Below are 54,672 nucleotides of genomic sequence, written 5' to 3' on the forward strand. Positions count from 1 at the left end.
GCGGCAAGCTCAGGCTACGCGCCTTCGTCGTCGAGGCCGCCGATGCCGATGTGATCGGCGACGAGGCGATCTGGCATGACGGCGTCGTGCGCGGCTGGGTCACCTCCGGCGGCTTCGCGCACAATTCCAAGACATCGGTCGCCATGGGCTATGTGCCGAAGGAGATCGCCGACAGACCGGACGGTTTCGAGATCGAGATCCTGGGCAAGCGTCATGCGGCGCGCATCCAGGCGGCGCCGCTCTTCGATGCCAATTTCGAGCGGATGCGCGGCTAGAGCAATTCCAGAAAATGTGCGAAGCGGTTTTCCGTCCGGAATTACGTCAAAACAAAAAGCCTCCAGGCGCGCACCCTTCGATGCTTCAGGCGCTGCGACGGTTGTCCAGCGCGAAGGCGCCGGACCCGGCGAAGATCAGGTAGAGGAAGATGAAGCAGAAGGAGATCGCCGAGTCGCCGCCGTTGTTGACGGGGAAGAAGTCTCGCGGAAAGTGCGCCATGAAATAGGCGATGGCCATTTCGCCGGCCAGAAGGAAGGCGACCGGACGGGTGAAGAGGCCGAGCGCCAACAGGATGCCGCCGGCGAATTCGAGGATACCGGCAGCCGTCGTCAGCCCGGTGAGGACGTGTGGCTCGGCGCTGACCGGGAAGTTGAACAGCTTCTGCGAGCCATGTTCGATGAACTGCAAGGCGGTTATGATGCGCAACACGCCCAGCGCTTGCGGACGGTACTGGGCGAGGCTTTCGAAAAGCTTCATCTACAACTCCATTTACCCCTCGCCCGGCCTAAATTATCGTCCGGCAGTGGACCACTCACTTCCCGTGGCTCGCCTTCAACAATCGGTGAGTGGAAATGGTTTCATTTCCGATATTTGCTCTCGTAATGGTTGCATATTTATCCTCAAGGTTGTATTGATGGGTGGAGATATCAAACCGTACAGGTCCGCTTTGCCATGAAAAAAGTCGTCATCATCAGCCTGTTCGCAGTTCTTGCAGGCACCAGCTTCGCCGCAGCCGCAGACGCCGGTTGTGACGCCTTCAAATGGCCGGTTGCGCGCGAGCAGGCCCTGTTTGCGGCAGCGCAAGCCGCCCAGTCCGGCGCTACCCTCAGGGTCGGGCAAGCGGTGGATTTCTCGCTCGCGGCGGTTGACACGGTGAGCTTTGAGGTGCCGCCGGACCGTGCACCGAAAGCCGGCACCTTCGGCGCGACGGCAAATGTGACCGTGCCGCCTGAAGGCGAGCTGCAGTTCAGCCTGTCCGATGAGGCCTGGATCGATGTCGTGCAGGACGGCAAGACCGTGAAATCGGCGGCTTTCAGCGGCGTCAAGAACTGCCCGGGGATTCGCAAGAGCGTGCGCTTCAAGCTACAGGGCGGAGCGGCCATCGTCCAGCTCAGCGGCGCGAAAAAGGCCGATCTGAAGCTGGCGGTGCTGACGCCGGAGTGATCCGGCGCCAGTATGTCAGTAGGCACTGCTACCGTGTCGGCGCCAGCAACGCGAAATGCGCGCCTTGCGGATCCTGGCACTGGATGATCCACTGCCCGCTTGGCACGTCCATCGGACCCATGATGACCTTGCCGCCATTGTCGGTGACGCGTTTGGCAGCGGCGTCGATGGCGTCGACGTTGAAATAGAACTGCCAGACGGGAACCGGGATCTGCGGCGGCTTGTTCATGATGCCGCCGCCGGATTCGGGGCCAGCGCCAAAAGTTTTATAGGTACCCATCTCGCCCATATCGAACTCGCCGGCGCTCTCCCAGCCGAACTGGCTGGAATAGAAATCGAAAGCGGCTTTCCAGTCCGAGGTGTAGAGCTCATGCCAGCCGACATGGCCGGGCGTGGTCGCCGGCACCGGCGGCTGCTCCGGCTGGTTGGGCTGCAGGAACATGAAGGAAGCCCCTTGCGGGTCGGCGACGACGGCGAAGCGGCCGACGCCCGGAATGTCGTCCGGCGCGCGATGGACAGCACCGCCGGCGTCCTTGAGCGCTTGCGTCGAGGCGTCGACGTCCTTGGTGTAGATGTAGCCGACCCAGGCTGGCGGCATGCCCATCTTGGCGGGTTCTTCCGGCATCGTCATCAGCCCGCCGACGCCGCGCACGCTGGAATTCACCACGATGTAGCGGGGCATGCCGGGCGCCTTGTCGAAGGGCTCGGCTTTCCAGCCGACAACGGCGGTGTAGAAAGCCTCGGCGGCGTCGAGGTCGGTGGTCATCAACTCGTACCAGAAGAAAGGTTGCGGGGATTTCGGCATGGTCGGTCTCCTCACGGTTCGGGCAGCGATCGTTTTTCGATCCATCCTAAGGTATGTTGATATTCAGGTGATGCCGGCCTGCAAATGGCGGTTTCCTGCGCTTCCGGTGCTCACGTACTTAAGTACGCTCCGCTCCGGCCTTCGCCGGCCGAAGCCCTCGCAAGCGTCTCCGCTCTATGAAGGCTTCGGCCGGCGTAGGCCGGTTCTCGAAAACCGCCGTTTTCGGCGCGGCCTGACCTGAATCTCAACACACCTTAGGACGATCCTGGCGACAGGAATCCGACATCTGGGCCAGAATTCGAAGACGGCAAGCGCCTTAAAAGCGCGTCGCGCTGAAGCGGATTCAGGTGGCGCGCTTTTAAGTCTTTGTTTTGATGCATGTCCTTGTCCCGGAACCGCTGCACAATTCTCGGTGACATGCATTGGGCCCACGATCTTGCGTGTCCGGCGCTTTTCGACTTTGCTGCCTTCAAAGAGGGGTTCGCTTTTTCCATGCGCCAGATGTCGCTCACGCCCGAGCTTGTCGCTCTTTGCCATCGCACGAGGTCGACCCCGGTCCCAGCGGGGACTGGACCCAGCTAAGCGATGATGATTTCCGCGTGCTCGCCACGCGCCTGTCCGGCGAAGCCGACGACGGTCCGTTGTGGGTGTTCGCCTATGGCTCGCTGATCTGGAAACCGGCCTTCGAGTCCGTCGAGCAACGGCGCGCGGCCGCGCATGGCTGGCACCGCTCGTTCTGCCTCGACATAAAGCGCTGGCGCGGCAGCCGCGAGCAGCCTGGATTGATGATGGCGCTGGAACGGGGCGGGCGCTGCGACGGCGTCATCTATCGTTTGCCGGATGGCGAGAAACCAACCCAGATCGAGAGATTGCTGTGGCGTGAAATCGACGACCATGAGTCCGTCAGCTCGGTCCGGTGGGTTCCGGTGCGCACGGCGCAAGGCCGGTTGCGGGCACTCGGTTTTTGGGTCGGTGTGACTGGTAAGGGCACTTCGCTCGGGCAGCCGCTGGAAAGCGTGGCAAAGATACTGGCTCGCGCGTGCGGCCATGTCGGCTCCGGTGCCGAATATCTCTACAACACCGTCAGCCACCTCGAGACATTCGGCATCCATGACCGCAATCTGTGGCGGCTGCAGGAGCTTGTGGCGGACGAAATCCGGTTACTCCACGGCCACAGGATCGCTGGCGGTGAGCCGCCGGTCATGGAAATCGCCACTATAATATGAGTGCATTTATCATGTTTTTATACAGCCATTACAGTGGCTTGGCCGAAAATTGACCAATTGATAAAAAAATAAAACGTGCTAGCCTTCCCCAAAACGACAACAAGGGGAACTGGAATGGCAACTGGTCATTTCATCGAAGGCATTGCCGGCGGCCGGCTGTCTTCGGAGCAATATGCCGACAATTTTTCTGACCTGCATCCGCCGCTTGACCACCACGAGGCGCTGGTCGAATCCGATCGCTGCTATTTCTGCTACGACGCGCCGTGCATGAACGCGTGCCCGACATCGATCGACATCCCGCTGTTCATCCGGCAGATCGCGACGGGTAATCCCCTGGGTTCGGCCAAGACGATCTTCGACCAGAATATCCTCGGCGGCATGTGCGCCCGCGTTTGCCCGACCGAGACGCTGTGCGAAGAGGCCTGCGTGCGCGAGGTGGCCGAGGGCAAGCCGGTGCAGATCGGCCGGCTGCAGCGCTACGCCACCGATGTCGCGATGGGCGAGGGCAAGCAGTTCTACAAGCGCGCGGAGCCGACCGGAAAGAGCATTGCCGTGGTCGGTGCCGGCCCGGCAGGGCTGGCCGCGGCGCATCGGCTTGCCCGCCACGGCCATGACGTGACCATCCTCGAGGCGCGGCCGAAGGCCGGAGGCCTCAACGAATATGGCATCGCCGCCTATAAGAGCGTCGACGATTTCGCCCAGGCCGAGGTCGACTATGTGACCGCGATCGGCGGCATCGACATTCAAAACGGCAAGGCGCTCGGCCGCGACTTCCAACTTGCCGACCTGATCCGCAACTATGATGCGGTGTTCCTCGGTCTCGGCCTTGGCGGCGTCAATGCGCTGCGCGCCGACGGCGAGAATGCAGATGGCGTCGCCAACGCCGTGGAATTCATTTCGGAACTGCGCCAGGCAAGCGACCTCTCCAGCCTGCCGGTCGGCCGGCGCGTCGTCGTCATCGGCGGCGGCATGACGGCGATCGACGCCGCGGTACAATCGAAGTTGCTCGGCGCGGAAGAGGTGACGATCTGCTACCGCCGCGGCCAGGAGCACATGAACGCGTCGGAGTTCGAGCAGGACCTGGCCGCTGCCAACGGCGTCACCATCCGCCATTGGCTGCAGCCCAAGCGCGTCATTGCCGAGAACGGCAAGGTGTCGGCCATCGAGCTCGAATACACCGCCATGAGCGGAGACAGGCTTATCGGCACCGGCGAAACGCTGCGGCTCAACGCCGACCAGGTCTTCAAGGCGATCGGCCAGAGCTTCGTGCCGGCGCATCTCAACGGCAGCGCGGAACAGATCGAGCTCGAAGGCGGCCGCATCAAGGTCGATGCCGAAGGCCGCACCTCGCTCTCAAAAGTCTGGGCAGGCGGCGACTGCATCTTCGGCGGCGATGATTTGACTGTCTCGGCGGTGGCGCAAGGACGCGACGCGGCCGAGAGCATCCACCGGGCACTGACCTCTAACGGGAGGGCATGAGCATGGCAGACATCCGCAACACCTTCATCGGGATCAAGTCGCCCAATCCGTTCTGGCTGGCCTCGGCGCCGCCCACCGACAAGGCCTATAATGTCGAGCGCGCCTTCAAGGCCGGCTGGGGCGGCGTGGTGTGGAAGACGCTGGGCGAGGAAGGTCCGCCGGTCGTCAACGTCAACGGTCCGCGCTATGGCGCGATCTGGGGCGCCGACCGCCGCCTGCTTGGTCTCAACAATATCGAGCTGATCACCGACCGCGACCTGCAGACCAATCTGCGCGAGATGAAGCAGGTGAAGATGAACTGGCCGGATCGGGCGCTGATCGCCTCGATCATGGTGCCTTGCGTGGAGGAGAGCTGGAAGGCGATCCTGCCGCTGGTCGAGGAGACCGGCGCCGACGGCATCGAGCTCAATTTCGGCTGCCCGCACGGCATGAGCGAGCGCGGCATGGGCTCGGCGGTCGGCCAGGTGCCGGAATATATCGAGATGGTGGTGCGCTGGTGCAAGCAGTATACGCGCATGCCGGTCATCACCAAGCTCACGCCCAACATTACCGACATCCGCAAGCCGGCGCGCGCGGCGTATGCCGGCGGCACCGACGCGGTGTCGCTGATCAACACGATCAACTCGATCACCGGCGTCGATCTCGACAGTTTCGCGCCGCAGCCGACCATCGACGGCAAGGGCTCGCACGGCGGCTATTGCGGCCCGGCGGTGAAGCCGATCGCCATGAATATGGTCGCCGAGATCGCGCGCGATCCGGAAACGCGCGACCTGCCGATCTCCGGCATCGGCGGCATCACCACTTGGCGCGACGCCGCCGAATTCATGGCGCTCGGCGCCGGCAATGTGCAGGTCTGCACGGCGGCGATGACCTACGGCTTCAAGATCGTGCAGGAGATGATCGCCGGGCTGGAGAACTGGATGGACGAGAAGGGCCACGCCTCGCTCTCCGACATCATCGGCCGCGCGACGCCCAATGTCACCGACTGGCAGTATCTCAACCTCAACTATGTCGCCAAGGCGCATATCGACCAGGACGCCTGTATCAAATGCGGCCGCTGCCACATTGCCTGCGAGGACACCTCGCACCAGGCGATCACCAGCATGGTCGATGGTGTGAGGCATTTCGAGGTGATCGAGGCTGAATGCGTCGGCTGCAATCTCTGCGTCAATGTCTGCCCGGTGGAGGGCTGCATCACCATGCAGCCACTGGCCGCCGGCGTGCTCGACCAGCGCACCGGTTTGCCGGTGTCGCCGGTCTACGCCAATTGGACCACGCACCCCAACAATCCGATGGCCAAGGTCGCTGCGGAGTAGGGTTGGTTCCTCGCCCCACGTAGTGGGCTACGCTTATGCACAGATCTTCTGTGACTGGCGCGACTGATCAGGCCGAGGCTTGATTGCGACGTGGTTCCCCCAATCCGTCGCTGCTTCGCAGCGCCACCTTTCCCCCTCCGGAGGGAAAGGAAGGGAGCGTGCTGGACGAGCGTTGACGGCAAAAAGCTTGGCGCTTTCCTCTACCCCGTCGATCGGGGGAGAGGTGGCTCGGCGAAGCCGAGACGGAGTGGGGGTCGACCAGCGCTACATAAGACAATGCATGCGCCAAGCTGCCATGCACGCTATCGCCAAAGGCCAGCCGCCTGGAAATGTGCGCATGCCGTAGCCCACAAGGGGGAGATTGGCAGCTTCACTTCCCCACTTTCGAAATCACCCTTTTCTCCACCTCCGGCTCCAGCGATTCCGCGAAGGGCGTCGCCATATGGTGCTGGTCGCGGAAGGCGAGCTTGCCGTCGATGAAGACGTGGCAGGTGGTGGCATTGCAAAAGCGATCGGTGAGGTCGACATAGGAAGCGTTGGGGATGCTGGTCACGATCTCGCGTTCTACCCTGGCCATCTTGTCGTTGGCGGCATATGCCCGCGTCTGGTCGCAGCGCGAGGGCGTTTCGTTCCGCCAAAGCGCCCGCGCCACGCAGGTGTCGACATTTGCGTTGTTGAACGGCACGTCGCGGATGAAGGCGACCTTAAGGCCGGCCTGGCTCAGGCTGGTGAGCGTGGAGCGCAGGCCGGTCCGCCAATCGGCATCCTGGCTGTCCGTGTCGCCTCCGCCGCCCGCCATCTTGCGTCCGCTGGTCAACGCCAGCTCCGAGATGACCACCAGCGCCGGCCTTGCGCCGATGATTTCCTTGATCGCCTGCTCGCGCCAGCGGTCGCATTCCGAGTAGGCGCGCTTGAGCTCGGACGACCAGACGCTGATGCGCGAGGCGCGGCAGGAATTCTTCAGCCAGGTCACCACCCGGTAACCGTTTTTTCGGCCCGCCTCGATCAGCGGCGTCGACCAGTGGTCGGCGTGGGAATCGCCGAACAGGGCGATGGTGCGCCTGCCGTCGCCGAACACACAAGGGGTCGGCGTCACCGTCTCATAGTCCTGCACGCAGCCCGCCCTGGCGCGGGCCGTGGAAGGTTCCGCGGCACTCGCCGCGATAATGCGCTGCTCCGGATCGAGGTCGTGCACGGCGAGCCTCGCATTGCCGTAGGCGGCTGCGACGCCGGTGCCGGTCAGGAGGAGGGCCGGCACCAGCGCCCGCGCCGCATTGGCCATCAGCCAGCCGCTGCGACGGATCGGGTTCTCGATAAGGTGGTAGCTGAGGATGGACAGCGCGAACGTCAGCGCAAGGCAGTAGAGCCGCTCGGCGGGTGTCAGCTCCGGCGCCAGCATGCCGGCATAGACGATGACCGGCCAATGCCAGAGATAGAGCGAATAGGAGAGCCTGCCGATCCATTGCAAAGGCGGCAGCGCCAGGGCGGCGTTCACGCAGTTCAGTTCGGAATTGCGCAAACGAGGAGTGCCGTCCCTGGCGCCGGCCGCTCCCGCCTTGAGCAGAAGGACCGTACCGACCACAGGCAGAAGCGCCAGAAAGCCGGGGAAGGGAGCGTCCTCGCTGAAGGTGAGATAAGCGACCCCGATCATCGCCAGTCCGGTCAGGCTCAACGCCCGCCCCAGCCGCGGGCGCTCCTGCAATAGCCGCGCCGGCACCATCGATGCGAGACCGCCGGCGGCAAATTCCCATGCGCGCAGCGGCGAAAAGTAGAAGGCCCAAGACTGCGATACGCTCGTCAGCCAGGCGCAGAGAAAAAAGGAAGCCAGGCCGACAGCGGCGATCGCGACCATGATGGCGCGCTTGCCGGGCTTCATCCAGGCGGCCAGCATCAGCAGCGCCGGCCAGGCCAGATAGAATTGCTCCTCGACCGACAGCGACCAGTAGTGGATAAATGGATTGCTCGCGGCGTCATTGGCGAAATAGTCGAATGACCAGCGGATCAGCCACAGATTGATCATATAAGCCGAGGCGAACATCGCGCCCTTGGAATAGAGCGCCTGCTCCTCCGGCGACAGGATGATCGCGCCCGCGGCAAGCGTTGCGGCGATGACGAAAAGCGCCGCCGGCAGCAGCCGCCGCGCGCGCCGGGCATAAAAACGCAACAGGTCAAGCCGGCCGGTGTCGGATATCTCGGCGACGAGATGGCGGGTGATCAGATAGCCCGAGATGACGAAGAAGATGTCGACGCCGGTAAAGCCGCCGGGCAGCGCGGTCAGGCCGAAATGGAAGGCGACCACGCCCGCCACGGCCAGCGCCCGTAACCCTTCTATGTCGGGTCGGAAATCCTGCGCCAATGCTGACACGAACACGAACCTCGCAACGTTCGTTCGTATCCCGCCTTGGGGAAGACTTGCGCCTGCGGGCTCATATCGCAATGCAACAAATCTAACGCAGTGCAACATAAGGGGAGGATGAGGGGCGGATGGCTGGCGCCGCGCCGGCCAATGTCATCCCTTGCTGGCCGGCAGTGTTGCTGGAACAGGGACGTGATTTTGCGTGTCCTCGACTTCCCAATATCGTTGGTATGGAGCGGCGCACCGATAGATTTATGAATCTCTTCGGCGACCTGTGTCGACGAGCGCGGCCCACTCACGGACGAGGAACGCCAACCGCCGACATCGCGGCATTGGCGGGACAGTTCCCCTCTGCCGGACAGCCGATCGCCAGCTATGTTGAAATCATCACCTCGGCCTCGATCTCGACCGGGAAATTCAGGGGCAGGGCGGCGACGCCTATTGCCGTGCGGGCGTGTCGGCCGATTTCCGCGCCGAAGACCTCGAGGATGAGTTCAGAAAAGCCGTTCATCACCGCCGGCGTTTCGGTGAAGCGCAACGCCGAATTGACCATGCCGTGCACGCGGCACCACCCGGTGATCCGGTCGAGACTGCCGAGTTCGCGTTTCAGGCTGCCGAGCATCGACAGCCCGACCTTGCGGGCCGAGCCCCGCGCCTCCTCCAGCGACACGCTCTCTCCGACGGCGCCGAACGGCGCGGCGAGCGAGCCGTCCGGCTCTTGCGGTCCGTGGCCAGAGATATAGGCGCGGTCGCCGCGTACATTCACCCAGGGAAAGGGCAGCACGATGCCTGGCGACAATTTCAGCGGCGGTGGCAGCACGATGCCGAGCGCGGCAAGCTTTTCGTCGGCACCCGGCATGGCGCGGCCTCCGTTCTCGCACAGCGCCATTACGGCGCCGCGCGAGAGCTTTTCGGTTCGCTGGCCGTTCGTCAAGAATGGCTTGGATCTGAGGAAGAATAATCCGGGTGACTGCCGGAAGCTCTTGCCCGCGCGGATCGTGGCCTTGCGATCCGCGCGGGAAGGCGCCGCCCCCGCCGGCGGCGCCAAGCCCAAGCCCTCAGGCTAGCCGGGTGGCTGTTGGTTTGGCCCTCCGGCCGCCGCTCTTGTCCCGCCGATCCCGGATGTGGAATGGTTACCTTTTGTCTTAGGCGGCTGCGGGCCAAAACCGCCGAGCGCGATTTCCGGAATTGCTCTAGAAGTGAAGGTCCAGCGGCTGCGGATAGGCTTGGCCCGGATCGGCGTTCTTCGACGTCAGGCCCGCCGAGGGCACTATGCCGCCGGTGGCCGTCTCATCGAGCAGCGGCCGACTTTTCTCGTGGCCGTTCTTTGCCTCGGTCAGCGGTTTTTTCGTTTTGGCCTCGGCGGCTTGCGACAGCGCAAGCGCCACGACGAGCGCGGATAGAACGAGTTTCATGAGTTCCCCTGTATTATCCCGAATGTATTCATCCCGAAGCGAACCCTAGCGCCGGTCGCCAGGTCGCAAAGATGGTGCGCGTGGAACGCTGTGGAATTCTTTGGATTTCCTGTGATATTAGGAAATGGAAATAGGCATAGCCGGCAATGGAGATGTTTGCCGGCGTGCTGAATGAAATCGTGCGCAATTCGTCTATCCCCGCCAAACGCCGAAATGCTCTGGCGGCGAAAGGCGTCGAGGGGCTCGTGGCATGGCGCAGCACGTCGCGCAAAAATTAAGGCTGACTTCGGCCTTGCTGGGTACGGTGACCCGCAAGGATCTCGCGGCGGCGTTCCGCGCCGTCAATCCCAGAACGGCATTCGATCTCGGCCGCGCCGACAAGTGGCTGCAGGGTCGGGCTCATCCGCGCGAGCTCAGCGTCTACGAGGACTGGGCAAAGCTGCTGCAGCTGGAGCAGCCCGGCGTGTGGATCGCTGAAAGCGATCTGCCGAGCTTCACCGCCGCCGTGTGCGCCCGTCACGGTATGGACCGGGGCGCGCTCGAACGGCTCGCCGCGCAGCAGTTCGAGGCAGCCTCCGCGCATGACGACCGCGCCCAGAGCATTGCGCTGATCGGAAGCTATGCCTGCTATTCGCGCGCCTGGTCGCCCTACTATCGCGGTCAGCTTATCAAGGGCAGCCTGTCGATCGAAGCGGGACCGGGCGTGCACGGCCTCACCGCCTATTACCGCGAGGCCTTGCCGACCGGCCAGCTCGTTCTGGGCGGCCCCGTGACGCCCGCGAAGCGCGGCCTGTACGTCCATGTCAGGGAGGTCGGCGGCGACGCCCAGTTCTTCTTCAGCCTGTTCCCCCAGTCACAGCCGGGCAGCGTGCTCGGCGGCTATATGTGCGGTACAGCCATCATCGGCCCGGAGGCGCAGCCCTCGTTCACCAGGATCCTTATGGTGCGCCTGCGCGATCCGGTGCCCGGCGCCCCCGCATGGGGAGGATATCTGCTTCCGAAAGGGTCGATCGCAGCCGACCTGGCGGCGCTCGGCACAGCCATCGAGAATCCGGAGGCTGTCGACCGGCTGGTCGGCCGGTTTCTCGGAGCCGACGGCGAAGGCGACGTCGGCCAGATCCCGCCGGCCGAGTTCCGCGCTATTCTCGACGTGTTCGACCGCCATTGGCTGCGGCACGCCGGCTAACCCGGGACATCGTTCTTTGACGAGAACCCGTTCGCGCCGCATGCTGCGGGCGTAAAACCTGGGCAAAGAGTTACCCTGAAGAAGGCTTACGATAAGCCGGTGCTGTCGAAGCGTGAGAGGTTGTCGAGCGTCATGGCGATCCAGGGCTCGGGCCCGATCTGACGCTTCGCCTCCTAACTGGCTGACGCGCCGATCGGCTCGCCGGCCAAATTTCTTCCGCTCTCCTCGCCTGACTCTCGTCGCTTGACGCGGAGGACGCGGAGCATAGTTGCTGTCCTGATCTCATTTTTGATCGGTCGAGACAGCCGATGAAGAAGCCATATTGCAAACCGACGCTGGCCAGACGTGACAGGCTTTCGGCGGCGACTGCAGCCTTGCCGTCCTCCGGCTTCACGTTCTGAGGTTTTTCAGAACGCACAAGCAGGTTCGATTTGTTTAAGCGAGCTGTTCTTAAGCTGGAAACGTTGCCCGGCCAGGAGCGGGCGGTACACTTCGAAGGTGCCCGCCCGTCCGGCGCCGCCGCCAAGCTGCTGAAACCCCGTCCGTCCCCAACAGCAACGGTCATGGCGTGACCAGTGGTTGCGCATTGCCATTCGGGCGGTGTCCTGTCAACGCTGCCGGCGACCGGCTCGAGCGCGCCTTTTTGGCCGCCTTTTGGTGCCCGAAGCATGCCTTGCAGCCATGCTGGGGCCTCTCTGAAATGGCGGAATTCCGGGCTTTCCGATGGCTCGACACGCCGCGCCACATATATACGCTCATCCGCTTGAATAAGCTGATTTTTCGCCGGCTGGCTTGCCCCTTCGACCCCGACTTTTTTTGGGCGCAATTCGGCAGCGCAGCATCGGCGCCCAGCGACGACGGGTTTCCCTTGAAAGCGGCATCCGGCGCCTTTGTGAGCCGTTTCATGATCCGCTCATGAAAGACGTGATAGAATGTCGCCAGCGAATGGGGGAAGTTGCGATGACCAATCGGTTGTTCGAGGTTCTTGCCAGACGGCGGTCATGGCTGGATCGGGTCCCATTGGGGCTGCTTGTCTTCCTGGCGACCTTGGTTGCAGCGCTGATGGGCGGCGCCGGCGCCTGAGCGCCACGGAGCAAAAGCGGTCGCGCTATTTCCTTCGTCCGATCGCCTTGAATTCGAAGATCGCGGGCCTGAGCCTCACTGGCCGCGGCCGCGGCCGCTCGGTGAGGTCGACCACACGCACCCATCTGTCGGCGCCGGCGCGCAAGGTGACTTTCTGGCCAAGCGCCTTCTCAGCCGCCTCGAAAGGTGTCTTGGCTTCTGTCGAATGGACAGCGACGACGGCTTCGCCGTGTATCTCCTCGACGCGATAGGTTTTCATGCCCGTATCCAGGTCGCCCGCCGTTTCGCTTCTCGCGCAGCATCTTTGTATTAGAAATCGCGCATACGGCGCAAGGTCGTGCTGGGCGAGCCGGCTGAGGTTCAGCGCTCTACGGCGGAGGATGTCCCGTAGCCGCGCAGGCCGGCAGGAAACCCGTTGACCCGGGCAATTGTCGCGCAATGCGACAGCGAGTTGCGCCGGCTTTTCAGGGTTTCTCGTCCCGGCGAAGTGGAGGAGAGGGAAGGCGACACACCTCTTTCACCAGCCCGCGCAGCCAGCGATGCGCCGGATCGGCCTCGAGCCTCGGATGCCACAAGAGCGAGATGGTCAGCGCGGCGAGCTTTACCGGCAGCGTAAAGGTCAACAGCCCGTCGCGCAGGGTGCCGGTATAGCGCTCCGGCACGGTGGCGATGAGGTCGGAGCCGCGCGCCAATGCCAGCGCCTCGGCAAAGCCGCCGACCACGGTCGCAATCTTCCGCGTCAGCCCGGCGAGTTCCAAGGCGTCGTCCACCGGGCCGCGGTCGAGGCCGCGGCGAGAGATCAGTATGTGCCGGCCGGCGGCGAAGCGGGCGGCGGTAATACGGCCTTCGCTTAACGGATGGCCGGCGCGCACGACGCCCACGAAGCGGTCGCGGAACAGCGCCTGCGCGCGCACCTCCGGGCCGGTCGAACCGCCGACCACACCGGTCTCGAGATCGACCGCGCCCTCGCGCATCGGGCCGCTGTCCTTGTCAGGCTTGGGCACAAAGCGCAATTGCACGTCCGGCGCTTCCTCAGCCGCACGGGCCAGCAGCGCCGAGCCGAAATTCTCAACGAAACCATCGCTGTTGCGGAGCGTGAAGCTGCGGTCAAGCCGCGCAAGGTCGAGCCGCTCGGCGGGGCGCAGCACCGCTTCCGCCTCCTTCACCAGCCGCCCGACCTCAGCGCCGAGCTCAACGGCGCGCGGCGTCGGCACCAGGCCGCGCCCGGCGCGCACCAGAAGCGGATCGCCGGTCGCCGTGCGCAGCCTCGCCAGCGCCCGGCTCATCGCCGAAGGGCTGAGTTTCAGGCGCCGCGCGGCTCGGGCGACGCTGCCTTCGGCAAGCAGCACATCCAGCGTGGCGAGTAGGTTGAGATCGGGTCGCGACATGGCGCGACCATAGCATGGAAACGTCAACGCGATATGGCGTCGGATGCACTGTTCAAGTGCAAATGCTGCGCGTTCCGCCATGTCACGCCCACGCTTATTTTCCCGGCAAGTTCAACCAACGGAGAAGAAATCATGGCCGACATTGCTGAAACCCGCGCCGCGCCCCTGCGCCATTCGGCGGCGGGCGCGTTGGCGAGCCTGTCGCTTGCCATGCTCGTCTCCTCGCTCGGCACGAGCATCGCCAATGTCGCGCTGCCGACGCTGAGCGTGGCCTTCGCCGCGTCTTTTGCGGCGGTGCAATGGGTGGTGCTCGCCTATCTGCTCGCCATCACGATGCTCATCGTCAGCGTCGGGCGCTTCGGCGATCTGATCGGCCGCCGGCGGCTGCTCATCGCCGGCCTCGCGCTGTTCAGCGCCGCCTCGTTTGCCGCAGCATTCGCGCCGTCGCTGGCGCTGCTGATCGCCGCGCGCGCCGCGCAAGGCCTGGGCGCTGCCGTGATGATGGCGCTGACGATCGCTTTCATCGGCGAGACGGTGCCGAAAGAGCGCACCGGCAGCGCCATGGGCCTGCTCGGCACCATGTCGGCGATCGGCACGGCGCTCGGACCTTCGCTCGGCGGCGTGCTGATCGCTACGCTCGGCTGGCGCTCGATCTTCCTGGTCAATGCCGGGCTCGGCGCCGCCGCTCTGCTTGCCGCCTGGCGCTTCCTGCCAGCGGGCGAAGCAACAGCGATACGAGCCTTTCATGGAGAGGCGAGGGGCCACTTCGATGCGCTTGGCACGCTGCTGCTCGCCGCCACGCTTGCCGCTTACGCGTTGTCCATGACCATGGGGCACGGCCATTTCGGCGGCCTGAACGTGGCGCTGCTCGGCGGGGCAATTGTTGGCGCGGGGTTGTTCGTTGTCGTCGAGGCCAGGGTGGCGTCGCCGCTGGTCAAGCTCGCGCTGTTGCGCGACCCCGTGCTGGCGTCGAGCTTCGCCATGAACGCGCTGGTCTCGACGGTGATGATGGCCACGCTGGTCGTCGGTCCATTCTTCCTGTCGCGCGCGCTGGGTCTCGGCGACGCGACAACGGGCGCTGTTTTGTCGATCGGCCCGGTCGTCTCGGCACTGTGCGGCGTCATTGCCGGGCGCGTCGTCGACCGCCTCGGCGCGGCGGCGATGGTCGTTGCCGGCCTGATCCTGATGGTCGCCGGCTGCGTCGCGCTCGCCGCGTTGCCAGGCCTCTTCGGCGTTGCCGGCTATGCGGCGGCGATCATCCTGCTCACGCCCGGCTACCAGCTCTTCCAAGCGGCCAACAACACCGCCGTCATGGCCGATGTCGACAGGAGCGAGCGCGGCGTGGTGTCGGGCATGCTGAACCTCTCGCGCAATCTCGGGCTCGTCACCGGCACGGCGGTGATGGGCGCCCTGTTCGCCTTCGCCGTGGGGACAGGGAATGTCGCGGCGGCGGCGCCGGCGGCCGTCGCGCACGGCATGGAGTTCACCTTCGTCATCGCAGCGGGACTGGTGCTGGTCGCAACGGTGATTGCCGTAGCTGGTGGTTGGCGGAGAGGGCGCAGCGCGTAGTCTCGCACTAACGGAGATCAGCCGCTTCCGCGATCACGCAATTTCGACTCGATGTGGGAACTCTATTCTCGCCAGCCGGCGATGCCCATTCCGCCTTTGGCCGGTGCCTCAGCTACCCCACCGAACCCTGCCACTGCGGCGCCGGCCCATCTCTCGATCGCGCGCCGCAAGCGGATGGCATATGTCCGTCTTCCCCGGAACCAAAGCGGCAGGCAGCGGTTTACCCCGGCGAAGGGATGCTGCAGGAATTAGGATTAAAGCAATGAAAACAGTGCTTCTTGCTGCCCTGGCGCTCTGCGTCGCCGCACCCGCCGTCGCTTCGGCGGCCGAGGCCGATGTCGTCATAAGGACACATCACAGGCATCATTATCACCATCGGCCGGCAGTCGTTATCAATGACGAGGGCCACCGTCTGCACCATCGCCATCACGGCACCGTCGCCTTCTATGACAATGGCGAGCGTGGCTGGCGATATCGCCATCACCGTCGTCAGGACGTGGTCGTCACGAGTTCGATCCACCGGCATCATCATCGTCCGGTGGTCGTCGAGGGTAGCTCCGACTATTGAGATACCATCTGTCGCAAAAATCCGGTCCTGCACATGCGCCGTGGCGCTCGAGCCGGACCGGATTTTTATGCCTTGGAGGCACTGTAATCCCTCTACCTACGCCGCGCTTTTAAGTACGACGGCCTGAACCAGGGCTGCCGTCGGGTTGAGGCTGTCCACCGCCCGGTCGGCATGAGGATGGTGGCGCCGCGCTCCCTGGTCGTCTCGCGCGCCCTGATGGTCTCGTAGACGGTATTCATGGCGCGCAACCGCAGCGCCGCCGACGCGTTTGGCGCAGGGTGCCCTTCGACGCCCATTGGACTTCGCCACGACACAACCCATATTTGAACCCATGGAGCTTTGAGCGTGACCTTCGCGCGGGTGGCCCTTCTCACCGCTGCCCTGGTGGCAGCGGCTACCGTTTCTTCCGTCTCCTCGACCGGGAGCGGGAAGGTCGCACTGAGCGTTGCTATTGACGGCGCTATAGGGCCGGCGAGCACCAGGCAGCTCGAGGAGGCTCTCGACACTGCTGCTGAACGCAACGCCGAAGTGCTCATCCTTCAGCTCGACACGCCGGGCGGCCTGGTCACCTCGACGCGCGAGATGATCGCCGACATCCTGGCCTCGCCTGTGCCCGTTATCGGCTATGTCGCGCCGGCCGGCGGCCATGCGGCGAGCGCCGGCACCTACATCCTTTACGCCACCCATGTCGCGGCGATGGCGCCGGGCACCAATCTGGGCGCGGCGACGCCGGTCGAGATAGGCGGGCTGCCGTCGCTTCCAGGCGGCGACAAGGACAAGAACCAGAAGGGCGTCACCGACCGGCCGGCCGGCGACGAGATGATGGCCAAGGTGACCAATGACGCGGTCGCGCTCATCCGCTCGCTCGCCGAGATGCGCGGCCGCAACGGCGACTGGGGCGAGAAGGCGGTGCGCGAGGCAGCAAGCTTGTCGGCCAACGCCGCCCTGCAGGAGCATGTCATCGACTTCGTCGCCCGCGACACTACCGAGTTGCTGCAGCTTGCCGATGGACGCACCGTCGATGTTGCCGGCGCCAAGAAGGTGCTGGCGACGAAAGGGCTGCCGGTCGAGACGCTGGAGCCTGGCTGGTTCATACGGCTGCTCTCCGTCATCACCGATCCGAACACCGCCGTCATCCTGATGCTGGTCGGCGTCTATGGCCTCGTCTTCGAGTTCACCAGCCCGGGCGCCGTGGCGCCTGGCGTCATTGGCACCATCTGTCTGGTGCTCGGGCTCTATGCGCTCAACCTCTTGCCGATCAACTATACCGGCCTGGCGCTGATGCTGCTCGGCATCGCCTTCCTGATCATCGAGGCCTTCAACCCCACCGTGGTGCTGGGGCTGGGCGGCATCGCCGCTTTCCTCCTCGGCTCGGCCATGCTGCTCAGGGTCGAAGGGCCGGGCTTTGCCATGTCATGGGCGGTCATCGGCCCCGCCGCCGTGCTGACGCTCGGGCTGGCGCTGCTCACCGGAACCTATGTCTGGGCGGCGCGCAGGAACCCGCCGCGCGTCGGCGGCGAGGCGATGCGCGGCCTGCCCGTCGAGATCGTCGACTGGCAGGGCGGCGAGGGCCATGTGCTGGCTTTGGGCGAGCGTTGGCGGGCGAGGGCCGACGAACCCGTCGCACCCGGCGACAGCGTTGAGGTGACCGACGTCAGCGACCTGGTGCTGACCGTGCGGCGTCGCGATGCGAGCAACAACAACGGAGTAAAATGATGGTCGGTTACGTGGCCTATCTCATCGTTGCGCTGCTGGTGATCATCTTCCTGTCGGCGGCCATCCGCATCCTGAGGGAATATGAACGAGGCGTGGTCTTCACGCTCGGCCGCTTCACCAGGGTCAAGGGCCCCGGCCTCATCATCCTCATCCCTTTCGTCCAGCAGATGGTGCGGGTCGACCTGCGCGTCGTGGTGCAGGACGTGCCGCCGCAGGATGTCATCTCGCGCGACAATGTCTCGGTCAAGGTCAACGCCGTGCTCTATTTCCGCATCGTCGACGCCGAGCGGGCAATCATCCAGGTCGAGGATTTCATGGCCGCCACCAACCAGCTGGCGCAGACCACGCTGCGCTCGGTGCTCGGCAAGCACGAGCTCGACGAGATGCTGGCCGAACGCGACAAACTCAACAGCGACATCCAGGAGATCCTCGACCAGCGCACCGATGCCTGGGGCATCAAGGTCTCCAATGTCGAGATCAAGCATGTCGACCTGAATGAAAGCATGATCCGCGCCATCGCCAAGCAGGCCGAGGCCGAGCGGCTGCGCCGCGCCAAGGTGATCAACGCCGACGGCGAGCAGCAGGCGGCGGCGAAGCTGGTCGAGGCCGGCCGCATGCTTGCGGCCGAGCCGCAAGCCATGCAGTTGCGCTACTTCGAGGCCCTGCACGACATCGCCGGCGAGCGCTCGTCCACGGTGGTATTCCCGCTGCCTGTGGAACTGCTCGGGCAGTTCGTGAAGGGGCAGAGCAAGTGAGGCATTGACGCTGCCGTCTCTTCCCTCGGCGGCAAAGTTAATCAGCCTCGCCGCCCGAACCATTGCCGCATTCTGCCAGCACCTTGCCGATCGCAGCACCCGAGCCTTTCAGCGGAAAGCTCGCCGTGCCGCATTTGTCGGCCGAGGCCGTCACCTCGCCCTTGCCGCGCAGCAACGCCAGCAGCTGCGCTTGCCAATTGTCCTTCTCCATTTCGTGGAGCCCTAAAACGCGGGCGATAGCGCGAGGGTCCGTCCGCGGTGTTGCCGGTGGAGGCGATTGCACCAGGTATTGACGACAATCCGACCGCCGACGATTGCAAGGAGGTAAACCGACCACCGATGATGCAACCGCCATCCGCCAGGTGGTCGAGACCTGGATGGCGGCGAGCCGGAAGGGCGATCTGGAGACCGTGCTTGGTCTGATGACGGACGATGTCGTCTTCATGGTTCCCGGCAAGGAGCCCTTCGGCAAGGAAGCCTTCACCGCGGCCTCCAGGAAGATGGGCGAGATGAAGATCGACGGTGAGAGCGAGATCGTCGAGCTCAACCTGCTCGGCGACTGGGCCTATATCCGCAACCGCATCGATATGACCGCGAGACCGCCCGGCGGCGAGCCGGTGCGGCGGTCCGGCTATACGCTGACGCTGCTGCGCAAGGAGAATGACGGCCGCTGGCGGCTGGCGCGGGATGCGAATTTGCTGGCGGCAACAGGGTAGGGCGCGGCCGCCGGAACTGCCTATCCCCTTCTGGGGCGAGGAACCTTGTCCTGCGAGCACCGCGTTGGGGATCGCCGGCGCGAATGCCCGCTGCCTCGCCCTTACTTTCGCCACGGCGGCTCCGGCGCGAAGCGCTTGCCGATCCAGTCGGCGAAGGCGCGACTCTTGGCGGCCTGACCCTTGGCCGAGGGCATGACGACATAGACCGCGCCCTCGTCGGCCAGCGTCCAGTCCTCCAGGATCGGCACCAGCCGGCCGTCGGCGAGCTCGCGCCCGACCAGCCAGTCGGTGCTCATCATCAGGCCGACGCCTTGCACCGCAGCCTCGACCAACACTTCGGCATCGTCGCTGACCAGCGGCCCCGAAACCTCGACGCGCACGCTCCGGCCCTCATGGTCGGTCATCTCCCAGATCGGAAACGTCTGGAAGCCGGTGAAGCCGAGGCAGCTGTGCTCAAGCAGCGCCTGCGGCGTTTCCGGCCTCCCCCTTCGCGCAAGATAGGAGGGCGCGGCGCAGAGCAGCCGGCGTCGCGTCGCCACCTTGCGCGCCACCAGGCGCGAATCCTCCAGGCTTCCCAGCCGGACAGCGACGTCGAAATTCTCGGCGACGAGATCGGCGAAGCGGTTGGAAAACTCGGCCTCGATGCGCACATCTGGGAACTCGGCGAGAAACTGCGGCAGGAACGGGGCTATCCACATGCGCCCGAACGTGCCGGGCAGCGCTAGCTTGAGCAGCCCGCGCGGCCGGCCGCCGGCATGCGCGGAGGCGGCGGCTTCCGCCTCGTCGACCGAGGCCAGGATGGCGCGCACGCGCAACAGGAATTCCGCGCCCGCCTCGGTCAGCGACACGCTGCGGGTTGTGCGGTGGAGCAGCCGCACGCCCAGCCGTTCCTCCAGCGACTGCAGACGACGCGACAGGATGGTCGCGTCGCGCCCGACCCTCGCTGCCGCCCTGGTGAAGGAGCGCGCCTCGGCGACGGCCGCGAAAGCCGCCATTTCGGCAAGGGCGGAGGGTTCAACTGATTGCTGCATGATTTGCAATACTCAAATGCAAAGTCTAACGATTATCGAGTAATAGCGCAGCAGCTAGGTTCGCTCAACCCATCCATCGATCACCCACGGAGTGAACCCATGAAAGCCATCGAACTCAGCCAGCCGAGGCTGGACGCCTTCCGCGCCGCCAGCGTCGCCACGCCCGAACCCCAACGCGGCGAGGTGCTGATCCGCCAGCGCGCGGCGAGCCTGAATTTCGTCGATGTCGCTGTGGCGAGCGGCAACTACCCTGGACCGGTCTTCCCGCTTATTCCCGTTGCCGACGGTGTCGGCGAGATCGTCGCGCTCGGCGAAGGCGTGACGAGCTTCAGCACGGGCGACCGCGTTGTCGCCCACGCCAAGCCGCGCTGGATCGGCGGCCGGCCGCGTCCTTACGAGATGACGCAGATGCGCGGTATCTCGTTGCCCGGGTCGCTGGCCGAATATGTCGCGCTGCCGGCCAACTCGGTCGTACCGGTCCCGGCGCATCTCACCTTCGAAGCGGCCTCGACCTTGCCGATCGCCGGCACCACCGCCTGGAACGCCATTCGCGCCGCCGATGTCGGGCCGGGCTCGGTGGTCGTGCTGCTCGGCACGGGCGGCGTCTCGATCTCCACCTTGCAACTCGCCAAGGCGGCCGGCGCCACCGTCATCATCACTTCGTCTTCGGACGAGAAGCTGGAGCGGGCCAAAGCGCTCGGCGCCGATCATCTCATCAACTACCGCGCGACGCCGGACTGGGACGGCAAGGTGCTGGAGTTGACCGGCGGCCTCGGCGCCGACCTCGTCGTCGAGACCGGCGGCACTGCCACCTTCGCGCGCGCCGTCAACGCCACTGCGCCCGGCGGCACGCTGTTCACCATCGGCTTCGTCACCGGCGCCGAGGCCACGGTCAATCTGCTGCCGATCATCATCAAGGCGCTGAAGGTGGTGGGCAATAACACCGGATCGGTCTCAGACCTGCGCGACGCCGCCCGTGCCATCGGCGCCGCTCGGATCGAGCCGGTCGTCGACAAGGTGTTTTCACAAAACGAGGCGACTGAAGCCTACACCTACATGGCCGCCGGCGGCCTGCATTTCGGCAAGCTGGTGTTCGGCTTGGATTGGTAGGAAGAGCTGACGCAGGAGATGGGCGAAAGCGGCTGGGCGCCCAGCGCGGCCGAAGAAAGCGCAATCCCCCTTTGCGGGGAGATTGGCTCCTTTGCCGCCGGCTCCAGCCTGGATCCACTTTCCGCTCGATAGGCAGGCGCGCCGATTCGAGCTGACATTTCCAACCGGTTCGATGACTACTTCGAGTGAATTCTTGTCCAGAACAGCAATGAAATAGTTCTGGCATGATCAGGCTTGCCCACGTCGCGTGGATTGGGGGGCGCTGCTCCGCTGTCTTCCGGCGATAGGCACCCTCACTGGGCCGGCTGAAACAGTTCCACCAGATTGCCGGACGGATCGACAAGCAGGATCTGGAAACCGCCCGGCCCTTTCACGATTTCATTGCGGAAGCTGAGGCCCGCCGCCCGCAGGCGGGCAACCTCCGCCGCAAGATCCTCGACGATCAGGTGGATGCGGTTCCAGCCCCCTGGGCCCGGCCGCTCGCCGTCGGGCATCGGCCTGCCCGCTGAGCTGGTCGGACCGCTGAGGAGCAGCCGAAGTGCTCCCCTCGTGACATCCGCGAAGGCCGGCGCATGGTTGGAAAGCTGCTTAAAGCCCAGGTGTTTAGTGTACCAGGCCAGGGCCTCGTTGACGTCGTTGACCATATATCGGACATTTACAGTCGTGGACATCGTCTTGTCTTTTCCGAGAGGCGGGTGAGCAATCTAGTGCGCTTCACCGTTTCATGGAACGGCGAAATGCACCACCTCTTGTGCAATTCCGGACAGCAAACCGCTCACAGCTTTCCTGGAATTGCTCTGGCCGGCTTACCGCCAGGCTGCCTCATTTTTCTGCTCATAGTCCCTGAATGCCTTGATCAGCCCGCCCAGCACCTCCGCCGACGTTTCGAACATTGCCTTCAATTGAGGTTCATCGATCTTTGTGATGTCTTCCCGGAGGTGATTTTGAATCTCCTGGAATGCTTTCTGCATTTTCTGCGTGTGGTGCCGCGGATCGCGGTCGGCTGCACTTGCCATTGTCGATCTCCATTCTTGGAGTGCTCGACGGCAAACGCAGGCGATGTAGGACGGGTTCCGGGCACCGCCGCAGGAACTGCCAATCTTCCCACGAGAGGGAAGATCACGCGCTCCAACGGCGACACCCTCAGATCAACTTCTCCAAGGTAATCGGCAAATCCCGTACCCGCTTCCCCTTCGCGTGGAAGACAGCGTTGGCAATCGCCGGCGCGATGCCGACGATTGCCAGTTCGCCAACGCCCTTGCCCCCAAGGGCGGAGGAGTGCGGGTCGGGGATGCCGACCGAGATTGTCTGGATGTCGGGAATGTCGGCATTGGTCGGCAGCATGTAGTCCGCGAAATTGCCGTTGACGATGCGGCCGTGGCGGCGGTCGACGATACCTTCCTCGAGCAGCGCCTGGCCGATGCCCATGATGATGCCGCCCTTCCACTGGCTCTCCGCCAGCTTGGGGTTGTAGAGTCGGCCGGAATCGAGCGCCGACACCACGCGCGACACGCGCACCGTCCCGAAATCCTCGTCGACCCGCACCTCGACAAAATGCGCGCACCAAGAATGGCGCGAATAATCGCCTTCTGTGTGTGGGATCGACATGGCTATCGTGGTGTAGTTCTTGTAGCGCTCCTCCGGCGTCGTGCTGGCCGGCAGCGTGTCGCCCTTGGCCTCGATGTGGTCGCGGCCGACGGCGCTCATGAGTTCGGCGATCAACAGCTCCGGTCCTTCGCCGCGTGGCGATGCGATGCGGCCATCGCGCACGACGAGCGTATTCGACTGCAGCTTCTGGAACGGCGAGCGCGGGTCGGAAAGCGCCAGCCCGATCAGCTCGTCCAGCGCCTGGCCGGCCGCCTTGTGGACGGCGCCGGTCATAACGCCGGCAAGCCGCGAGCCGCCGGTAACGCCGGCGCGGGCGAAATGCGAGTCGCCGAGCTTCACCGTGACATTCTCCACCGGCACGCCGAGCGTTTCGGCGGCGGTCTGCGCCAGGATCGTGTAGGTGCCCTGGCCCATGTCGATGGAGGAGCTTTCGACCACGACCGAACCGTCGGAAAGCAGCTTCACCACCGCCTCGCCATGGGCGCGCCGCACCGGATAGGTGCCGGCGGCAACGCCCCAGCCGACGAGTTGGTGGCCGTCGCGCATCGAGCGCGGCTGAGGTGAACGCCTGGCCCAGCCAAAGGCTTCCGCCCCGGCGGCAAAGGCTTCGCGCAACTGGCGCGTCGACCACGCCTTCTTCGCATGCGGATCCTGTTCGGCATAGTTGATCAGCCGCATCTCCATCGGATCGATGTTGAGTTCATAGGCGAGCTCGTCGATGGCGCATTCGATGCCGAAGGCGCTCGGATTCTCGCCCGGCGCGCGCTTTGCCCCCGGCACCACGGTGTTGACCCTCACCACATTCTGCTTCGAGGAGAAGTTGGGCGTGGCATACATGATCGAGGTGACGGAACCGAGCGGCTCGACCCACATGCCGTCCACGGCCGTCTCGTTGACGCCACGATGCACGATGGACTGGATCTTGCCATCCCTGTCGGCGCCGATCGCAACGGTCTGACGCGTTGCTGCGCGGCCGCCATAGGACGTAAAATTCTGCGGGCGATTGAGCACCAGCTTCACCGGCCGGTCGAGCATCTTGGCGGCAGCCGCCGCCACCGCGCTGTGCGCCAGGGCCAGCGCCTTGGAACCGAAGCCGCCGCCGATATAGGGCGAGACCAGCCGCACATTTTCGAACGGGATCGAAAACCACTCGGCATAGGTGCGCGCCATGCCGTCCAGCCACTGGCTGGGTTCCCAGATGGTCAGCTCGTCGCCTTCCCAGCGCGCGATCAGCCCATGCGGCTCCATCGCCGCCTGGAATTCGCGCGGCGTGTTATAGGCCGCGCAGATGCGCACCGGCGCCTCGGCGAAAGCGGCTTCAGCGTCGCCCCATTCCTTGGTCATGGCCTCGATCGGAATGCCGTCGCCGGCCTTGCCGTCGCTCAGGTCGACGATGGCAGGTGTCTCGTCATACCAAACCTTGACGAGTGCGGCCGCCGCCACTGCCTGCTCGAACGTCTCGGCCACCACGGCCGCGACATGCTGGCCGGAAAAGGTGACCTCGCGCACGAGCGGCGAGAAGGTGGGCTGCGCCGGCGCCTTGCCGAACCAGTCCGATGCGCCCCTCAGTTCCATGATGGTGTCGGGCGTCAGCACGGCGAGCACGCCGGGCGCGGTCTCGGCCGCGCGCGTGTCGATTGCTGTCACCTTGCCTGCGGCGATGGTTGCGCCGACCAGCACCGCATGCGTCAGCCCTTCGAGCTGCTGCTCGACGGCGTAGTGCGCCGCTCCGGTGATCTTGGCGGGGCCGTCGACGCGCGACAGGCGTCCGCCGACCGCTTCGAGGCGCGCGCTGTCGGACGCTGCGTGTTTGATGTCATGAACGGTCATGCCGTTTCTCCCAATTTGAGGATGGCGCGCGCGATCACGCGCGGCGCCAATGCAATCTTGTAGCGGTTGGCGCCATGGTCGACCGCGCCTTCCATGGCGAGCTCGCTCGCCTCGCGGATCGTCGCTTCGTCGAGCGCTTTGCCCTTCAGCGCATCCTCGACGGCGCGCGCCCGCCACGGCTTCGTCGCGACGCCGCCGAGCGCGACGCGGATGTCGCGGATGGTGCGGCCATCGCCTTCGAGCTCCAGCCCGACCGCGGCGCTGGCCGCCGCGAATTCATAGGACTGGCGGTCGCGCACCTTGATGTAGGTCGAGCGCCTGGCCGCGGCCGAGCCGGGAATCTCGATTGCCGTGATCACCTCGCCCGGACGGATGTCGTGCTCCTGCTCGGCCGTCGCGCCGGGAGCCAGGAAGAAGTCCTCGACTTTGAGCTTGCGCTCGCCGAGATCGACCTCGGCGTCGAAGGCGACGAGCGCTACGGCGAGATCGCCCGGATAGGTAGCGATGCAGGCCTCGCTCACGCCGAGCACGGCATGGCCGCGCGTCACGCCGCCGATCGCAGAGCAGCCGCTGCCGGCCACGCGCTTGTTGCAGGCCGGGAAGTTGGCGGGGTCGCGGAAATAGGGGCAGCGCGTGCGCTGCATCAGGTTGCCGCCAATCGTCGCCATATTGCGCAGCTGCGCCGACGCCGCCTGCCAGAGCGCTTCAGAGACGGCGGGGAAGAAGCTCTTCACCTCGGCATTGTCGGCGACATGGCTCATCTTCGCCAGCGCGCCGATCAAAGCGCGGTCGGCGCTCGCATCGATGGCGTTGAGCCCTTCGATATGGCTGATGTCGATGACGGTGGCGGGTTCCGCGACGCCGCATTTGGCGAGGTCTACCAGTGTCGTGCCGCCGGCCAGCAGCATAGCGCCGGGAAGGGCGGCCGCGTTGCGGGCGGCCTCTATATTGTCGGCGCGGAAGTAGGAAAAATCTCTCATGAGCGCAGCTCCTGTGCGGCCTGGCGGACGGCGGCGACGATGTTCGGATAGGCGCCGCAGCGACAAAGATTGCCGGCCATGTATTCGCGGATCTCCTCGTCGGAGCCGGCATGGCCCTCGCGGATGCAGGCCACCGCCGACATGATCTGCCCCGGCGTGCAATAACCGCACTGGAAGGCGTCCTGTTCGAGGAAGGCGGCCTGTACGGCGTGCAGCGTGCCGTCCTCGTCGGCGAGCCCTTCGATGGTGGTGATCGAGCGGCCCTCGACCTGCGCGGCCAAGGTCAGGCAGGCGAGCACCCGTTCACCGTCGACATGCACTGTGCAGGCGCCGCACTGGCCCTGGTCGCAGCCTTTCTTGGTGCCGGTGAGGTGGAGCCGCTCGCGTAGCGCGTCGAGCAGCGTCACGCGCGGCTCGATGTCGAGCGCGTGGGTCTCGCCGTTGATGGTGAGGTGGAGGGAAAGCGTGGTGGGGCTAGGGGTTGAACCGTTGGCGGCAATGCCGTTCCTGAAATGGCCGTCTTCGGGAGGATCGATGATGGTCTGGCTGGTCATGGGGCGTCGGGCTCCGATTGCTGGACGCTAGGGATGGAAATGGAACTTGGCAGGGGAGGGGCAAGGGTGACGATGGCGGGTAGGTGCCGGCAGCGAAGAGTCTGATCTCCCCCCTTGCGGGGGAGATGCCCGGCAGGGCATAGGGGGGTGTGACGGAACGCGGCGTTTGCGATCGACATTCGCCGTGGAAAAACTGTCGCGAAGGTGCACCCTAACAAGCCGAGACGTCGGCGGGACAGCACCCCCCTCTGGCCTGCCGGCCATCTCCCCCGCAAGGGGGGAGATCAGCAGCTCCGCCGCCCCACTCCGGCGGCCAGGGTACGCTTCCCGTCCTTCTTCACGTGACATACCGCTTCCCCTGGTTATATGATAAAAGCGCTCCACTAAAGCGGAGGTGCCTCCGTTTATTTAATTGGGGTCTGGCCAGCCATGGTTCAACCCCCCATATTTGCGTTGGTGGAGAAAAAAGTGCCCGAGCAGGAAATGACCGAAGCGACGCGCGACGCGCCGGTGCAAAAGCCGCTGCGCGCCGATGCGCAGCGCAACCGCGACAAGCTTGTCGAGGTGGCGGCACAGGCTTTCGCCACCGATGGCGTCGACGCTTCGCTGGAGGAGATCGCCAGGCGGGCAGGGGTCGGCATCGGCACGCTCTACCGCCATTTCCCGACGCGCGAGCATCTGGTCGAGGTGGTTTACCGCCGTGAGGTGGAAGGGCTCTGCCACGCCGCCAGGGAACTGGTTCAGATGCATCCGGCCGATGTCGCGCTCGAACTGTGGATGCAGCGCTTCGTCGACTACATCGCCACCAAACGCGGCCTCGCCACCAGCCTGCGGATTCTGCTTACCACGAATTCGACGCTGTTCTCCGACACGTCCGGTCGTGTCTCAGGCGCGATGCGAGGCCTGATCGAGGCCGCAGCCGCCTCGGGCAAAATCCGCGCCGACATCGACGCCTCCGATGTGATGCATGCGCTGGGCGGCATCTATTCGGCGCCGAACACGCCCGACTGGCGCGAGCGGTCGGGGCGGCTGGTGAAGTTGCTGATGGATGGGTTGCGCTTCGGGGCAAGGGGCTGAGGCTGCCATCCAACGTCTCCCCGACTGGCATTCCCCAACCCACGGCCTACATAGTCGCCACCACCCTCCCTCCCAAAAGGATCCTGCCATGTCTGAACAGCTCAAACTCAACGACGGCTCGACCATCCCGCAGATCGGGCTCGGTGTATGGCAGGTCGATCCGGAGATCACCGCCAAGGTTGTTCGCTGGGGCATCAAGGCGGGTTATCGCCTCATCGACACCGCCGAGGGTTATCGCAACGAGGAAGGCGTCGGCGAGGCGATTCGTTCAGCCGGCGTGCCGCGATCAGAACTCTTCATCACCTCCAAGCTGCGCAACGGCGCGCATCAGCGCGATGCCGCATTGCGCGCCTTCGACGACACGATGCAAAAGCTCGGCATCGACCAGATCGATCTTTTCCTTATCCACTGGCCGGTGCCCAGCCAGAACAAATATGTCGAGGCCTGGAAGGCGCTGGTCGAGCTGCAGAAGGCCGGGCGCATCAAGTCGGTCGGTGTCTCGAATTTCAACCAGGACCATCTGGAGCGCATCATCGGCGAGACCGGCGTGACGCCGGTCGTCAACCAGATCGAACTCCACCCGCGCTTCCAGCAGCGCGACAAGCGCGAGTTCCACAAGGAGCACAACATCCATATCGAGAGCTGGAGCCCGCTGGGCAGCGGTCGGCTGCTGGCCGACCCGACGCTGGAGAAGCTCGCCAGGAAGCATGGCAAGTCTGTAGCGCAGGTGATCATCCGCTGGCATTTGCAGGAAGGGCTGGTCGTCATCCCGAAGTCGATCCACCAGGAGCGCATCGCCGGCAATTTCAACGTGTTCGACTTCGAGCTGGATGCGGACGACATGCAGACCATCCGTGGCCTGGACTCCGCCGACGGCCGGACGGGGCCGGACCCGGCGACAGCGGCGTTTTTGTTCTGAGGATTAGGCTCTGCCTTCCCTTGTGGAGGAGGCGCTTAAATCCCCTCGCCATCCACCAGCGGTACGTCATCTTCCTCCCAGGGGCTCGGCATCGACCCGCGCCCTGCGGTCGGCAGCGGCATCCAGCATCTGAGCTCCGGTTCTGCATATTCGACGATGCGGCCGGGCGAGGAGTCCGAGGCTCGCCAGCCTTCCTCGCCGAACTGGTCGGCGCGCGACCAATAGGCCATGTCGACCTCGGCCGGTCCTTGCTCGGAGGAGCGCACCGTCACCAGGATGCGGCTGCCGTCCCGCGGCGCGCTTGCCATGTTGCGCCACTGTTCGGTCTCGTCCATGCGATCTCCTCCTGCTGAACCAATTCCAGAAAAACCGGCCGTCGCAATAGTCGCCGCCCGCCCGCAAGGGGTCAACCCGAACTTGGAGCGCGACAGGCAATTCATTCACAGCTAATATGTCATTGGCCGCAATCGGACAGACGACGATGGATGAAGGATTGCTGTCTCCGGTGACCCGTCTCGGGCCGGTCCATCTCAAGGTGACCGACGTGCCGGCGGCCTTGAATGTCTGGCGCGACGCGATTGGGTTGGCACTGCTTGGCGAGGACGCCACCATGGCGGAGCTTGGCGCCGGCGGCCGGACGCTGATCGTGCTCCATGCTGGCGCGGAGGCACCGCTGCCGCAGAAGGCGCGCGATCTCTTCCACGTCGCCATCCATATCATCAGCCGCCGCGATCTCGCGCATGCAACCGCCCGCCTCAAGGCATCCGGCTTACGGTACAGCGCCCAGGATCACCTGATTTCGGAATCGCTCTATGTCTCCGACCCCTCCGGTAACGGCATCGAGATCTGCTTCGACACACCGGAGCGGTTGCTGCGCCGCGAAGTGTCGCCCAACGGCCGCGTGGCGCTGATTGCCACCGACGGCAGCGCGCATTCGGGGATCGAGCCGCTGGACGTGTCGGGCCTGCTGCGCGACCTCGGCAATTCCGGCAATATCGAGCCGAAGATGGCGCAGGATGCCTTTATCGGCCACATCCATTTGCGCGCCCGCGCGCCCGAGATGTTGATGAAATTCTATCTCGGCGTGCTCGGCTTCCGGCCGCATATCCAGTCCCGGACCTTCGGCATGTTCGACTGCGGCACGGAGCGCCGCGCCCATATGGTGGCCTTCAACATCTGGGCGCGCGACGAGCTGCGCGAGCCGCCGCCGGGTGCAGCCGGCCTCGACCATTTCACCATCGAGCTTGGATCGGCGCAGGAGCTCGCCGCCGTGGAGCGCAGGCTCGAAGCGGCCGACACACCGATGAAAAGGGACGGTCGCGTTATCTCGACCGCCGATCCGGAAGGCAACCGCCTGCGGCTCGTGGTCCAGGGAGATTAATCGCAACCGCTTGAAGACAGGAAGAAGTGGAGGAGGGGGAAATGTCGCTGATGGTGATTGGAACCGGCTTCGGCCGGACCGGCACGGATTCGATGCGCGAGGCGCTGACCATGCTCGGCTTCGGTCCTTGCCACCATATGTCGGAGGTCATGGCGCATGAGGAGCAGAAGCGGCTCTGGCGGGCGCTGGCCAGGGGCGAGGCGCCCGACTGGGCCCAGCTCTTCGCGGAATACAAATCCTGCGTCGACTGGCCCTCGGCGCACTATTGGCGCGAGCTGATCGAAGCCTATCCGCAGGCGCGCGTCATCCTGACCTGGCGTTCGCCCGAAAGCTGGTGGGAGAGTTTCGAAAAAACCATCCTGCCGGCGATCGTCGCCAGCACCGACCAGGAGTCGCTGGGCATCGCGCTCGTCGCCAAGCAGGTCTTCGGCGGCCGCCCGCAGGACCGCGCCCATGCGATCTCCGTCTATCGGGACAATGTCGAGGCGGTGCTGAGCACCGTGCCGGCGGAGCGGCTGCTGGTGCACAAGCTCGGCGACGGCTGGGCACCGCTCTGCGCCCATCTCGGCGCCCCGGTGCCGGACGAACCCTATCCCAGCCGCAACAGCACGCGGGAGTTCCGGTCGGCGCTTTCGCTGTAGTGAAGGGAATAGGGCAGTAAGGCAGTAGAGGAATAGGTGGAAGACGCGACGTCGACGCAGTTCCGATTTACCTACTGCCTTACTGCCCTATTCCCCTTAGACATGCACGTCGCCGAAGGACAGCTCCCCGTCGTCGGCGCGGATCAGGAACGCCGCGGCAAGCAGCGCGAGGTAGCAGCCGGCCACGCCGCACACGACGACGACGCCGGGGATTGGGCCGAGCGTCGCCACCCGGAACGTATCGACGAGCGAGGCGCCGAAGCCGATGGGAGAGCCTTCACGCGACAGGCTCGGCGTGGTGATCTTCAGAATCCAGGCAAGCAGCAGGATCGTGTACATGAAGATGTAGTTGCGGCGCAGCCGGCGGATCAGCGCCGCGCGCTGCGTGATCAGGAAACGCGGCGAGCGCAGGCCTTCGCCGAGGATGGCGAGCCAGTTGGAAGCGTAGTCCGGCTGTGGCGAAAAAATCTGCGCGAAGTAGTAGCGCTCGAACTGCCGCACACGGGCGCGGTAGACGTCGAAAAAACGGTAGCGCCGCGCCTCGATCCACAACAACAGCGTGATCAGGAGCATGGCGAACAAAAGCACGCCGTGATGCGCGCTGGGCGTCGACAGCGACACCGACAGCATCGCTGCCACCACGGTGATCGCCCAGTTGCTGGTGCGGTCGAGCCGGTCGCGCCACCCGGCCATGCGCGCGATCTCGGCGCGGTGGAAATGCGACAGCGTCGTGGTGAATTCAGCGGAGCTGAGCTTCAGCGCCAGCGTGTCGGAAGCTCGCGGCGGTGCGGCCTTCTCGGTGGATCTTGCCGGCGCAGCCACCTCTGTCGACCTCGCCACAGCCGCGTCTGTGGATTTTGCGGCATTCGTCTGGGACATTCTGCCATGCGCCTCCCGCCGCCATGGCCGGCCGTCCTCGCCTTAACATCGACCGGCCACACCCCTGTCTCTTCAACGTGCGGCCGGCCAGAATGTTCCCACCTTTTCAGGCGGATAGATCAGGATGCAAGTGGGGGAAGACCGCCATTCGCGCGCCGCGGAAAGGGCAGCACGTCGGCAATCGGCCGGGCATGCTGGGCTGCCGCCACAGCCTCGATCACAAGGTCGAGCGCCGCGAGCGCGGCGCGGCTCGTTTCATCGTCGCCGCGCAGGTAATGGCACGCCCGGTCGAGGTGTAGGTGGGCGGCGGCAAAGTCGCTTTTCATCAGCTTCTCCTTGTTGCCCCGCCTCGGCGGCCAACATCGTCGAGTCGCTTTACCGGGAAGCAAAGATCGGCGGCAGCATTTGATTAGAATTGTAGGAAGCGTTTCCTCGCCCCCGCAAAGCGGGGAGAGGTGTCCGCGAAGCGGACGGAGAGGGGCTTCGTAGGGCGGAAGTCCTCCTCTTCGAAGTGCTTTTGCCGGTCGAACCGGCGCTCCCCTCTCCGTCTCGGCTTCGCCGAGCCACCTCTCCCCATTTCATGGGGCGAGGAAATGGCTGCCGCCCCCGTGCAACCGATCCTTACGCCAGACCGTTATGTCCGGGCGAGGAATGAGGGGTGCATAAATTGCCCAACATGCTCAATCGGGGAGCGTCGCTGTCGGTCTGGATCGCGCTTGGTGCTGTGGCGCTCGCCTTGATGCCCACCGTAGCTTTCTCCGCCGAAAAAACCGGCATGTCCTCGGAGGGCATTTTCGTTGCCGAGTTGATCCTGCTTCTGGTCGTCGGCCGCGGCATCGGTGAAGTGCTTGAGGCGCTTGGGCAGCCGGCGGTGATGGGCCAATTGATCGGCGGCATCCTGCTCGGACCTTCGCTGCTCGGCTGGGTCTGGCCGGCGGCCGAGCGGCTGGTCTTTGCTGGCGACGCCTCGCAGAAATCGATGATCAACGCCATCGCTCAGCTCGGCGTCTTGATGCTGCTCCTGCTTACCGGCATGGAAACCGATCTCAGGCTCGTGCGCCGCGTCGGCCGCGCCTGTTTTTCCATCTCGGCCGCCGGGGTGGCCGTGCCCTTCGCGCTCGGTTTCATCGCCGCGCAGTTCATGCCCGACACGCTGCTTGCCGCCGGCAGCGAGCGCATCGTCGCCGGGCTGTTCCTCGGCACCGCGCTTTCCATTTCCTCGGTCAAGATCGTCGCCATGGTGGTGCGCGACATGAACTTCATGCGCCGGGATCTCGGTCAGGTCATCGTCTCCTCGGCGATCATTGAGGATACGATCGGCTGGGTGATCATCGCCATCACCATCGGCATCGCCACCCAGGGACGGATCGAGATCGGCAGCCTGGCCTTCACCATTGCTGGCGTTGCCGCCTTCATGGCGTTTTCCTTCACGCTCGGACGCCGCATCGTCTTCGACGCCATCCGCTGGACCAACGACACCTTCCGCTCCGAATATGCGGTGGTCACCGTCATCCTCGCCATCATGGGCGTGATGGCTTTGATCACCGACCTGATCGGCGTTCACACCGTGCTTGGCGCCTTCGTCGCCGGAATACTGGTGGGCGAATCGCCGATCCTGTCTCGTCACATCGAAGGGCAATTGCGTGGCATCATCACGGCGCTCTTCATGCCGGTGTTCTTCGGCGTCGCCGGCCTGTCGGCCGACCTCACCGTGCTTGCCGATCCTCAGCTCGCGCTGCTCACGGTGGCGCTGGTGGTGATCGCCTCGATCGGCAAGTTCGGCGGCGCCTTCATCGGCGCCGAGGTTGCCGGCATGAGCCGCGCCGAGGGCATTGCGGTGGGCTGCGGCATGAATGCGCGAGGCTCGACGGAGGTGATCGTCGCCTCGATCGGCCTGTCGATGGGTGTGCTCTCGCACAACCTCTTCACCATGATCGTCACCATGGCGGTCATCACCACCTTGGCCATGCCTCCGACATTGCGCTGGGCGCTGCGCCGGCTGCCGATCGGCGAGCAGGAAAAGAAACGCCTGGAGCGCGAGGAGATCGACCAGCGCGGCTTCGTCGCCAATCTGGAGCGGCTCCTGGTTGTGGTCGACGAAGGCATCGTTGGCCGCTTCGCCGCCTATCTCGCCGGCGTCATCGGTGCCGGCAAGCCGACGACCGTGCTGCATTCCAGCGGCGAGATCGATGCCGAGCCGACCGAAGGCCTGCATCTGGAGGAAATCGAGAAAGGTGCGGAGGACAGCCGCGAGGCGGCCAGGAAATCCGACGAGACGCCGGTGCGCGAAGCGCCGGTCACCCGTCGCCAGCATGAGGAGCTCTCGACCGACGCGGTCGCCAAGGAAGCGCGCAAGGGCTACGGCATGCTGCTCGTCGGCCTCGGCCGCGCGGTCACTTCCAAGGGCGCATTCTCGCATCGGCTGAACGAGGTCGCCGGCGCCTTCGACGGGCCGCTCTGCCTGGTGTTGAAGCCGGCGACCGCAGGCCGTCAGATGCCGCAGCTCGGCCCGGAAGCCGGCAAGATATTGGTGCCGGTCAACGGCACGGCGGTCGCCCGCCGCGGCGCCGAACTGGCGCTGGCAATAGCGGCGGTCACTGGCGCGTCGGTCAAGATGCTCTATGTCGCCAGGGTCGGTCGCGACGAGCTACGCGACACCGTCTCGCACCGCCGCAGGGAAGCGGTGCTGAAGGACATCGTCGCCCTTGCCGACCGCTATGGCGTCGAGACCGAGACGGCGATCCGCAGCAGAGCCGCCGCCGCCGATGCGATCGCTCGCCAGGCCGGCCGCAACGTTGCACTGATCGTCATGGGCGTGGCGCGGCGCCAGGGCAAGGAGCTGATCTTCGGCGAGACGACGACCGGCGTCCTGCGGCGCAGCCCATGCCCGGTGGTGCTGATCTCCGACGAGCGGGTGAAGCGCGACGAGAGCGACCGCGAGGCAGTGCGCACGGGCACGGGGACCGGGTGAGGGGATTGGCTAATCTCCCCCGCAAGGGGGGAGATCACATCAGCAGGTCTCAAGCCATCTGCAGCTTCTGCCGGCTTGGCTGCGGCGGGAAAGCGATGGCGATGCCGGCGGCACCCAGTCCGATCAGCGCCGAGCCGATGAACAGCCAGTGGTAGCTGGCGGTGGCATCATAAATCATGCCGCCGGCGAGCGGCCCGAGCGACATGCCGAGGCTGGAGAGCATCGTGGCCGCGCCGAGGATGGTGCCGATGATGCGCAGGCCGAAATATTCGCGCGCCAGCACCGCGTAAAGCGGCATCACGCCGCCATAGGTGGCGCCGAAGATGACGGCCAGAAGGTAGAACTGCTCGAGCTGGCCGACGGTGAGGTAAGCGGCGATCACCAGTCCCTGGATGGCGAGCCCGGTGACCAGCACCGGCTTCACGCCAAGCCGGTCGCCGAGCACGCCATAGAGCACGCGCCCGCCAAGGCCGGCCAGCCCCTCGACGCTGTAGATCGACACGGCCGCCATCGGCGCGACGCCGCAGGACATGGCATAGCTCACCATATGGAAGATCGGGCCCGAATGCGCCGCGCAGCAGGCAAAGAAGGTGAGGCCGAGCACGATGAATTGCGGCGAGCGGAGCGCCTGGCCGACGCTCATGCCGGGATCATTGGTGACGGGCGCCGGCGTCCCGTCGCTCACCGCGGCCACGGCCGGCGGCTGGCGCACCAGCAAGACGGCGGGCAAAAGCAGCACCCAGGCCACCACGCCGATATCGAACATGGCGGTGCGCCAGTCATAGGCGGTGATCAGCCAGCGGGCGAAGGGCGAGATCGTCATCGGCGCGACGCCCATCCCGGCCGAGACCAATGAGACGGCAAGGCTGCGGTTGGTGTCGAACCAGGCGGTGGTGAGCGCGATCATCGGTGCGAAGAAGGCGCTGGCCGCCAGCCCGACGATGATGCCGTAGCTCAATTGGAAGACGATGAGCGAGGTGGCCCGGCTCGCCACCACCAGCGACAGACCAAGCAACACCGCGCCGGCAAGCACCACGGGCCTGGCGCCGACCCGATCATAGATCGCGCCCCAGGCGAAGCCGCCGAGGCCCATCACCAGGAAATTCAAGGTCATGGCGCTGGAAATGCCGGTGCGCGACCAGTTCGTGTCGAGCGACATCGGCTCCAGGAAGATCGCCAGCGAAAACATGGCGCCAAGCGCCACGCAGGTCATCAGCGCGCCGGCCGCGACGATGACCCAACGATAGGAATGGTTCATGATACTGCTCCCATGCCGTAAGGCATCCTGTTTGATGCGGCACGGTTTTTCCAGTCCACCGGGCCGTTTGCGTCCGAAGGACGCCGGGGCGGGAGCCGATCCTACAATCTGGTTGCATTTTTTATCTGGATTTTTTTGAGGGACCGATTTCGGCGTCCCGGGCGCTGTCCCGCGCGTGGCTGAGTGTCAGCTGCCGGCAGCGCCGTCATTGACCGCACATCCGTCCCATCTAGATTTGACCTCCCAACCAGGAGCATCCCATGGAACTCTATCGCGGCCGGCTCATCGATCACCTTCACCTGGTGGTGCGCGACATCGAGGCCAGCCGGCGCTTCTACAGCAGCCTGTTCGAAGTGCTGGGCATCCCGATCGGCGGTGGCGCTGAGGACCATTTCTGGGCCGATGAGCTGTTCGTCTCGAGCCCCGACAGCCGTTCCGCCCAAGGTGTGCTCACCGGCCGTCACCATCTCGCCTTCCAGGCCAAGGACCGCGCCATGGTCGACGCCTTCTACCACGCCGGGCTTGCCGCCGGCGGCAAGGACAATGGCGCGCCGGGCGAGCGCCGCTACCATCCCGGCTACTACGCCTGCTTCCTGCTCGACCCCGACGGCAACAACGTCGAGGCGGTGTTTCATGGGCCGGCGAAGCGGAGCGCGGATGCGGTGGAGATCAGTTTTTAAAGCGCGTCGCGATCTTCAGGTTCATCCACGCGCTTTAGGGTTTTGACCCTACGCATGTCTTTGCCCCAAACCCGCTCTCACCCTCGAGACATGCCTTGGGGAAGGCGCCGGTGCGCTTCTATTCCTTCACCGCGCCCGTCATCGACGAAACATAGTGCTCGACGAAGAAGGAATAGAGCACCACCACGGGCAGCGAGCCGATCAGCGCGCCGGCCATCAGCGCGCCCCATTCGTAGACATCGGAGCGAACGAGTTCGGTGAGCACGCCGACCGGCACCGTCTTTTTCTCCGAAGACTGGATGAAGGTCAGCGCATAGATGAACTCATTCCAGGACAAGGTGAAGGCGAAGATGCCGGCCGAGATCAGGCCGGGCACCGACAGCGGCAGCACGATCTTGGTGAGGATCTGCCAGCGGCTCGCGCCATCGATGAGCGCGCATTCCTCCAACTCGAAGGGGATCGAGCGGAAGTAGCCCATCAGAAGCCAAGTGCAGAACGGGATGAGGAAGGTCGGATAGGTCAGGATCAGCGCGAACGGCGTGTCGTAAAGACCGAGGTTGAACACCATCACCGACAGCGGAATGAACAGGATAGAGGGCGGCACGAGATAGGCGAGGAAGACGGCGAGGCCAACCTGCCGCGCGCCCGAAAACCTCAGCCGCTCGATCGCATAGGCGGCAAGCACGGCAGCCGCCAGCGACAGGAAAGTTGCGGCGGTCGAAATGATGATCGTGTTGAGCAGCCAACCTGGATAGGAGGTCTCGAAGAGCAAGTAGCGGATGTGCTCCAGCGTCGGATGCACGACCCAGAACGGATTGTAGTTCACATAGTCGGTCATCTCGAGATTGGGCTTAACCGCCGTGATCGTCATCCAGTAGAACGGAAACAGCAGCACGATCAGAAACACCAGCAGCGGCAGATAGACCGTCACCACCCGCCGCGGAAGGCTTTGCAGGTAGCCCATGCCGCCTTCGTCGGTCTCCAGGCGCTCGACTCCCTTGATCGCGGCCATGTCAGTCTCCGCCGCCTTGCTGCCATCTGCGCCGTTGCAGCCCGAAATAGCTGAACAGGATCGCAGCCAGCAGGAAAGGAATCATGGCGACCGCGATTGCCGCGCCTTCGCCCAGTTGGCCCCCCGCAATACCGCGCTGGAAGGACAATGTGGCCATCAGATGCGTGGCGTTCACCGGCCCGCCGCGGGTCAGCACATAGATCAGCTGGAAATCGGTGAAGGTGAACAGCACCGAAAACGTCATCGTGATGGCTATGATCGGCGTGAGCAACGGCAGGGTCACGTAGCGGAACAGCTGCCAGCGGCTGGCGCCGTCGAGCGTAGCGGCCTCGTAGAGCGATTGCGGAATGGTCTGCAGTCCGGCAAGCAGCGTGATGGCGACAAACGGAATGCCGCGCCATACATTGGCCGCGATGACCGAGGCGCGCGCATTGGTCGGGTCACCGAGAAAATTGATGCGGTGGTCGATCAGGCCCATCTGCTGCAACGCCCAGGACAGGATCGAAAACTGCGAATCGTAGATCCACCAGAAGGCGATGGCCGACAGCACCGTCGGCACGACCCAGGGCAGCAGCACGACGGCGCGGAAGAACGACTTGAAGGGCAGCTTCTCATTGAGGATGAGAGCCAGCCAGAGGCCGAGCACGAATTTTAGGATCGAAGCGCTGACCGTGTAAAGCAGCGTGTTGAACACCGAGAGCCAGAAGACGCTGTCGCTCCACAGATATTCGTAGTTCTCGACGCCGATGAAGATGCCCGGTCGGCCGATGCGTGTGTCGGTGAAGCCGAGCCAGACGCCGAGCCCGAGCGGATAGGTGAGAAAGACCAGGAGCAGCGCCGCCGCCGGTAGCATGAAGCCGAAGCCGAGAGCGTTCCTGCTCTCGGCGAGCCGCGACAGGATCGACGGGCGCGACTGAACGGCAACGGACGGCACGGCCATGGCGCGAGCTCCTTGTTATGCGGGTGGAACTGTGGCTGACCGCGCTTGGCTTGGGTAAGCCCGCAAAGCGCGGTCATCCTGCTTCAGCTACGCCAGTATCAGACGCGGTAATAGCGGTTGGCGCGTTTTTCGGCCTCTTCCATCGCTTCCTGCGGCGTCGCCTGGCCCGTCACCGCCTTGGCGAACATGTCCACCAGCACGTAATCGGCCATTGTCGCGGCGGATGCATAACCGAGCGGCCCGGCATAGCCGTTGGGGCGCAGCGTCGCCGAGGCTTTCGCGTAGGCCGCATTGTTAGGGTCGGCCTTCCAAACCGGGTTATTGTCGAAGGCTTTCAGCGTCTGGCAGCAATAGCCCGCCGACGAAGTGATCCAGTCGGACATTTGCGGGTCCTCGAACATGAACTGCAGATAGGCCTTGGCGGCATTGGGATAGGGCGTGTAGTTGAAGATGACAGCCGTGGTCACCTGGAAAAGCTCGACCGATTTCCCGACCGGACCGATCGGCATGTTGGTCGTGCGGATGTCCTTGGCGATCTCGGCCAGCTTCGGGTCCTTGTCCTTGTTGACCTTTGCTGTGTTGTAGACTGAGATGCCGTTGGCGATCACGCTCACTTCCCCGGCCAGGAACGCGCGGTTGTTGTTGACGTCGAGCCAGCTTTCGGTGCCGGGGATGAAGGTCTTGTAGAGCTCTTGCGCATACTGGATCGCCTTGAGCGTCTCCGGACTGTTGATCGTCACCTTGCCCGCTTCGTCGACCATCTGGCCGCCATGGCTCCACAGCAGCCAATGCGCGTAATTGTTGCCGTCGCCAACGCCGTGGCCATGGGTGAAGCCGGCGGGATGGCCTTTCGCCTTCAACGCCTTGCAAAGCTCCAGGAAACCGGCTGTGTCCTTGGGGAATTCGGAGAAGCCTGCCTCCTTGACCCAGCTTTCGCGGTAGACGATGGCGTTGCCGATGGTGGCCAGCGGCAAGCCGATGAACTTGCCCTCGCGCGTCGCATATTGTTTCGGGCCGTCATGCCAGCCGCCATACTTCTTGCCGAGATAATCACCCAGTTCCGACACATCGAGCAGCTTGTCGGGATACTGGTGCGGGTCGTCGAACCAGACGAACATCAGGTCGGGGCCGGAGCCGACATTGGCGGCGACCGCCGCTTTGGGACGGATGTCTTCCCAGCTTTCCTTGTCGACGCGCACCTCCACGCCCGTCGCCTCGGTGAACCGCTTGGTATTCTTCAGCCACTGATCCTCGTCGCCCTGCACGAAGGGCGACCAGCGCAGCAGCCTGAGCTTGGCACCTTCCTCGGGTTTGTAGGTCAGGCCTTGCTGGGCGAAAGCGCTCGAGCCGACGAAGCGGCTGCCCAGGGCTCCGGCCGCCGCGGCTGCGGTCGTGCGGATTACATCGCGTCTGGTGAACTTCATGCTCGTTTCCTCCTGTTGCTCCTGTCGTTGCCTGGTTTTTATCGCGCCGTCTCGATTCGCTTGCCGGTTTCGCCGTGGAACAGGTGGATCGGGCCAGGGTCGACCGACAGCCGAATGGTTTCCTCCGGCGCGAAGGAATGGCGCTCGCGGAAATTGGCGACGATGTCCTCCCCGCCAGCCGTCCGGCCGATGATCTGCACTTCCGACCCGGTCGGCTCGATCACCGCCACCTTGACCGGAATGCCGTCGTCAGCCAGCCGCAGATGCTCGGGTCGTACTCCGAGCACCATGGCTTCGCCGTTGCCGATGGAGGGAGCCTTCCGCAAAGGCACGGAAATGCCTCCCGCGCCCCGGAAAGACGGTGGGCCATCATTGGCGAATGCGCCCTTGAGCAGGTTCATGGCGGGCGAGCCGATAAAGCTTGCCACGAACAGGTTGTTCGGCCGGTCGTAGAGCTCCAGCGGCGGTCCGATCTGCTCGACGAGGCCGTCATGCATGACTACGATCTTGTCCGCCATGGTCATGGCCTCGATCTGGTCGTGGGTGACATAGACCGTCGTGGTCTTCAGCCGCTGGTGCAGCTCCTTGATTTCGGCCCGCATCTGGACCCTCAGCTTGGCGTCGAGATTGCTGAGCGGCTCGTCGAACAGGAACACCTGCGGATTGCGCACGATTGCCCGGCCCATCGCGACTCGCTGGCGCTGGCCGCCCGAAAGCTGGCGGGGATAGCGTGACAGAAGCGGCACCAGCCCGAGGATTTCGGCCGCCCGCTTCACCCCGGCATCGCTTTCAGCCTTCGGGACACCCTTGAGCATGAGCGAGAACGCCATGTTCTCGGCAACCGTCATATGCGGATAGAGTGCGTAATTCTGGAAGACCATGGCGACGTCGCGCTCCTTCGGCGCAACGTCGTTGACGATACGGCTGCCGATCGAGATATGCCCCCGCGAGATTTTTTCCAGGCCCGCCATCATCCTGAGAAGCGTCGATTTTCCGCAGCCTGAGGGTCCCACCAGCGTGACGAACTCACCGTCGTCTATATCGACGCTGACGCCATGCAGGATCTGGGTGGCCCCGAACGATTTGTAGACATCGCCAATCGCGACAGACGCCATCGAACTCCTCCCGATGGTCCCTGCGAATCTCGCGGGGAGCCGTTCCAATCAAGGTGTGGCTGAAACGGATGCCGGCAAGCACCCACCACTGGCGTCGGCGACGTTTGCCCCAGCTCCCCCCGGGTCACGCGACTGTGAAACGGTAGCGCTACCACATCCGCCTGTAAAGCGGCGGCGCGCCTTACTTACTTTCGCCGTTGAAGACAGTTGAGCGAAGGCTGCGCTGAAGCGAAGTGGATCCAGCCAGTTGCCGAAGGACCGCCGATTCAACTTCAAACGACCGCTGATGGATATTAGACACCGTTAATGCAATAGATTTCAGCGTGTCCGGGAAGAGCCGACTGCTGCCGAGTCAGACCGCCAACGGGATTGGCCGCTATCCTTTCAGGACGCGCGCCTTACTTTCCGCCATAGCGCAGGGAGAGGGCGGTCGCTGCCGCTCTTGCCTTCGTTCTCAGCCTCCGCCCAGAAACGCTGCGATCAGCTTCAGCATGTTGCCGTCCTGTCGGAACTCTACCTTGTCGAAATCGCGGCTGCCCTGGCGCTGCGCCTTGGAGAGCTGGTCGAGATAGGCCGTCAGCTCCGCCCGGACCTTCTTGCAGCCGGGATCGTTCTGAGCGGTCAAGCCGGTGCTGAAGGCGACGATCTTGTCCACCATGTCGACGATGCCGGCGCCGTGCACCTTCTCATGTGCGATCAGCCCGGCGGCGAATGTGTCCCAGCGTGCCTGCAAGGCGGGCGCCAGCTTTCCCGCCGGTTTGGGCAGCGTGTAGGTGATGATCAGCTTCGGCCGCGCCGTCTTCAGCACACAGGCATTGCCTTGCGGCTGGTAGTCGCGCTGCCAGGTCAGCTTGAAGAAAGTGTGCGCGATGACGCGCCGGGTATTGCCGGCCGAGTCCGTGCCGACCACCGGTCCCTTCTCGCCGATCGAGAAGTAGAGCTGCTCAGCGCTTTCGCCTAAGACGGCATAAGTCTCGATCTTCTCGATGGGCTTCCAATCGGCAAGTGCCGGCGTGGACAGGAGCAGGGCAGCAAGGAGAAGGGCTGGCTTCATGGGCGAGCCATAGCATTGGGCCTCGTTTGGAAGAAGCCGGCCCGCGGATTTTCGGAACCCGCTCCACCGGTCGATCGTTTCCTTGGGCAATCGTCTCGACCCATGGGGGAGGACAAGATGACCCGCAATGAGATCATTTCCGTGCTGGGACCGGTCGACGAGGCTGTCATCGCCGATATCGCGCTCACCGGCGCCAGCCTCGAGGAATTGCGCGAGGCCTTCGCCTGGATCGGCGCCGACGAGGCGTTGGTCAACGAAGGCCACGCCATGCCCGGCGCCCGCGTGGCGAAACTGATCGAAATCCTCGAACCTCCCGAGGACGAGCCCGAGACGCCGGCCGTGGAATAGAGCGCCACCTCTAGGTGCTTCTCCCTACTTGTCGCAGCACACCTCCCGTCTTAGCTTTTGCCGCTTGGGCGGGAGGAGAGGCCTTTGGACACCAATGTCGTCATCGTCGGCGCCGGCCCTGCCGGGCTCGCCGTTGCCGCCTGCCTCAAACAAGCTGGGCAGGATTTCATCATCCTTGAAAGGGCCAAGGAGGTTGCGCCGTCCTGGCGCCGGCATTACCGGCGGCTGCACCTGCACACGGTGAAATCCCTCTCGTCGCTGCCCTTCGTGCCGTTCCCGAGGAGTCATCCGCGTTATGTGCCGCGCGAGAAGGTCGTGGCCTATCTCGATGGCTATGCCGAGCGTTTCGGCCTCGAGCCGCACTTCGGCATAACAGTGAAATCCATCCGCCGGGAAAGCGATCGGCTGCTGGTCCAGACCGATGCCGGGCTCTTCAATGCCCGCAAAATTGTCGTTGCCACCGGCAACAACGCCCAACCGGTCATGCCAAGCTTCCCTGGCATCGAAGCTTTTGGGGGCAAGGTGCTGCACAGCGCCGCCTACACAGAGGCGGCATCCTATGTCGGCAAAAACGTGCTGGTCGTCGGCATGGGCAACACGGGCGCGGAGATCGCGCTCGATCTTGCCGAGAGCGGCGCCCACCCAACCATCTCGGTGCGCAAGGGCGTCCACATCGTGCCGCGCCAGCTGTTCGGCCTGCCGATCCAGATGGTGGGCATCGCCAGCCGGCCGATGCCGCAGGCGCTGAACGACTGGATGTTTCCCAAGATCCTCGATCTGGCGCTGGGGCGGCTGGAGCGATACGGGATCGTGCGGCCGAAGCAGGGCATCCTGCAAGGGATCGATGCCGGCCGCATCCCGGTGATCGATGTCGGCACGGTGGCGGCGATCAAGCAGGGTCGGATCAGCATTGCGCCGGACATTGCAGGCTTCACCCCGAACGGCGTGAAATTCGCCGACGGGGTGGAGAGGAAGTTCGACGCGGCGATTTTCGCCACCGGCTACCGTCCGGGCTACGACGCCTTCCTGCCGGCGGAGCTTAGGCCGAACAAGAGCGGCGTGAATGCCCGCGCGACGGAGCTCGGCGTCTATCTTGTCGGCTTCTACAACCCGGTCACCGGCCTGCTGCGCGAGATCGGCATAGAGGCGCAGGCGGTGGCGAAGGATATTGCAGGGCGGTGAGGCATCAACGCCGCTGACCTTCCTCTTGGGGTGGAGATCAGCAGTGCCTGAATCGGGTGGTGCTCCTTCGTTCTCCATGCGAAGCCAGTCCCACCAATGGAGGACCGCCATGCTCTCGCTCTATGACTATCTCCCGTCGCAAAATGCCTGGAAAATTCGCGTCCTGCTCGGGCTGCTCGGCATCGCCTACGACACCCGCATCGTCTCGATCTTCGAAGGCGAGAGCCACACGGAGGCCTTCCTGAAGCTCAACCCGGCGGGCGCTGTGCCCGTGCTCGGACTGAAAAACGGCGAGGCGATCGCCGAGTCGAACGCGATCCTGACCTATCTTGCCGAGGGCACGCCCTACCTTCCGTCGGACCGCTTTGCCCGCGCCAAGGTGATACAGTGGCTGTTCTTCGAGCAGTACCATGTCGAGCCCGTCATCGGCTCGTTGCGCTACTGGACGCTGACCGGCCGCCTGGAGCGCAACAAGGCGCTTGCTCCCGGCAAGCGCGAGGCGGGCGTGCGCGCGCTGGGTGCGCTGGAGCGCAGCCTGGCCGACACGCAATTCCTGGTCGGCAATGCCCTCACCATCGCCGACATCGCTGTCTACGCCTACAGCCACCGCGCCGAGGACTGCGGTTTCTCGCTTGCCGACTATCCCGCGGTCGATGCCTGGATGGGGCGCGTCAGCGAGGCGATCGGACCGGATTATCCGGTGCATCCTTACAGCATCGATCCGCATTCGCGCGCCTGAGCCGCCGGAACACGGCGGCGGACAGGGCGTTCTCCAAAAGGCAGCGTGTCGGGCGTCGCCCAATCGGCGCCCGCCTGTTGCGTTCCAACCAGAGCCATGGAGGTCCGCAATGGTTCGCACCATCCCCGTCGCAATCCTCGCCACCGGCATCATGGGCCTGCCTGTCATGGCAGCCGAGCAATACTGGGTCGCCAGAGACGCCGTGTCGAAGCAATGCGAGATCGTGCCCAAGAAGCCCGACGGCACGCTTGTCATCGACCTCGGCAAGAAGAAATACGCCAGCGAGGGCGAAGCGAGGAAGGCGATGGAGGCGATGGCGGACTGCAAGAAGAAGTAGAGCCGCCGCCCAATTCCCCGAGGGGAAGTTAGCCAGCTTCTATCGATCCACCAATGACATCGTCCGTTCGTTGTATCGCGGTCCCGACACCTTATCGGGCGTCAGCGCCATGTCGAGCCCCAGCATTTCGGTGGCGTCGAGCGTGATGTCGGCTGCCGCGACATTCTCCTCCAGATAGGTTCGGCGTTTGGTGCCGGGGATCGGCACGATGTCGATGCCGAAATCCGGTCCCTTGGCGAGCAGCCAGGCGATCGCGATCTGGCCGGGCTTGACGCCTTTGGCGTCGGCGATGTCGCGCACCGTGGCCGCTGCCGCAACATTCAGGTCGAAATTCTCGCCCTGGTAGCGCGGGTCGCCGCGCCGAAAGTCGCCCTCGGGATAGTCTTCCGCGCGCTTGACGTCGCCGGCGAGGAAGCCGCGGCCGAGCGGCGCGAACGGCACCAGGCCGATGCCGAGCTCCTTCAGCGCCGGGATGATCTCGGGCTCGAGGTTGCGCTCCCAAAGCGAATATTCGCTCTGCAGCGCCGAGACCGGATGCACGACATGCGCGCGGCGGATGTTGGCGATGCCCGCTTCGGACAGGCCGAAGAAGCGCACCTTGCCCTCGGCCACCAGTTCGCCGACCGCGCCCGCGACATCCTCCATCGGCACGGCGGGGTCGACGCGGTGCTGGTAAAGGAGGTCGATGCGGTCCGTGGCGAGCCGCGAGAGCGAAGCATCGACCACCTCGCGTATATGCTCGGGCCGGCTGTCGAGGCCGGCCTGTTTGCCGTCGACGATGCGGAAGCCGAATTTCGTCGCGATCGTCACCTGGTCTCGCCGGCCTTTCAGCGCGCGTCCAAGCAGCTCCTCATTGACGAAGGGGCCGTAGATCTCGGCCGTGTCGAGAAAAGTGCAGCCGAGCTCGATCGCCCGGTGGATCGTCGCGATCGACTCCGCCTCGTCTGCCGGGCCATAGGCCTGGCTCATGCCCATGCAGCCGAGGCCGATGGCAGAGACTTCGAGCCCCTGGCTGCCGAGTTTCTGTTTGCCGAGACTCATGCGTCTTGCTCCGCCGAATTTTCGATCCGGCTAAATTATAGGGCCGGGCGTGAATGCGTCCAGCGCTGGCCCTATTGACGGCGCAATCGTCGCCATTCTTGCCGGTGGCGATTCCACTGTGGTGACAGCCAATGCGGCACGACAGGCTTGTCCTGATATTGCTCTGGCGCGAACTGGTCGCCGGCCTGCGCGCAACGCGGCGCCGCGATCTCGCCTGGATTGCGCTCGGCGGCGGTGGACTTCTGGCCTATGCGATCGCGGATATCGTCGTCGCCCTGCATGCCGCGGGTCCGAAGCTGCGGCACGACCAGCTTCTGTGGACGCTTGGACTGCCAATCACTTTCGCCGTGCTGGGATGCCTGGCGGGCAATGCAATGTCGCGGCTTTGCCTTTCTCGCGCCTTTGCCCCCTTTCTCAAGGCGCTGCCGCTCGCTTCGGCGGAGCGCCGTCGCATGGCGGAGGTAGGAGCCTTCGCGCTCGGCCTTCCACTCACCCTGGTGTTCGCCACGGCGGTCGGCTTCGCCTGCGTTGTCATCGGAAAGCCGTTGGCGCCGGCCTGGGGCCTGGGCGCGGCCACCCTGTTTGCCTTGAGCTTCGGCACGGCAGCCTTTTGGCGCCTGCGGCGGCCGCGCCTCCTCGTCGATGCGGCGGCGAGCGAGGCGACGCCGGTCGGGAGGCCCTGGCTGCGCCGCCTCGACCGGGCGCGTCCAAGCTGGCTCTCCAGCTGGGCCTGGAAACTGCCGGCCGGCCACATACGGGCGTCTTGGAAGCTGGCGGCCGCCAGCCTGCTTCTCGGGGTCGCCGCCATCTTAGGCGCATGGGTCAGCCTGGCCGGCCGCACGGCCGGGCCGGCGGCGGTCGCGGGCCTGGCGGGCGGCATTCTTGTTTTCATGCTCAGCCTGCGCTGCCAGCCGCTCGGCTCGCCGGTGCTGCGCACGGCGCCCATCGGCTTTACCCGCGTATGGCTGCGGCTGGTGCGACTGCCGCTGCAATTGTCGCTGGCCTTCTTCCTGCTGCCTGCCGGCGCGGCGCTCGCGGCCGAACCGTCGGCCTGGTCGGTGCCGGTCGCGAGCGGCCTCTGGCTGCTGGTGCTGAACGGCGCCTATGCGGTGTTCGGCGCCTATTTCCTCAACGCGCCCTTCGTCGCGATGCTGAGCTTCGCCGGCGCGCTCGCCTATGCCGGCTACGAAACGCTCGAATATGGGCGTACCGTGTTGATCGGCTTGGCGGCGCTGGCGTTTTTCTTGTGGCACCGAACCCGACAGAGATATCGCAATGGCTGAAGTCCTCACCGTCAAAGAACTCACCGCCGGCTATCGCGGGCGCATTGTCGTTCGCGGCATCGATCTTTCGCTCCATCGCGGCGATATGGTCGGCCTGCTCGGTGCCAATGGCTCGGGCAAGTCGACGTTCATCAGGGCAATCACCGGCCAGATCCCGTTGATCGGGGGCAGCGTGGCGATTGACGACATCGATCTCGCCGCCGCGCCGGAACGCGCCAAAGCCGGCTTCGGCCTCGCCATCGAGCCGCACGAGCTGCCGGCGCCGCTTTCGGGACGCCAGTATATCGAGCTCGTCGCCTCGATCCGCGGCTGCGCGCCAAACGACCTGCCAAGCGGCGACCTCCTGGAGCGACTAGACCTTGGACGCTGGATCGACCGCCCGATCGCCGAATATTCCCTTGGAACCCGAGCCAAGATCGCGATCGTCGCAGCGCTTCTCGGCCGGCCGCCGCTTCTGATCTTCGACGAGACGCTGAACGGCCTCGATCCAGTCGCCGCCTGGGAGGTGAAACGCGTGATCACCGCGCTCTGCGCGAGCGGGCGGCATGCCGCCATCGTCTCGACCCATGTGGTGGAGGCCGTGCCGGCGCTCTGCAACCGCGCGGTGCTCATGGCCGAGGGCAGCTTGAGCCGAAGCTGGGATGCGGCCCAACTGGCCGAAGCGGGCAGGGCGCCTGGGGTATTTGAGGAAAGCGTCATGCGGGCGTTGCGCATGCGGGCCGCTGCCTGATCTGGAGCAATTCCAGGAAAAGTGTGAGCGGTTTTCCGCCTGGAATTGCGGCAAAAACAAAGCTCTAAGCCATCGGCAGCATGCGGCGCATGATCAGCGAGGCGTGACCGCCGACGCCGTGGGCCGCTTCCCGGCGTTCGACCACCTCGAAGCCGTGCTTGCGGTAGAAGGCGATCGCGCGGTCATTGCCCTCGATCACCTCCAGCGCAATGGAGGGAATGCCGGCATGCGCGGCAAGCACCGCGTGCAGCAGGTCGACCGCGAGGCCGCTGCCGAACGCCTGCGGCTCGATGTGGAGCCGCTGCAGCATCACGTCGCCTTTCCCGCCCATTGCCGCCATCGCATAGCCGGCAATCGAGCCGTCGGCGCGTTCGGCGACGAAGGACATCTTGTCCTCGTCGTTGAGCTCAGCCACCAGCCTTTCCGGCGCGTGCCTTTCGTCGGAGAGCCTGGCCACGGTCTCGTCGCCCATGATCGGCGCATAGGTCCGCCGCCAGGATTGGCCGAGCAGCCGCGAGACATCGGCAAGATCATTCCTCGTCATCGCCCGGATGCGGGTCATGGTCGTCATCCTTGTTGAAGTCTGAAAATAGGGCGAAGCGACCGGCACAGCCAATCTCCCTTGGTCGCCTGCAGGGCAGAGGGGACGCTGTCCCGCGGGCCTGTCCGGGTTTGGGATCTCAGCTTTGCGCTGCGCTCGGCGTCGGCAGCTCTTCGCGGCGGCCTATCTTGCGGCCGAGGATAATCAACTGGCGCGCGCTGTTGTTGCGCAGGCGGCGCAGCCGCCATTCGAGCCCCGTCTCGATGGTGACGCGCTTGGCGTAGACGCTGGAACGCATGCTGGCTTTGTCTGTCGCGACCTTCACCGGATCGTCGTAGAAGGCGCAGATCTTGTCGGCGTCCATGCCGGGCGTCGAGAGCCATTGCGGGATGTAGATAGAAGCCAGCCTGTCGACATCCGGTTGATGCCGATGCCGGGCGTCGGGCATGTCGTCCAGAACGCGTCGCCGATGGTGACGACGCCGGCGCGACGATGCTGCCTGCTTGTCGTCAGGCTGACCTGCCTCACTTCGACGGGGCCGGCGACGGCGAAATTGCCGCATTGCCTGGCGATCTCCGGCATTAGCTCGCAAAGCATGGCCTGGGGATTTTCGCGGAACGCCCGCGTCCATTCCTTGGCCACGGTGCGATAGAGAAACATGTTGCCCCGCAGTCTGTCGCCGATGGGGAAAACACTGAGATAGGCGACGCGATCCGCCGGGCTCCTAGCGTAGCAGGTGACGGCCGGATAGGCGCATTGCTGCGGCGTGATGGCAAGGTCAAATCCGATCGACAGCGAATGCGCCTTCGATTCCTCCACGCGCTCGATGCCGATGGCGCGCCGCACCGCCTCGCCGTAGCCGGTGGCCACGACCAGAAGGCGGGCATCGATCACCGCGCCGTTCGTCAGCACCACGCGCTGCCGGTCGGGACCGGTGAAAACTTCGGCGACCTTGCCCACCGTCAATGGCACTTGGGCGGGCAGTGCCCGCCGCATGCCGTTGACCAGCGCGCCATAGGAGAAGGCGAATTCCCATTTCCGCTCGCGCCGAAAGAGCTGGCCGAGGCGGAAGACGTGGATGTCGGTCATCGGCGTGACCAGGGGCCCGATGGCAGGACCGAGGCCGAGCTTCTCGAACACCCGCATCTGCTTCATGCCGATCTTCTCGGCGCGGAACTCGTCGTGATGGACCAGATGCGGGTCGATCAACGCCACCTTGCGGCCGGCCTTGCCCAGCACGGCAGCCAGGCTTGTGCCCGCCAGCCCGGCGCCGACGATCGCCACTTCGACTTCGGCCGAGGCAGGCTCGACGGCAGGTATTTCGTGGCCCTGCGCGGTGTCCATCTTTCTGCTCCACAGCTCACGCATGAATATCTCGGGCGGCAGGAGCAATCTCAAGCAACCCCGGCGCGAGCCGGCTAGCAATGAAAAATTAGGTTAATCCGCTTTGTGAGAGCCGCCATTCGATAGCCCGCCGCCGAACCGATAGAGGTGGCAGCGGGCCATTGGTGCGACGGGAGTGCTGTCCCGCCGAGCAGGAGACACTGCTCAAGGCGATCTAAAACAGCTTCCCCAGGAATCGCGACTTACGGATTCGTAAGCTCTCTCAAGATTATGTTCCCAGGCCCGGCCCGGCATGCAATTCCTGACCTGCCTTGTCGGCGTGGTCGAAAGCGGCTTCTCTTACGCCAGGCGCGGCGTCACTCGGTTTTCCCGCCTCGCAGAACCGGCGGGCGAAGATCATCAGGTGCCGCGCGGTGTTGTTGCGCAGGCGGCGCAGGCGCCATTCCAGCCCGGTCTCGGTGGTGATCCGCCTGGCATAGATGCTGGCGCGCATGGCTCTTTTGTCGGCGGCGATCTTGACCGGATCGTCGTAGAAGGCGCCGATCTTGTCGGCCGCCATGCCGGGCGTTTCGAGCCAGGCGGGGATATGCGTCGAGCTGAGGCAATCGACATCGGTAAGCACCCGGTGGATGCCGTCGCCTTGCGCCGGACAGGTCGTGGCGAACGCATCGCCGATGAAGACAACGCCGTCGCGGCGGTGCCCCCGCGTCGTCGTCAGGCTGACCTGCCTCACTTCCACCTCGCTGGCGATCGCGAAGTTGCCGCATCGGGCGGCTATCTCCGGCATCAGTTCCAGCAGCATCTTTTGCGGGTTTTCGCGGAACGCCCGCACCCACGGATCGGCGACGGTCCGGTAGACGAACATGTTGGCCCGCATCCGCTCGCCGATCCTGAAGATGGTAAGGAAGGCAACGCGGTCGGCGACCCGCCTTGCGTAGAAGGTGAGGGACTGCAGGCCGAATTCCTGCGGCGAGATCGCGAAATCGAACCCCATCGTCAGCGAATGCGCCTTCGATTCCTCGATGCGCTCGACGCCGATGGCGCGCCGCACCGCCTCGCTGTAACCGGTGGCTACCACCAAGAGCCGGGCTTCGATGACGGAGCCGTCGGTAAGCACCAGGCGCTGCCGGTCCGGTCCGGTCGAGACTTCGGCGACCTTGCCCACCGTCAGCGGCACTTGCGGCGGCAGCACCGCGCGCAGGCCGTTGACCAGCGGCGTGTAGGAAAAGGCGTATTCCCAGGCCTGCTTGCGCTCGAACAACTGGCCGAAGCGGAAAACATGGAGATCCGTCATCGGCGTGACGAGCGACCTGAAAACCGGGCCGAGCCCGAGTTTCTCGAACAACCCCATCTGCTCCGCGCGAGTTTTCTCGGCCCGGAATTCGTCATGGTGGATGCGATGCGGATCGACCAGTGCGACCTTGCGGCCCGCTCTGGCGAGCGACAGAGCCAGCACGGTTCCGGCGAGTCCCGCGCCGACGATCGCCACTTCGACCTCGGTCCGGACGGCCGGCACCGCAGGCGTTTCGCGATCTTCTGCGATGCTCATATCTTTTCTCCACCGCCCGTAGGCATAGGATCCTGCCTCTGCATGCGTTTCCAGCGCGGCGCCATTGCGGAACCGTCGATGAATTCCAGTCCGCCCGCCTCATTGAGCGTGTGCAGCTTGCGGCCGGCCCAGCCGGCACCGGGGTTGAGGATCGTTTCGACGACCTGCTCGAAGCCGCTCTCGTCAAGCTGCGTGACGCGCGCGATGCCGAGCGCGGCGCCGTAGCTCCTGCGGCAGTCCTGCACCGGGCGCAGGAGCTGGCCGCCGCGGCTGACCATGCGGCCCGCCGGTCGCGCCGAGGCGATGTCGATCAGCAACGGGTTCTTCGGATGCGGTGTCCACGGCCCGCGGAAATCTGGCGCCGACCACAAATGCAGCTGGTCCGAGAAGGCGCCGCCGCCGTCGCGCACGGTAGCGAACATCCACCAGCGCCCGCCATGCTCGGTGAGCGTGGCGTCGCTGGCGACGATGTCCGACAGCAGCGTCGCTTCCTTGACCCAACCGCCCGGGAACGCGGTGGCGCGGTAGAGGTCGACGGTCCGGTTGGCGGAGCTTTCCGGCACCATCCACATTTCGCCGTCGCGTTCGAACACGAAAGGGTAGGAAAGGTGATAGGGCAGTTCCAGCACCGGCTTCGGAGTGCCCATCGGTCCGCTCGGTCCGAAAGCCACCGCCGAAAGGATCGCTTTGCCGGTGCGGTGGATATAGTCCTCCACGAACAGCGTCACCTGGCCGCGGTAAAGCACGGGGAACGGGTCGGCGTAGAAGCGGCTGCCGTCGTCGGGCAAGGCGCGCCAGCCCGATTGCGGATGGGCGCGCAGCTCGTACAGGTCCTTGCCGCCGGTCCCGCGCCAGCCGACCCGCCAGTGCGGGGCGTTGTAGCACAGATGATAGATCTGCTGGACGATGCGGCGCGCCGTTGCCTTGGCCGCACGCACGCCGAGCTTCGTGGCCGACGGCAAGGCTGGTGCCGGCGCCTCCGACAACGGTTCGGGCAGCACCGGAAGCGACGAGCGTGCGGCGCCGTTGACCGCCGCGACGATCAGGCTGGCCGTGCGCACCAGCATGTCCTGGAAGGAAGCCAGCGCAATGCCGTGATATTCGGTGCCGAGCCGTCCTTCGGAGACCGTCGCGCCGTTCTGTTCCAGACGGACGAGCGGCGTGCGGCCGGCAAGGATCAGCGCCAGCAGGGCCTCTTCACCGCAGACGCCGTCATAGGCAAGGCGCCAGACCCGTCGGCCCTGCGGCTCGACGTCGCCGACGAGATCGATCGTGAGATCGGCCGGCCCGGATGGTCTCGCATGGCTGGCCAGTGCGGAAAGTGGCACACGCTTTGCCGTCCCATTGGCGGGCAGCCGATGGATAAGCGTCTCAAGCTGGAACAGTGCTTCGGCACTGCGCGGCACACCGCCGGGCGCCGGACGGGCGTCTACGGCAAGCTCCACGCCGGGCAGCCGCGACAGCCGTTCAGCCAGCGCTACATGGAAAGCGCGCAGGCGATCGCCGTTGAGGCGCAGGGTCAGGCGCATGGCTGATCCCCGGGCGACTCATATCCGGTGCCGGCGGCCCGGCTGGCCAGGTCAAGCTTCCGCCGCATGCGCACGATGTCTCCAGTTTAGGCTGCACTTAGATTCTACTGCGTTGGTGCAAACTTCGTGCCAGAGCGGCCTCAATTTATGAACATAATTAACAGTGTTTTAATCGTTGCCGGGAATAGCTAGGCCAACGCCGCATTCTCATCTTTGCCGGCCAATGGAGCGTTGTCGGAGCGACCTTTGCAACCACCCCTGCTCATGGTGCCTCAGCAGAACGCTCCGGAGGCGATTGCGCCCGCGCCGGCCTATTACGCGCCCGCGCCCGCGCAAGCCACCGTCGAGCTTGGCGATCTCGGCCGCATCCTGTTGCGCCGCCGTTTCCTGATCCTTCTCACTGTCGCGCTGCTCACCGCGGTGACGCTTGTCTATACGATGCTGACGCCGGCGCTCTACTCCTCGACGGCACAGATCATCATCGATCCGCAGGACCTCCAGGTCGTCACCAACGACGTCAATCCGAGCCGCATTTCGCCCGACGGCGGCATCACCCAGGTCGAGAGCCAGGTGAGCGTGGCGCAATCGAACAGCGTCCTTCTGCGCGCCATCGCGGCGACCGATCTGACCCACAACCCGGAATTCAACGGGCAGGGCGTGCTCGACCGCTGGCTGGGCATGGTCTTCGGCTCCGACGACGGCGACAGGACGGCTGAGACGCTCGACGCGTTGCGCCGCCGCCTTGCCGTGAAGCGCGACGACAAGGTGCTGGTCCTCAACATCATCGTCACCGCCAAGAGCGCCGACCTCGCGGCGAAGCTCGCCAACGCCATCGCTCAGGCCTATCTCGACGATCAGGCGGCGGCGCGTTCGAAAGCCGCCGCCGACGCCTCCGATGCGATCAGCGCCCGGCTGGAAGACCAGCGCAAGCGCGTCGAGCAGGCTGCCAACGCCGTCGAGACCTACAAGGCCGAGCACAACATGGTGATGGCCGCCGGCAACCTGGTGAGCGACCAGGAGCTGACCGACCTCAACACGCAGCTGACCGCCGCCCAGACCCGAACCGCGCAACTCAAGGCGCAGGTAGACCAGCTGCGCCGGCAGGGCAGCGCGCCGGACGCGACCTCCGAGGCGATGCGCTCGCCGGTCATTGCCAGCCTCAGGGCGCAGGAGGCGACGCTCGTCGATCAGATATCGCAGTTCGGCACCGCGCTCGGGCCGCGCCATCCTTCGATGATCTCGGCGCAGCAGCAATTGAGCGACCTGCGCAAGCTGATTTCCCGTGAGCTCGGCCGCCTCGTCGCCGCCGCCCAGACGGACTATGAACGCGCCCTGGCCAACCAGAAGGAACTGGAGGCCAAGATGGCGTCGCTGAAGGGCAAGTCGCTCGACACCGACCAGGCTTCGGTCAAGCTGCGCGAGCTGCAGCGCGATCTCGATGCCGTGCGCACCGTCTATGCCAATTACCTGCAGCGCGCCCAGGAAACGCGCGAGCAGACCAACGTCAACAGCACCAATGCCCGCATCATCTCGCAGGCCATGCCGGCGCTGAAGAAGAGCTGGCCGCCGAAGGGGCTGCTTGTCTTCGGCGCCATCTTCGGCGGACTGGCGCTAGGCATCGGCATGGCGCTGATCGCCGAATATCTTTCGCCGACCGTGCTTTCCGCCAACCAGATGCAGTCGGCCATCGAAGCGCCGGTGCTTGGCGTGCTGCCGGGCAGGGGACGCCGCCGCTCCGGCGCGGCCGCCCAGAAGACCGACGCCGTTGCCGGGCTGGCGCTGCAGCGCATCGCCGCGGCCACCAGGCGCCCGCCCGATTGGCCGCTGGTGCCCTCGATCCTGGTAGCGTCGCCGCCCGAGGACAAGGCGCAGCGGTCGAGGGTTGCATGGCAGCTCGCCAACGCCGCGGCGGCCAGGGGCCGTCGCGTGCTGTTCATCGACATCAATGCCGGGAAGGGCCAGAAGGACCCGCAGCCCGGCGTGCTCGACGTGCTGCGCGGCGAATATCCGCTCGAAGCGGTCAGCCGTTATGCGCCCGGCAGTTCGGTGGCGCTTGTCGGCCGGGGCCGGCCGACCGCGGTGTTCCAGGAAGCCCAGGCGCTCTATTTCGCCCATCGCATGCTGGCCGAGGCCAACCACAATTTCGAGCTCGTCATCGTCGACGGCGGCGCGCTTGCCGACGACCTCAACGTCCTGCCGCTGGTCGCGATGGCCGACGAGATCTTGCTCGTGGCCAGGCTGAACGCAACGCCGATGCGAGACGTCGCCTCGACCTCCGAAGCTGTCTCGGTCATGGGACGGCTGCCGACTGGCGCCATGCTGGTCGACGAGGCGGCCTGACATGGCCGCGATCCCGGCTGGTCCTGCCCGGCCTGTCCCCGTTTCGGGTTACGGCATGGCCGGCCGGCGCATCGTCTCCGTCGATGCGCTGACCCGGATCGGCATTACCTTGGCGGTGCTGCTCCTGTTTTCCGTCTCCGGCGGCATGCTGTGGCTGGCCGGCTATAATTATGACGGCCTGCAAGGCAGCCCGCTGAGCAAGATCCACCCGTCCACCTATCTCTTCG

56 protein-coding genes and 1 pseudogene (2 of these 57 running past the window's edge) are annotated in these 54,672 nt (G+C 64.9%); 27 read left to right on the forward strand and 30 right to left on the reverse strand.

Annotated features, from left to right (window positions below; genetic code table 11):
* Positions 1-275 carry the 3' end of an FAD-dependent oxidoreductase gene (locus LB565_RS12445; RefSeq protein WP_224584308.1) on the forward strand. Its footprint begins 2,152 nt before the window's first position, so 275 of the gene's 2,427 nt are visible here — the last part of the coding sequence; its start codon lies off the left edge, out of view; it ends in the stop codon at positions 273-275.
* A gap of 85 nt (positions 276-360) precedes the next feature.
* On the opposite strand, the gene LB565_RS12450 is transcribed toward LB565_RS12445, so the two are convergent.
* A complete protein-coding gene (locus tag LB565_RS12450; protein WP_224584311.1) occupies positions 361-753 on the reverse strand; it encodes a DoxX family protein in 393 nt (130 codons plus the stop codon).
* Between the two features lie 195 nt (positions 754-948).
* Between LB565_RS12450 and LB565_RS12455 the strand changes: the two genes are divergently transcribed.
* On the forward strand, positions 949-1,440 hold the full coding sequence (locus LB565_RS12455) for a hypothetical protein (RefSeq protein ID WP_224584549.1): 492 nt from the start codon (positions 949-951) through the stop codon (positions 1,438-1,440).
* A 28-nt stretch (positions 1,441-1,468) separates the two neighbouring features.
* Here the strand turns inward: LB565_RS12455 and LB565_RS12460 are convergent, their stop codons facing one another.
* A complete protein-coding gene (locus LB565_RS12460) occupies positions 1,469-2,245 on the reverse strand; it encodes a VOC family protein (RefSeq protein WP_224584313.1) in 777 nt (258 codons plus the stop codon).
* A 492-nt stretch (positions 2,246-2,737) separates the two neighbouring features.
* Here LB565_RS12460 and LB565_RS12465 point away from each other — a divergent pair.
* From LB565_RS12465 to preA, 3 genes and pseudogenes are all read left to right on the forward strand, one after another.
* Positions 2,738-3,471, forward strand: a pseudogene (locus LB565_RS12465) (gamma-glutamylcyclotransferase).
* Positions 3,472-3,585: 114 nt separating this feature from the next.
* Positions 3,586-4,950 (forward strand): NAD(P)-dependent oxidoreductase, encoded by a 1,365-nt coding sequence (locus tag LB565_RS12470; protein WP_224584315.1) that lies wholly within the window; start codon positions 3,586-3,588, stop codon positions 4,948-4,950.
* Between the two features lie 2 nt (positions 4,951-4,952).
* Positions 4,953-6,266, forward strand: a complete 1,314-nt coding sequence (gene preA / locus LB565_RS12475; RefSeq protein WP_224584316.1) for an NAD-dependent dihydropyrimidine dehydrogenase subunit PreA — start codon at positions 4,953-4,955, stop codon at positions 6,264-6,266.
* A gap of 370 nt (positions 6,267-6,636) precedes the next feature.
* Here preA and LB565_RS12480 read toward each other — a convergent pair whose 3' ends face one another.
* From LB565_RS12480 to LB565_RS12490, 3 genes are all read right to left on the reverse strand, one after another.
* A complete protein-coding gene (locus LB565_RS12480) occupies positions 6,637-8,622 on the reverse strand; it encodes an acyltransferase family protein (protein ID WP_224584550.1) in 1,986 nt (661 codons plus the stop codon).
* A gap of 373 nt (positions 8,623-8,995) precedes the next feature.
* On the reverse strand, positions 8,996-9,481 hold the full coding sequence (locus tag LB565_RS12485) for a RidA family protein (protein WP_224584318.1): 486 nt from the start codon (positions 9,479-9,481) through the stop codon (positions 8,996-8,998).
* A gap of 334 nt (positions 9,482-9,815) precedes the next feature.
* On the reverse strand, positions 9,816-10,037 hold the full coding sequence (locus LB565_RS12490) for a hypothetical protein (RefSeq protein ID WP_224584334.1): 222 nt from the start codon (positions 10,035-10,037) through the stop codon (positions 9,816-9,818).
* Positions 10,038-10,287: 250 nt separating this feature from the next.
* On the opposite strand from LB565_RS12490, the gene LB565_RS12495 reads away from it, so the two are divergent.
* Positions 10,288-11,223: a hypothetical protein gene (locus tag LB565_RS12495; RefSeq protein ID WP_224584336.1), complete on the forward strand. Its 936-nt coding sequence runs from the start codon at positions 10,288-10,290 to the stop codon at positions 11,221-11,223.
* A gap of 561 nt (positions 11,224-11,784) precedes the next feature.
* On the opposite strand, the gene LB565_RS12500 is transcribed toward LB565_RS12495, so the two are convergent.
* On the reverse strand, positions 11,785-12,129 hold the full coding sequence (locus LB565_RS12500) for a hypothetical protein (protein WP_224584337.1): 345 nt from the start codon (positions 12,127-12,129) through the stop codon (positions 11,785-11,787).
* Between the two features lie 54 nt (positions 12,130-12,183).
* On the opposite strand from LB565_RS12500, the gene LB565_RS29845 reads away from it, so the two are divergent.
* On the forward strand, positions 12,184-12,306 hold the full coding sequence (locus LB565_RS29845) for a hypothetical protein (RefSeq protein ID WP_263488463.1): 123 nt from the start codon (positions 12,184-12,186) through the stop codon (positions 12,304-12,306).
* Positions 12,307-12,331: 25 nt separating this feature from the next.
* Here LB565_RS29845 and LB565_RS12505 read toward each other — a convergent pair whose 3' ends face one another.
* Positions 12,332-12,565, reverse strand: coding sequence for a hypothetical protein (locus LB565_RS12505; RefSeq protein ID WP_224584339.1), 234 nt, complete (start codon positions 12,563-12,565; stop codon positions 12,332-12,334).
* A gap of 205 nt (positions 12,566-12,770) precedes the next feature.
* Positions 12,771-13,694 (reverse strand): LysR family transcriptional regulator, encoded by a 924-nt coding sequence (locus LB565_RS12510; protein ID WP_224584341.1) that lies wholly within the window; start codon positions 13,692-13,694, stop codon positions 12,771-12,773.
* 132 nt (positions 13,695-13,826) lie between these two features.
* Between LB565_RS12510 and LB565_RS12515 the strand changes: the two genes are divergently transcribed.
* The 4 genes from LB565_RS12515 to LB565_RS12530 all read left to right on the forward strand — a co-directional run bounded on the left by LB565_RS12515 (position 13,827) and on the right by LB565_RS12530 (position 18,302).
* On the forward strand, positions 13,827-15,263 hold the full coding sequence (locus tag LB565_RS12515; protein WP_224584343.1) for an MFS transporter: 1,437 nt from the start codon (positions 13,827-13,829) through the stop codon (positions 15,261-15,263).
* 262 nt (positions 15,264-15,525) lie between these two features.
* The gene (locus LB565_RS12520) at positions 15,526-15,831 is read left to right on the forward strand and encodes a hypothetical protein (protein WP_224584345.1); all 306 of its coding nucleotides are present in this window, start codon (positions 15,526-15,528) and stop codon (positions 15,829-15,831) included.
* 345 nt (positions 15,832-16,176) lie between these two features.
* Positions 16,177-17,547: an NfeD family protein gene (locus LB565_RS12525; protein ID WP_224584347.1), complete on the forward strand. Its 1,371-nt coding sequence runs from the start codon at positions 16,177-16,179 to the stop codon at positions 17,545-17,547.
* Positions 17,544-18,302, forward strand: coding sequence for a slipin family protein (locus LB565_RS12530; RefSeq protein WP_224584350.1), 759 nt, complete (start codon positions 17,544-17,546; stop codon positions 18,300-18,302). Before LB565_RS12525 ends, LB565_RS12530 begins: the two co-directional genes overlap by 4 nt.
* A gap of 37 nt (positions 18,303-18,339) precedes the next feature.
* Here LB565_RS12530 and LB565_RS12535 read toward each other — a convergent pair whose 3' ends face one another.
* Positions 18,340-18,513: a hypothetical protein gene (locus LB565_RS12535; protein WP_224584353.1), complete on the reverse strand. Its 174-nt coding sequence runs from the start codon at positions 18,511-18,513 to the stop codon at positions 18,340-18,342.
* Between the two features lie 103 nt (positions 18,514-18,616).
* On the opposite strand from LB565_RS12535, the gene LB565_RS12540 reads away from it, so the two are divergent.
* Positions 18,617-19,018, forward strand: a complete 402-nt coding sequence (locus tag LB565_RS12540) for a YybH family protein (RefSeq protein WP_224584363.1) — start codon at positions 18,617-18,619, stop codon at positions 19,016-19,018.
* A 101-nt stretch (positions 19,019-19,119) separates the two neighbouring features.
* Here the strand turns inward: LB565_RS12540 and LB565_RS12545 are convergent, their stop codons facing one another.
* Complete coding sequence (locus LB565_RS12545) at positions 19,120-20,049, reverse strand: LysR family transcriptional regulator (RefSeq protein ID WP_224584365.1); 930 nt, start codon at positions 20,047-20,049, stop codon at positions 19,120-19,122.
* Between the two features lie 99 nt (positions 20,050-20,148).
* Between LB565_RS12545 and LB565_RS12550 the strand changes: the two genes are divergently transcribed.
* A complete protein-coding gene (locus LB565_RS12550; protein WP_224584366.1) occupies positions 20,149-21,159 on the forward strand; it encodes a zinc-dependent alcohol dehydrogenase family protein in 1,011 nt (336 codons plus the stop codon).
* Between the two features lie 293 nt (positions 21,160-21,452).
* On the opposite strand, the gene LB565_RS12555 is transcribed toward LB565_RS12550, so the two are convergent.
* The 5 genes from LB565_RS12555 to LB565_RS12575 form a co-directional block, all read right to left on the reverse strand.
* Positions 21,453-21,830 carry a VOC family protein gene (locus tag LB565_RS12555; protein ID WP_224584367.1) on the reverse strand — a complete coding sequence of 126 codons (378 nt, stop codon included), beginning with the start codon at positions 21,828-21,830 and terminating at the stop codon, positions 21,453-21,455.
* Positions 21,831-21,965: 135 nt separating this feature from the next.
* On the reverse strand, positions 21,966-22,175 hold the full coding sequence (locus LB565_RS12560) for a hypothetical protein (RefSeq protein WP_224584369.1): 210 nt from the start codon (positions 22,173-22,175) through the stop codon (positions 21,966-21,968).
* Positions 22,176-22,302: 127 nt separating this feature from the next.
* A complete protein-coding gene (locus LB565_RS12565) occupies positions 22,303-24,597 on the reverse strand; it encodes a xanthine dehydrogenase family protein molybdopterin-binding subunit (RefSeq protein ID WP_224584371.1) in 2,295 nt (764 codons plus the stop codon).
* Positions 24,594-25,577 carry an FAD binding domain-containing protein gene (locus LB565_RS12570; protein WP_224584373.1) on the reverse strand — a complete coding sequence of 328 codons (984 nt, stop codon included), beginning with the start codon at positions 25,575-25,577 and terminating at the stop codon, positions 24,594-24,596. Before LB565_RS12570 ends, LB565_RS12565 begins: the two co-directional genes overlap by 4 nt.
* A complete protein-coding gene (locus tag LB565_RS12575; protein WP_224584375.1) occupies positions 25,574-26,131 on the reverse strand; it encodes a (2Fe-2S)-binding protein in 558 nt (185 codons plus the stop codon). Before LB565_RS12575 ends, LB565_RS12570 begins: the two co-directional genes overlap by 4 nt.
* Before the next feature lie 483 nt (positions 26,132-26,614).
* Here LB565_RS12575 and LB565_RS12580 point away from each other — a divergent pair, with 483 nt between their 5' ends.
* Entirely contained in the window at positions 26,615-27,208 is a 594-nt protein-coding gene (locus LB565_RS12580; protein ID WP_224584551.1) for a TetR/AcrR family transcriptional regulator, read from the forward strand.
* 88 nt (positions 27,209-27,296) lie between these two features.
* Positions 27,297-28,127: an aldo/keto reductase gene (locus LB565_RS12585; protein WP_224584377.1), complete on the forward strand. Its 831-nt coding sequence runs from the start codon at positions 27,297-27,299 to the stop codon at positions 28,125-28,127.
* A 35-nt stretch (positions 28,128-28,162) separates the two neighbouring features.
* Here LB565_RS12585 and LB565_RS12590 read toward each other — a convergent pair whose 3' ends face one another.
* Positions 28,163-28,462, reverse strand: a complete 300-nt coding sequence (locus tag LB565_RS12590) for a hypothetical protein (protein WP_224584379.1) — start codon at positions 28,460-28,462, stop codon at positions 28,163-28,165.
* A 146-nt stretch (positions 28,463-28,608) separates the two neighbouring features.
* Here LB565_RS12590 and LB565_RS12595 point away from each other — a divergent pair, with 146 nt between their 5' ends.
* Both LB565_RS12595 and LB565_RS12600 read left to right on the forward strand, forming a co-directional pair.
* Entirely contained in the window at positions 28,609-29,508 is a 900-nt protein-coding gene (locus LB565_RS12595) for a VOC family protein (protein WP_224584381.1), read from the forward strand.
* Between the two features lie 41 nt (positions 29,509-29,549).
* Entirely contained in the window at positions 29,550-30,149 is a 600-nt protein-coding gene (locus LB565_RS12600; RefSeq protein ID WP_224584384.1) for a sulfotransferase family protein, read from the forward strand.
* A 96-nt stretch (positions 30,150-30,245) separates the two neighbouring features.
* Here LB565_RS12600 and LB565_RS12605 read toward each other — a convergent pair whose 3' ends face one another.
* Positions 30,246-31,028: a DUF2270 domain-containing protein gene (locus LB565_RS12605; protein WP_224584385.1), complete on the reverse strand. Its 783-nt coding sequence runs from the start codon at positions 31,026-31,028 to the stop codon at positions 30,246-30,248.
* A 119-nt stretch (positions 31,029-31,147) separates the two neighbouring features.
* Positions 31,148-31,354, reverse strand: coding sequence for a hypothetical protein (locus LB565_RS12610; RefSeq protein ID WP_140652129.1), 207 nt, complete (start codon positions 31,352-31,354; stop codon positions 31,148-31,150).
* A gap of 413 nt (positions 31,355-31,767) precedes the next feature.
* Between LB565_RS12610 and LB565_RS12615 the strand changes: the two genes are divergently transcribed.
* Positions 31,768-33,999: a cation:proton antiporter gene (locus tag LB565_RS12615; RefSeq protein ID WP_224584553.1), complete on the forward strand. Its 2,232-nt coding sequence runs from the start codon at positions 31,768-31,770 to the stop codon at positions 33,997-33,999.
* A 49-nt stretch (positions 34,000-34,048) separates the two neighbouring features.
* Here the strand turns inward: LB565_RS12615 and LB565_RS12620 are convergent, their stop codons facing one another.
* Positions 34,049-35,257 carry an MFS transporter gene (locus LB565_RS12620; RefSeq protein WP_224584387.1) on the reverse strand — a complete coding sequence of 403 codons (1,209 nt, stop codon included), beginning with the start codon at positions 35,255-35,257 and terminating at the stop codon, positions 34,049-34,051.
* A 260-nt stretch (positions 35,258-35,517) separates the two neighbouring features.
* Here LB565_RS12620 and LB565_RS12625 point away from each other — a divergent pair, with 260 nt between their 5' ends.
* Positions 35,518-35,937 carry a VOC family protein gene (locus tag LB565_RS12625; protein ID WP_224584389.1) on the forward strand — a complete coding sequence of 140 codons (420 nt, stop codon included), beginning with the start codon at positions 35,518-35,520 and terminating at the stop codon, positions 35,935-35,937.
* A gap of 118 nt (positions 35,938-36,055) precedes the next feature.
* On the opposite strand, the gene LB565_RS12630 is transcribed toward LB565_RS12625, so the two are convergent.
* The 5 genes from LB565_RS12630 to LB565_RS12650 all read right to left on the reverse strand — a co-directional run bounded on the left by LB565_RS12630 (position 36,056) and on the right by LB565_RS12650 (position 41,482).
* Positions 36,056-36,949 (reverse strand): carbohydrate ABC transporter permease, encoded by an 894-nt coding sequence (locus tag LB565_RS12630; RefSeq protein ID WP_224584391.1) that lies wholly within the window; start codon positions 36,947-36,949, stop codon positions 36,056-36,058.
* A gap of 1 nt (position 36,950) precedes the next feature.
* Positions 36,951-37,802, reverse strand: coding sequence for a carbohydrate ABC transporter permease (locus LB565_RS12635; protein ID WP_411909051.1), 852 nt, complete (start codon positions 37,800-37,802; stop codon positions 36,951-36,953).
* 185 nt (positions 37,803-37,987) lie between these two features.
* Positions 37,988-39,313 carry an ABC transporter substrate-binding protein gene (locus tag LB565_RS12640; RefSeq protein WP_224584395.1) on the reverse strand — a complete coding sequence of 442 codons (1,326 nt, stop codon included), beginning with the start codon at positions 39,311-39,313 and terminating at the stop codon, positions 37,988-37,990.
* 38 nt (positions 39,314-39,351) lie between these two features.
* Positions 39,352-40,428 carry an ABC transporter ATP-binding protein gene (locus tag LB565_RS12645; RefSeq protein WP_224584397.1) on the reverse strand — a complete coding sequence of 359 codons (1,077 nt, stop codon included), beginning with the start codon at positions 40,426-40,428 and terminating at the stop codon, positions 39,352-39,354.
* Between the two features lie 454 nt (positions 40,429-40,882).
* Positions 40,883-41,482: a DUF922 domain-containing Zn-dependent protease gene (locus tag LB565_RS12650; protein ID WP_224584409.1), complete on the reverse strand. Its 600-nt coding sequence runs from the start codon at positions 41,480-41,482 to the stop codon at positions 40,883-40,885.
* Between the two features lie 117 nt (positions 41,483-41,599).
* Between LB565_RS12650 and LB565_RS12655 the strand changes: the two genes are divergently transcribed.
* The 4 genes from LB565_RS12655 to LB565_RS12670 all read left to right on the forward strand — a co-directional run bounded on the left by LB565_RS12655 (position 41,600) and on the right by LB565_RS12670 (position 44,088).
* Positions 41,600-41,830, forward strand: a complete 231-nt coding sequence (locus LB565_RS12655; RefSeq protein WP_224584411.1) for a hypothetical protein — start codon at positions 41,600-41,602, stop codon at positions 41,828-41,830.
* Between the two features lie 84 nt (positions 41,831-41,914).
* Positions 41,915-43,012 (forward strand): flavin-containing monooxygenase, encoded by a 1,098-nt coding sequence (locus LB565_RS12660; RefSeq protein ID WP_224584413.1) that lies wholly within the window; start codon positions 41,915-41,917, stop codon positions 43,010-43,012.
* A gap of 109 nt (positions 43,013-43,121) precedes the next feature.
* Positions 43,122-43,751: a glutathione S-transferase family protein gene (locus LB565_RS12665; RefSeq protein ID WP_224584414.1), complete on the forward strand. Its 630-nt coding sequence runs from the start codon at positions 43,122-43,124 to the stop codon at positions 43,749-43,751.
* 109 nt (positions 43,752-43,860) lie between these two features.
* On the forward strand, positions 43,861-44,088 hold the full coding sequence (locus tag LB565_RS12670) for a hypothetical protein (protein WP_224584417.1): 228 nt from the start codon (positions 43,861-43,863) through the stop codon (positions 44,086-44,088).
* 39 nt (positions 44,089-44,127) lie between these two features.
* Here LB565_RS12670 and LB565_RS12675 read toward each other — a convergent pair whose 3' ends face one another.
* Positions 44,128-45,129, reverse strand: a complete 1,002-nt coding sequence (locus LB565_RS12675; RefSeq protein WP_224584419.1) for an aldo/keto reductase — start codon at positions 45,127-45,129, stop codon at positions 44,128-44,130.
* Positions 45,130-45,260: 131 nt separating this feature from the next.
* Between LB565_RS12675 and LB565_RS12680 the strand changes: the two genes are divergently transcribed.
* Positions 45,261-46,412, forward strand: coding sequence for a hypothetical protein (locus LB565_RS12680; protein ID WP_224584422.1), 1,152 nt, complete (start codon positions 45,261-45,263; stop codon positions 46,410-46,412).
* Complete coding sequence (locus LB565_RS12685; protein ID WP_224584423.1) at positions 46,405-47,142, forward strand: ABC transporter ATP-binding protein; 738 nt, start codon at positions 46,405-46,407, stop codon at positions 47,140-47,142. Before LB565_RS12680 ends, LB565_RS12685 begins: the two co-directional genes overlap by 8 nt.
* Positions 47,143-47,206: 64 nt before the next feature.
* On the opposite strand, the gene LB565_RS12690 is transcribed toward LB565_RS12685, so the two are convergent.
* The 5 genes from LB565_RS12690 to LB565_RS12710 all read right to left on the reverse strand — a co-directional run bounded on the left by LB565_RS12690 (position 47,207) and on the right by LB565_RS12710 (position 52,105).
* On the reverse strand, positions 47,207-47,704 hold the full coding sequence (locus LB565_RS12690) for a GNAT family N-acetyltransferase (RefSeq protein WP_224584426.1): 498 nt from the start codon (positions 47,702-47,704) through the stop codon (positions 47,207-47,209).
* Positions 47,705-47,822: 118 nt separating this feature from the next.
* Entirely contained in the window at positions 47,823-48,047 is a 225-nt protein-coding gene (locus LB565_RS12695) for a hypothetical protein (RefSeq protein WP_224584427.1), read from the reverse strand.
* The gene (locus LB565_RS12700) at positions 48,005-49,027 is read right to left on the reverse strand and encodes an FAD-dependent oxidoreductase (protein WP_224584429.1); all 1,023 of its coding nucleotides are present in this window, start codon (positions 49,025-49,027) and stop codon (positions 48,005-48,007) included. Before LB565_RS12700 ends, LB565_RS12695 begins: the two co-directional genes overlap by 43 nt.
* 268 nt (positions 49,028-49,295) lie before the next feature.
* Positions 49,296-50,576 (reverse strand): FAD-dependent oxidoreductase, encoded by a 1,281-nt coding sequence (locus LB565_RS12705; protein ID WP_224584430.1) that lies wholly within the window; start codon positions 50,574-50,576, stop codon positions 49,296-49,298.
* Positions 50,573-52,105 (reverse strand): formyl transferase, encoded by a 1,533-nt coding sequence (locus LB565_RS12710; protein ID WP_224584431.1) that lies wholly within the window; start codon positions 52,103-52,105, stop codon positions 50,573-50,575. The genes LB565_RS12705 and LB565_RS12710 overlap by 4 nt, the downstream gene beginning before the upstream one ends.
* A 246-nt stretch (positions 52,106-52,351) precedes the next feature.
* On the opposite strand from LB565_RS12710, the gene LB565_RS12715 reads away from it, so the two are divergent.
* Entirely contained in the window at positions 52,352-54,445 is a 2,094-nt protein-coding gene (locus tag LB565_RS12715; RefSeq protein ID WP_224584432.1) for a GumC family protein, read from the forward strand.
* Position 54,446: 1 nt separating this feature from the next.
* Positions 54,447-54,672: the beginning of a VpsF family polysaccharide biosynthesis protein gene (locus LB565_RS12720; RefSeq protein ID WP_411970642.1), read on the forward strand. Its footprint extends 1,094 nt past the window's final position; the window shows 226 of its 1,320 coding nt (coding positions 1-226); it begins with the start codon at positions 54,447-54,449; its stop codon lies off the right edge, out of view.

Source organism: Mesorhizobium sp. CA14 (genome assembly GCF_020165195.1).
Taxonomy (GTDB): Bacteria; Pseudomonadota; Alphaproteobacteria; order Rhizobiales; family Rhizobiaceae; genus Mesorhizobium.

Bases quoted from the DNA above. Each gene is read 5' to 3' on its own strand.
- LB565_RS12590 (WP_224584379.1), bottom strand. From the start codon at position 28,462: ATGGACGAGACCGAACAGTGGCGCAACATGGCAAGCGCGCCGCGGGAC.
- LB565_RS12595 (WP_224584381.1), top strand. From the start codon at position 28,609: ATGGATGAAGGATTGCTGTCTCCGGTGACCCGTCTCGGGCCGGTCCAT.
- LB565_RS12490 (WP_224584334.1), bottom strand. From the start codon at position 10,037: ATGAAACTCGTTCTATCCGCGCTCGTCGTGGCGCTTGCGCTGTCGCAA.
- LB565_RS12625 (WP_224584389.1), top strand. From the start codon at position 35,518: ATGGAACTCTATCGCGGCCGGCTCATCGATCACCTTCACCTGGTGGTG.
- LB565_RS12675 (WP_224584419.1), bottom strand. From the start codon at position 45,129: ATGAGTCTCGGCAAACAGAAACTCGGCAGCCAGGGGCTCGAAGTCTCT.
- preA (WP_224584316.1), top strand. From the start codon at position 4,953: ATGGCAGACATCCGCAACACCTTCATCGGGATCAAGTCGCCCAATCCG.
- LB565_RS12600 (WP_224584384.1), top strand. From the start codon at position 29,550: ATGTCGCTGATGGTGATTGGAACCGGCTTCGGCCGGACCGGCACGGAT.
- LB565_RS12485 (WP_224584318.1), bottom strand. From the start codon at position 9,481: ATGCCGGGTGCCGACGAAAAGCTTGCCGCGCTCGGCATCGTGCTGCCA.
- LB565_RS12565 (WP_224584371.1), bottom strand. From the start codon at position 24,597: ATGACCGTTCATGACATCAAACACGCAGCGTCCGACAGCGCGCGCCTC.
- LB565_RS12520 (WP_224584345.1), top strand. From the start codon at position 15,526: ATGAAAACAGTGCTTCTTGCTGCCCTGGCGCTCTGCGTCGCCGCACCC.
- LB565_RS12605 (WP_224584385.1), bottom strand. From the start codon at position 31,028: ATGTCCCAGACGAATGCCGCAAAATCCACAGACGCGGCTGTGGCGAGG.
- LB565_RS12515 (WP_224584343.1), top strand. From the start codon at position 13,827: ATGGCCGACATTGCTGAAACCCGCGCCGCGCCCCTGCGCCATTCGGCG.
- LB565_RS12500 (WP_224584337.1), bottom strand. From the start codon at position 12,129: ATGAAACGGCTCACAAAGGCGCCGGATGCCGCTTTCAAGGGAAACCCG.
- LB565_RS12650 (WP_224584409.1), bottom strand. From the start codon at position 41,482: ATGAAGCCAGCCCTTCTCCTTGCTGCCCTGCTCCTGTCCACGCCGGCA.
- LB565_RS12640 (WP_224584395.1), bottom strand. From the start codon at position 39,313: ATGAAGTTCACCAGACGCGATGTAATCCGCACGACCGCAGCCGCGGCG.
- LB565_RS12545 (WP_224584365.1), bottom strand. From the start codon at position 20,049: ATGCAGCAATCAGTTGAACCCTCCGCCCTTGCCGAAATGGCGGCTTTC.
- LB565_RS12695 (WP_224584427.1), bottom strand. From the start codon at position 48,047: ATGGACGCCGACAAGATCTGCGCCTTCTACGACGATCCGGTGAAGGTC.
- LB565_RS12670 (WP_224584417.1), top strand. From the start codon at position 43,861: ATGGTTCGCACCATCCCCGTCGCAATCCTCGCCACCGGCATCATGGGC.
- LB565_RS12555 (WP_224584367.1), bottom strand. From the start codon at position 21,830: ATGTCCACGACTGTAAATGTCCGATATATGGTCAACGACGTCAACGAG.
- LB565_RS12645 (WP_224584397.1), bottom strand. From the start codon at position 40,428: ATGGCGTCTGTCGCGATTGGCGATGTCTACAAATCGTTCGGGGCCACC.
- LB565_RS12570 (WP_224584373.1), bottom strand. From the start codon at position 25,577: ATGAGAGATTTTTCCTACTTCCGCGCCGACAATATAGAGGCCGCCCGC.
- LB565_RS12700 (WP_224584429.1), bottom strand. From the start codon at position 49,027: ATGGACACCGCGCAGGGCCACGAAATACCTGCCGTCGAGCCTGCCTCG.
- LB565_RS12470 (WP_224584315.1), top strand. From the start codon at position 3,586: ATGGCAACTGGTCATTTCATCGAAGGCATTGCCGGCGGCCGGCTGTCT.
- LB565_RS12580 (WP_224584551.1), top strand. From the start codon at position 26,615: ATGACCGAAGCGACGCGCGACGCGCCGGTGCAAAAGCCGCTGCGCGCC.
- LB565_RS12635 (WP_411909051.1), bottom strand. From the start codon at position 37,802: ATGCTACCGGCGGCGGCGCTGCTCCTGGTCTTTCTCACCTATCCGCTC.
- LB565_RS12630 (WP_224584391.1), bottom strand. From the start codon at position 36,949: ATGGCCGCGATCAAGGGAGTCGAGCGCCTGGAGACCGACGAAGGCGGC.
- LB565_RS12680 (WP_224584422.1), top strand. From the start codon at position 45,261: ATGCGGCACGACAGGCTTGTCCTGATATTGCTCTGGCGCGAACTGGTC.
- LB565_RS12450 (WP_224584311.1), bottom strand. From the start codon at position 753: ATGAAGCTTTTCGAAAGCCTCGCCCAGTACCGTCCGCAAGCGCTGGGC.
- LB565_RS12495 (WP_224584336.1), top strand. From the start codon at position 10,288: ATGGCGCAGCACGTCGCGCAAAAATTAAGGCTGACTTCGGCCTTGCTG.
- LB565_RS12510 (WP_224584341.1), bottom strand. From the start codon at position 13,694: ATGTCGCGACCCGATCTCAACCTACTCGCCACGCTGGATGTGCTGCTT.
- LB565_RS12530 (WP_224584350.1), top strand. From the start codon at position 17,544: ATGATGGTCGGTTACGTGGCCTATCTCATCGTTGCGCTGCTGGTGATC.
- LB565_RS29845 (WP_263488463.1), top strand. From the start codon at position 12,184: ATGACCAATCGGTTGTTCGAGGTTCTTGCCAGACGGCGGTCATGGCTG.
- LB565_RS12705 (WP_224584430.1), bottom strand. From the start codon at position 50,576: ATGAGCATCGCAGAAGATCGCGAAACGCCTGCGGTGCCGGCCGTCCGG.
- LB565_RS12665 (WP_224584414.1), top strand. From the start codon at position 43,122: ATGCTCTCGCTCTATGACTATCTCCCGTCGCAAAATGCCTGGAAAATT.
- LB565_RS12610 (WP_140652129.1), bottom strand. From the start codon at position 31,354: ATGAAAAGCGACTTTGCCGCCGCCCACCTACACCTCGACCGGGCGTGC.
- LB565_RS12455 (WP_224584549.1), top strand. From the start codon at position 949: ATGAAAAAAGTCGTCATCATCAGCCTGTTCGCAGTTCTTGCAGGCACC.
- LB565_RS12690 (WP_224584426.1), bottom strand. From the start codon at position 47,704: ATGACCCGCATCCGGGCGATGACGAGGAATGATCTTGCCGATGTCTCG.
- LB565_RS12585 (WP_224584377.1), top strand. From the start codon at position 27,297: ATGTCTGAACAGCTCAAACTCAACGACGGCTCGACCATCCCGCAGATC.
- LB565_RS12710 (WP_224584431.1), bottom strand. From the start codon at position 52,105: ATGCGCCTGACCCTGCGCCTCAACGGCGATCGCCTGCGCGCTTTCCAT.
- LB565_RS12575 (WP_224584375.1), bottom strand. From the start codon at position 26,131: ATGACCAGCCAGACCATCATCGATCCTCCCGAAGACGGCCATTTCAGG.
- LB565_RS12620 (WP_224584387.1), bottom strand. From the start codon at position 35,257: ATGAACCATTCCTATCGTTGGGTCATCGTCGCGGCCGGCGCGCTGATG.
- LB565_RS12655 (WP_224584411.1), top strand. From the start codon at position 41,600: ATGACCCGCAATGAGATCATTTCCGTGCTGGGACCGGTCGACGAGGCT.
- LB565_RS12685 (WP_224584423.1), top strand. From the start codon at position 46,405: ATGGCTGAAGTCCTCACCGTCAAAGAACTCACCGCCGGCTATCGCGGG.
- LB565_RS12505 (WP_224584339.1), bottom strand. From the start codon at position 12,565: ATGAAAACCTATCGCGTCGAGGAGATACACGGCGAAGCCGTCGTCGCT.
- LB565_RS12535 (WP_224584353.1), bottom strand. From the start codon at position 18,513: ATGGAGAAGGACAATTGGCAAGCGCAGCTGCTGGCGTTGCTGCGCGGC.
- LB565_RS12615 (WP_224584553.1), top strand. From the start codon at position 31,768: ATGCCCACCGTAGCTTTCTCCGCCGAAAAAACCGGCATGTCCTCGGAG.
- LB565_RS12560 (WP_224584369.1), bottom strand. From the start codon at position 22,175: ATGGCAAGTGCAGCCGACCGCGATCCGCGGCACCACACGCAGAAAATG.
- LB565_RS12460 (WP_224584313.1), bottom strand. From the start codon at position 2,245: ATGCCGAAATCCCCGCAACCTTTCTTCTGGTACGAGTTGATGACCACC.
- LB565_RS12550 (WP_224584366.1), top strand. From the start codon at position 20,149: ATGAAAGCCATCGAACTCAGCCAGCCGAGGCTGGACGCCTTCCGCGCC.